This is a genomic window from Serratia sp. AXJ-M (assembly GCF_046531865.1).
GTDB classification, from domain to species: Bacteria; Pseudomonadota; Gammaproteobacteria; order Enterobacterales; family Enterobacteriaceae; genus Serratia; species Serratia liquefaciens.
Genome location: NZ_CP059395.1, coordinates 115343 through 173013 on the forward strand (window position 1 = coordinate 115343; position 57671 = coordinate 173013).

Annotated in this window: 59 protein-coding genes; 55 read left to right on the forward strand and 4 right to left on the reverse strand. The window is 54.1% G+C overall.

What is annotated here, in order from left to right; translation table 11 throughout:
- Positions 1–300 precede the first annotated feature (300 nt).
- From H0S68_RS25175 to H0S68_RS25215, 9 genes are all read left to right on the forward strand, one after another.
- Complete coding sequence (locus H0S68_RS25175; protein ID WP_410529628.1) at positions 301–591, forward strand: ribulokinase; 291 nt, start codon at positions 301–303, stop codon at positions 589–591.
- 87 nt (positions 592–678) lie between these two features.
- Positions 679–2742 carry a ParB/RepB/Spo0J family partition protein gene (locus H0S68_RS25180; protein WP_410529629.1) on the forward strand — a complete coding sequence of 688 codons (2064 nt, stop codon included), beginning with the start codon at positions 679–681 and terminating at the stop codon, positions 2740–2742.
- Positions 2743–2776: 34 nt separating this feature from the next.
- The gene (psiB, locus tag H0S68_RS25185; protein ID WP_410529630.1) at positions 2777–3214 is read left to right on the forward strand and encodes a conjugation system SOS inhibitor PsiB; all 438 of its coding nucleotides are present in this window, start codon (positions 2777–2779) and stop codon (positions 3212–3214) included.
- A complete protein-coding gene (locus H0S68_RS25190; protein WP_410529480.1) occupies positions 3211–3936 on the forward strand; it encodes a plasmid SOS inhibition protein A in 726 nt (241 codons plus the stop codon). Before psiB ends, H0S68_RS25190 begins: the two co-directional genes overlap by 4 nt.
- A gap of 623 nt (positions 3937–4559) precedes the next feature.
- Positions 4560–4961: a dehydrogenase gene (locus H0S68_RS25195; RefSeq protein ID WP_410529481.1), complete on the forward strand. Its 402-nt coding sequence runs from the start codon at positions 4560–4562 to the stop codon at positions 4959–4961.
- Positions 4962–5126: 165 nt separating this feature from the next.
- Positions 5127–5387, forward strand: coding sequence for a hypothetical protein (locus H0S68_RS25200; RefSeq protein WP_165366497.1), 261 nt, complete (start codon positions 5127–5129; stop codon positions 5385–5387).
- A gap of 104 nt (positions 5388–5491) precedes the next feature.
- Positions 5492–6328, forward strand: a complete 837-nt coding sequence (locus tag H0S68_RS25205; protein ID WP_410529638.1) for a DUF4942 domain-containing protein — start codon at positions 5492–5494, stop codon at positions 6326–6328.
- Positions 6329–7181: 853 nt separating this feature from the next.
- Positions 7182–7598 (forward strand): protein TraE, encoded by a 417-nt coding sequence (locus H0S68_RS25210; RefSeq protein WP_410529482.1) that lies wholly within the window; start codon positions 7182–7184, stop codon positions 7596–7598.
- 46 nt (positions 7599–7644) lie between these two features.
- Positions 7645–8208, forward strand: coding sequence for an LPD29 domain-containing protein (locus tag H0S68_RS25215; RefSeq protein WP_410529483.1), 564 nt, complete (start codon positions 7645–7647; stop codon positions 8206–8208).
- A 30-nt stretch (positions 8209–8238) separates the two neighbouring features.
- Here H0S68_RS25215 and H0S68_RS25220 read toward each other — a convergent pair whose 3' ends face one another.
- On the reverse strand, positions 8239–8541 hold the full coding sequence (locus H0S68_RS25220; protein WP_410529484.1) for a hypothetical protein: 303 nt from the start codon (positions 8539–8541) through the stop codon (positions 8239–8241).
- A gap of 243 nt (positions 8542–8784) precedes the next feature.
- Here H0S68_RS25220 and mobA point away from each other — a divergent pair, with 243 nt between their 5' ends.
- The 44 genes from mobA (at position 8785) to H0S68_RS25440 (ending at position 53151) form a co-directional block, all read left to right on the forward strand.
- Positions 8785–9117, forward strand: coding sequence for a plasmid mobilization protein MobA (gene mobA / locus H0S68_RS25225; RefSeq protein WP_261115682.1), 333 nt, complete (start codon positions 8785–8787; stop codon positions 9115–9117).
- A 7-nt stretch (positions 9118–9124) separates the two neighbouring features.
- Positions 9125–11080, forward strand: a complete 1956-nt coding sequence (gene traI, locus H0S68_RS25230; protein ID WP_410529485.1) for a TraI/MobA(P) family conjugative relaxase — start codon at positions 9125–9127, stop codon at positions 11078–11080.
- A 133-nt stretch (positions 11081–11213) separates the two neighbouring features.
- Positions 11214–11489, forward strand: coding sequence for a hypothetical protein (locus tag H0S68_RS25235; RefSeq protein ID WP_161739308.1), 276 nt, complete (start codon positions 11214–11216; stop codon positions 11487–11489).
- A gap of 161 nt (positions 11490–11650) precedes the next feature.
- Entirely contained in the window at positions 11651–11806 is a 156-nt protein-coding gene (locus tag H0S68_RS25240; protein ID WP_242501608.1) for a TraY domain-containing protein, read from the forward strand.
- Between the two features lie 447 nt (positions 11807–12253).
- Entirely contained in the window at positions 12254–12529 is a 276-nt protein-coding gene (locus tag H0S68_RS25245) for a hypothetical protein (protein WP_129942273.1), read from the forward strand.
- A gap of 78 nt (positions 12530–12607) precedes the next feature.
- On the forward strand, positions 12608–13645 hold the full coding sequence (locus H0S68_RS25250; RefSeq protein ID WP_410529486.1) for a toxin co-regulated pilus biosynthesis Q family protein: 1038 nt from the start codon (positions 12608–12610) through the stop codon (positions 13643–13645).
- Between the two features lie 152 nt (positions 13646–13797).
- Positions 13798–14223, forward strand: coding sequence for a type IV pilus biogenesis protein PilM (gene pilM, locus H0S68_RS25255; protein ID WP_410529487.1), 426 nt, complete (start codon positions 13798–13800; stop codon positions 14221–14223).
- Between the two features lie 24 nt (positions 14224–14247).
- Positions 14248–15879, forward strand: coding sequence for a PilN family type IVB pilus formation outer membrane protein (locus H0S68_RS25260; protein ID WP_410529488.1), 1632 nt, complete (start codon positions 14248–14250; stop codon positions 15877–15879).
- Between the two features lie 3 nt (positions 15880–15882).
- The gene (gene pilO2, locus H0S68_RS25265) at positions 15883–17187 is read left to right on the forward strand and encodes a type 4b pilus protein PilO2 (protein WP_410529489.1); all 1305 of its coding nucleotides are present in this window, start codon (positions 15883–15885) and stop codon (positions 17185–17187) included.
- Positions 17174–17758, forward strand: coding sequence for a type IV pilus biogenesis protein PilP (gene pilP / locus H0S68_RS25270; protein WP_410529490.1), 585 nt, complete (start codon positions 17174–17176; stop codon positions 17756–17758). The genes pilO2 and pilP overlap by 14 nt, the downstream gene beginning before the upstream one ends.
- A 5-nt stretch (positions 17759–17763) precedes the next feature.
- Positions 17764–19254, forward strand: coding sequence for a GspE/PulE family protein (locus H0S68_RS25275; protein ID WP_410529491.1), 1491 nt, complete (start codon positions 17764–17766; stop codon positions 19252–19254).
- Positions 19251–20366 (forward strand): type II secretion system F family protein, encoded by a 1116-nt coding sequence (locus H0S68_RS25280; protein ID WP_410529492.1) that lies wholly within the window; start codon positions 19251–19253, stop codon positions 20364–20366. Before H0S68_RS25275 ends, H0S68_RS25280 begins: the two co-directional genes overlap by 4 nt.
- 36 nt (positions 20367–20402) lie before the next feature.
- Entirely contained in the window at positions 20403–20993 is a 591-nt protein-coding gene (locus H0S68_RS25285; protein WP_285097107.1) for a type 4 pilus major pilin, read from the forward strand.
- A 54-nt stretch (positions 20994–21047) separates the two neighbouring features.
- Positions 21048–21533, forward strand: coding sequence for a lytic transglycosylase domain-containing protein (locus H0S68_RS25290; RefSeq protein WP_048795524.1), 486 nt, complete (start codon positions 21048–21050; stop codon positions 21531–21533).
- Positions 21533–22201, forward strand: a complete 669-nt coding sequence (locus tag H0S68_RS25295) for a prepilin peptidase (protein ID WP_410529493.1) — start codon at positions 21533–21535, stop codon at positions 22199–22201. Before H0S68_RS25290 ends, H0S68_RS25295 begins: the two co-directional genes overlap by 1 nt.
- The gene (pilV, locus tag H0S68_RS25300) at positions 22198–23577 is read left to right on the forward strand and encodes a shufflon system plasmid conjugative transfer pilus tip adhesin PilV (RefSeq protein WP_410529494.1); all 1380 of its coding nucleotides are present in this window, start codon (positions 22198–22200) and stop codon (positions 23575–23577) included. Before H0S68_RS25295 ends, pilV begins: the two co-directional genes overlap by 4 nt.
- 63 nt (positions 23578–23640) lie before the next feature.
- The gene (locus H0S68_RS25305; protein ID WP_410529495.1) at positions 23641–24717 is read left to right on the forward strand and encodes an acyltransferase family protein; all 1077 of its coding nucleotides are present in this window, start codon (positions 23641–23643) and stop codon (positions 24715–24717) included.
- Between the two features lie 99 nt (positions 24718–24816).
- On the forward strand, positions 24817–25281 hold the full coding sequence (locus H0S68_RS25310; protein ID WP_410529496.1) for a DotD/TraH family lipoprotein: 465 nt from the start codon (positions 24817–24819) through the stop codon (positions 25279–25281).
- Complete coding sequence (locus H0S68_RS25315; protein ID WP_410529497.1) at positions 25278–26090, forward strand: type IV secretion system DotC family protein; 813 nt, start codon at positions 25278–25280, stop codon at positions 26088–26090. Before H0S68_RS25310 ends, H0S68_RS25315 begins: the two co-directional genes overlap by 4 nt.
- Positions 26083–27258, forward strand: coding sequence for a plasmid transfer ATPase TraJ (gene traJ, locus H0S68_RS25320; protein ID WP_410529498.1), 1176 nt, complete (start codon positions 26083–26085; stop codon positions 27256–27258). The genes H0S68_RS25315 and traJ overlap by 8 nt, the downstream gene beginning before the upstream one ends.
- On the forward strand, positions 27251–27538 hold the full coding sequence (gene icmT / locus H0S68_RS25325) for an IcmT/TraK family protein (RefSeq protein ID WP_048795552.1): 288 nt from the start codon (positions 27251–27253) through the stop codon (positions 27536–27538). Before traJ ends, icmT begins: the two co-directional genes overlap by 8 nt.
- 60 nt (positions 27539–27598) lie before the next feature.
- A complete protein-coding gene (locus tag H0S68_RS25330) occupies positions 27599–30898 on the forward strand; it encodes an LPD7 domain-containing protein (protein ID WP_410529499.1) in 3300 nt (1099 codons plus the stop codon).
- Between the two features lie 24 nt (positions 30899–30922).
- A complete protein-coding gene (locus tag H0S68_RS25335) occupies positions 30923–31276 on the forward strand; it encodes a hypothetical protein (protein WP_021807922.1) in 354 nt (117 codons plus the stop codon).
- 8 nt (positions 31277–31284) lie between these two features.
- Positions 31285–31992: a DotI/IcmL/TraM family protein gene (locus H0S68_RS25340; RefSeq protein WP_193569026.1), complete on the forward strand. Its 708-nt coding sequence runs from the start codon at positions 31285–31287 to the stop codon at positions 31990–31992.
- Positions 31993–32001: 9 nt separating this feature from the next.
- Entirely contained in the window at positions 32002–32991 is a 990-nt protein-coding gene (locus H0S68_RS25345; RefSeq protein WP_241392059.1) for a DotH/IcmK family type IV secretion protein, read from the forward strand.
- Positions 32992–32994: 3 nt separating this feature from the next.
- Complete coding sequence (traO, locus tag H0S68_RS25350; RefSeq protein WP_241392058.1) at positions 32995–34341, forward strand: conjugal transfer protein TraO; 1347 nt, start codon at positions 32995–32997, stop codon at positions 34339–34341.
- Positions 34342–34351: 10 nt separating this feature from the next.
- Positions 34352–34720, forward strand: a complete 369-nt coding sequence (locus H0S68_RS25355) for a hypothetical protein (RefSeq protein WP_241392057.1) — start codon at positions 34352–34354, stop codon at positions 34718–34720.
- Positions 34721–34796: 76 nt separating this feature from the next.
- Complete coding sequence (traP, locus tag H0S68_RS25360; RefSeq protein WP_410529500.1) at positions 34797–35432, forward strand: conjugal transfer protein TraP; 636 nt, start codon at positions 34797–34799, stop codon at positions 35430–35432.
- Between the two features lie 10 nt (positions 35433–35442).
- Positions 35443–35985, forward strand: a complete 543-nt coding sequence (gene traQ / locus H0S68_RS25365; protein WP_161739349.1) for a conjugal transfer protein TraQ — start codon at positions 35443–35445, stop codon at positions 35983–35985.
- Positions 35986–36061: 76 nt separating this feature from the next.
- Complete coding sequence (locus tag H0S68_RS25370) at positions 36062–36448, forward strand: DUF6750 family protein (protein ID WP_129942291.1); 387 nt, start codon at positions 36062–36064, stop codon at positions 36446–36448.
- A 104-nt stretch (positions 36449–36552) separates the two neighbouring features.
- Positions 36553–37167, forward strand: coding sequence for a conjugal transfer protein (locus H0S68_RS25375; RefSeq protein WP_410529501.1), 615 nt, complete (start codon positions 36553–36555; stop codon positions 37165–37167).
- Positions 37142–40201, forward strand: a complete 3060-nt coding sequence (locus H0S68_RS25380) for an ATP-binding protein (protein ID WP_410529502.1) — start codon at positions 37142–37144, stop codon at positions 40199–40201. Before H0S68_RS25375 ends, H0S68_RS25380 begins: the two co-directional genes overlap by 26 nt.
- Positions 40202–40213: 12 nt before the next feature.
- Positions 40214–41422 carry a conjugal transfer protein TraW gene (traW, locus tag H0S68_RS25385; protein WP_241390678.1) on the forward strand — a complete coding sequence of 403 codons (1209 nt, stop codon included), beginning with the start codon at positions 40214–40216 and terminating at the stop codon, positions 41420–41422.
- On the forward strand, positions 41412–41972 hold the full coding sequence (gene traX, locus H0S68_RS25390; protein ID WP_410529503.1) for a conjugal transfer protein TraX: 561 nt from the start codon (positions 41412–41414) through the stop codon (positions 41970–41972). The genes traW and traX overlap by 11 nt, the downstream gene beginning before the upstream one ends.
- Before the next feature lie 93 nt (positions 41973–42065).
- Positions 42066–44210: a DotA/TraY family protein gene (locus tag H0S68_RS25395; RefSeq protein WP_410529504.1), complete on the forward strand. Its 2145-nt coding sequence runs from the start codon at positions 42066–42068 to the stop codon at positions 44208–44210.
- A 63-nt stretch (positions 44211–44273) separates the two neighbouring features.
- Positions 44274–44909 carry a plasmid IncI1-type surface exclusion protein ExcA gene (gene excA / locus H0S68_RS25400; protein WP_410529505.1) on the forward strand — a complete coding sequence of 212 codons (636 nt, stop codon included), beginning with the start codon at positions 44274–44276 and terminating at the stop codon, positions 44907–44909.
- Between the two features lie 217 nt (positions 44910–45126).
- A complete protein-coding gene (locus H0S68_RS25405) occupies positions 45127–46212 on the forward strand; it encodes a conjugal transfer protein (RefSeq protein ID WP_410529506.1) in 1086 nt (361 codons plus the stop codon).
- A gap of 109 nt (positions 46213–46321) precedes the next feature.
- Positions 46322–47368 carry a DsbC family protein gene (locus H0S68_RS25410; RefSeq protein WP_261440447.1) on the forward strand — a complete coding sequence of 349 codons (1047 nt, stop codon included), beginning with the start codon at positions 46322–46324 and terminating at the stop codon, positions 47366–47368.
- On the forward strand, positions 47355–49571 hold the full coding sequence (trbC, locus tag H0S68_RS25415; RefSeq protein ID WP_410529507.1) for an F-type conjugative transfer protein TrbC: 2217 nt from the start codon (positions 47355–47357) through the stop codon (positions 49569–49571). Before H0S68_RS25410 ends, trbC begins: the two co-directional genes overlap by 14 nt.
- Positions 49550–49897: a hypothetical protein gene (locus H0S68_RS25420; RefSeq protein ID WP_004966284.1), complete on the forward strand. Its 348-nt coding sequence runs from the start codon at positions 49550–49552 to the stop codon at positions 49895–49897. The genes trbC and H0S68_RS25420 overlap by 22 nt, the downstream gene beginning before the upstream one ends.
- A complete protein-coding gene (locus tag H0S68_RS25425) occupies positions 49894–50427 on the forward strand; it encodes a phospholipase D family protein (protein ID WP_410529508.1) in 534 nt (177 codons plus the stop codon). Before H0S68_RS25420 ends, H0S68_RS25425 begins: the two co-directional genes overlap by 4 nt.
- Positions 50428–50617: 190 nt before the next feature.
- Positions 50618–50890 (forward strand): replication regulatory protein RepA, encoded by a 273-nt coding sequence (locus tag H0S68_RS25430; RefSeq protein ID WP_179253577.1) that lies wholly within the window; start codon positions 50618–50620, stop codon positions 50888–50890.
- 277 nt (positions 50891–51167) lie between these two features.
- Entirely contained in the window at positions 51168–52052 is an 885-nt protein-coding gene (gene repA, locus H0S68_RS25435) for a plasmid replication initiator RepA (RefSeq protein ID WP_410529509.1), read from the forward strand.
- Positions 52053–52905: 853 nt separating this feature from the next.
- Positions 52906–53151 (forward strand): helix-turn-helix domain-containing protein, encoded by a 246-nt coding sequence (locus H0S68_RS25440; protein ID WP_410529510.1) that lies wholly within the window; start codon positions 52906–52908, stop codon positions 53149–53151.
- Between the two features lie 102 nt (positions 53152–53253).
- On the opposite strand, the gene H0S68_RS25445 is transcribed toward H0S68_RS25440, so the two are convergent.
- From H0S68_RS25445 to H0S68_RS25455, 3 genes are all read right to left on the reverse strand, one after another.
- Positions 53254–53769 carry a transposase gene (locus H0S68_RS25445; RefSeq protein WP_410529511.1) on the reverse strand — a complete coding sequence of 172 codons (516 nt, stop codon included), beginning with the start codon at positions 53767–53769 and terminating at the stop codon, positions 53254–53256.
- 85 nt (positions 53770–53854) lie between these two features.
- Positions 53855–54469, reverse strand: a complete 615-nt coding sequence (locus tag H0S68_RS25450; RefSeq protein ID WP_410529512.1) for a DUF2913 family protein — start codon at positions 54467–54469, stop codon at positions 53855–53857.
- A 329-nt stretch (positions 54470–54798) separates the two neighbouring features.
- Positions 54799–55014: a heat-shock protein gene (locus tag H0S68_RS25455; protein WP_410529513.1), complete on the reverse strand. Its 216-nt coding sequence runs from the start codon at positions 55012–55014 to the stop codon at positions 54799–54801.
- Between the two features lie 233 nt (positions 55015–55247).
- Between H0S68_RS25455 and istA the strand changes: the two genes are divergently transcribed.
- Both istA and istB read left to right on the forward strand, forming a co-directional pair.
- Positions 55248–56792, forward strand: coding sequence for an IS21 family transposase (istA, locus tag H0S68_RS25460; RefSeq protein WP_410529514.1), 1545 nt, complete (start codon positions 55248–55250; stop codon positions 56790–56792).
- Positions 56793–56805: 13 nt separating this feature from the next.
- Entirely contained in the window at positions 56806–57546 is a 741-nt protein-coding gene (gene istB / locus H0S68_RS25465) for an IS21-like element helper ATPase IstB (RefSeq protein ID WP_410529636.1), read from the forward strand.
- Positions 57547–57671 lie beyond the last annotated feature (125 nt).

The following is a 57671-nucleotide window of genomic DNA, read 5'->3' on the forward strand; positions in this document are numbered from 1 at the left end:
CCGCCGCCGCTTCAGAGGCGCCGAACCGTTCGCTGTCGCGCCCGGCCGGCGAATTGCGCCCTGTTCATCCTTTCGGGTTGCTTTAGCCGCAGTCAGTCTTCCCGCCGCAACTGATAACAGCACACCGCCTCGCTTAAACGGCAAGGGGTAAATGAACTCCGCCAAAAACTTTTCCTCCCTCCGGTCAAAAAACTTTTCGTCTCCGCCCCTTGCCGCCGCTCCTCGCCGTGCTGGATCAGTTTTATTGCGACGGCGAATACTCACAGCGGCATCAGATTTCAACCCACGGAGGATTTCAACATGGCTCAACAAAACGTCAACGGCGCGACAACGAAGCCTACAGCAGCATCAGCACAGACCAACTGCGATCTGACCGTACCACAAGTGTATGACCTGTTTTGTTTCGTGAAGGCGGTTTGTGGCTGTTCGACTGGCACCAGTGAGCCTCCGGTTGTTCCGGCAGGGGCGGTGGAGGTTTACGCGGATTTTGGGGATTTCGACACCATTGCGGTCTGGGTCGTCAACGGCTGGCCGGTTGCGGCCAGTGATCAGATGACCCTGACCCACTGGAGCCTGAATTTCAGGCGATAAAAAAGCAGCGTTTCCGCTGCTTTCTCACCGTCAGTCCTGACGCCATCGGGACTGGCACAACAGCAATAACATTGAAGGAGCTATCACATGTCAACTATCGAGTCTAAAGCACCGGCCACGGCCAAAGCAACCCGCACGGCCAAATCCGCGACGAAGAAAAGCGTTGTCGCTGAAAATATCGAAGCGGCACTGGCAAAAGCCGTGCGCAAAACGGCCACGCTCGGCCAGTTGGAACTGGACGGCCTGAACGTGCGCAAGAAAAAAACCTCACAGGCATCGATCGAAGGACTGGCCGCCAGTATCCGCTCCGTCGGGCTATTGCAGAACCTGATCGTCTTCGAGATGGAGAACGGTCAGTTTGGCGTAGCCGCCGGTGAGCGGCGCACGCTGGCGTTGCGGTGGTTGATGGGGCATGAAGACGACGCCGACAAGACCACGCCGGACGGCATCGTCAATGCGGGTTACGCGGTTGATGTACTGATCGTCAGCAAGGAGATGGCGCGCATCATTTCCCTGACGGAAAACAGTCAGCGCGAGCAGATGCACCCGGCTGATCAGGTCTTCGCTTTCCGTGAAATGTCGGCAGAAGGGCGTGCTCCGGCGCAGATTGGCGGCCTGCTGGGCTTCAGCACCAAGCACGTTCAAAAATGCCTGAGGCTGGCGACGATGGCACCGGCACTGCTCGATGCGCTGGCCGAAGACAAAATAACACTCGACCAGCTGCAAGCGCTGTCGGCAACCGAAGATCATCAACGTCAATGTGACGTGTGGGTCAACGCGCACGGCTGGGCGGCCGCGCCGCAGCACCTGCGCGAGGCCGTGCTGAAAGACGAAGTCTCGGCCAAGGATAACAGCCAACTGGCGTTCGTCGGGCGCGAAGCCTACGAGTCGGCTGGCGGCACCTTCAAATTCGATCTGTTTACCGACGAAGGTTTTTTGACCAAACCGGCGTTGCTGGAGCGTCTTACCCGCGAAAAACTGCACGCACTGGCGCAGCAGGTTGCCGGGGACGAGGGCTGGAGCTGGGCGGAAGGTCGCATTTCGGCCATTAAAACGTGGGGCGAAGATGCCGAGCTGTATCGCGAGATGGCTGAACCGGTGCCGGAATTCTCCGACGCCGAGCTGGCCGAGATCACCCGGTTGAAAGCGCGGTTTGCTGCGCTGGAAGCGGCATTCGAAGAAGCGGATGCCGATACCGATACTGACGTGATGATTGCCGAAAGCGACGCTATACAGGCCGATATTGAGCGGATCACCGAGCTGGCGACTATCCGGTCATGGCCGCAGGCGTTGCGCAGTACTGGCGGGGTGATGGTGTCTCTGCGTGGCGGGGACGTGGTTTACCAGCGCGGTATCGTGTTGCGTGCGAGTGAGTCGACAACCGCGCCTGCCGGTGATGACAACGGTGACGGGACAGCGGCCAGCGAGACACCTGCACCGAAAACCAAGGAGAAAGGGCTGTCGGCGGCGTTGATCACCTGTCTGTCGGCAGAGCGCTCGCTGGCGGTGATGGGTGCGCTGGTAGAGAACCCGACCGTCGCGCTGGCACTGCACACCCACACACTGACCGTGAAGGTGTTCGGCTCACGCTACGCCGGTTCGCTGCTCAAAACCGACCTGACGCCCAAACGCGCGGAACTGCTGACCAAAGCTCCGACAGCGGAAGGAAGCCGCGCCGATCGCCAGCTGGGCGAGCTGCATGCGCAGTGGGAGTCCAAATTGCCGCCGGAGTGGAATACCGATTTCACATGGTTGCTGACGTGGGAACAGGCCGACGTCGTGGCGCTGCTGGCGTACTGCGTCGGCCAGTCTCTCGATGCCATCCAGTTGTGGCCTGCGGGGGATGGCAAGGTTGGCGGTGAACTGATGCCACTCGAGCATGCGCTGGATTTCAATCTGCGCGACTGGTGGCAACCGACCAAGGCCAATTACTTTGGGCGTATCAGTAAAGAGCTAATGAGCGATGCGCTGGTTGATGCTGGTAAAGTGGCGCAGGCGGCCTCGGTGCTCAAGATGAAGAAGGGCGACGCCGCGCAGCTGGCCGAGGACGAACTGAGCGCCAGCGGCTGGGTGCCTGATTGCCTGCTGCCCGCTAGCGATGAAGCTGATGCTGCTGACGATATTGCCCATCCTGATAACGTTGCTGCCTGACCGGAGGTGCCGCCCTTTGGGCGGCAATAACATCATGAAAAAATTGAACCTTGAGCAGTTGATGAGCATGAGTCCGCTCGATCTAGAGCAGTACCGCGAGCAGGGTATGGAGTACCGAGTGATGCTCAATTGTGCCGTACTGAGTCAGTTGACGGTGCCGGAAGGTTGGCGGGTCAACGCCGAAGAAGGCTGTGAATTTTGCGGGTGTGTGCCGGTCGTGTGTCGTATAAGCCCGGCAGGCGATGAGGCAACGGCGTTGTATCTGTGCAGCGCGGGAGCCGATGTTCCAGGTTGGTCGATGATACTTCCCTTTCACGATGGTCAGTCTCAGGCGTGGTTGTACCTGGATGATACCTATACACCGGCGATTGTTAATCGCGTACTGACGACTGTTGCCGTGTATTACCGGCAGGGGTTCTGGCGACCGGAGAAACTGGCAGTTGCACTGCGGATGGGAGGACATTGCCTGTGATCCCGAACCATTTGGCTCTGGTGCCATGGCACCCCTACCGACAGGCGGTCTGGTTTGCCATTGCTCAGGTTGAGTCCCGTCGCGAGACGGGCAGACGGCAGGCTGTCTATGCCTATGCCAACGCCTTTTTTCGTCAACTGACCGGACGCTCCACTATTTCAGCCAAGGACATGCGTATGATCGACATTACCTACCGCCCCGGCGATCGCCACCGGACTTCTTGTTTGGAAGACTATGTCGATGCGTTGAATACATTGATCGCCAGCCGGGGCGAGCATAGTTATTCCCCGCTGCCCGGTGATACGCGCGATACGCTGTTCCCCGAGGTCAGTCGCCGCCGTCGGCAGCGTTTTGAGCACAAACTGGCGATGAAACATATCCGGCAACAACGGCAAGAAAAACAGGTGAAGTGGCATAAGCGACGTCGCTATCAGGTCAGACTGGCACAGGCGGAGATTGAGCTGGCGTTTGTGACCCCGGGCGATCACGAGGATTGGTTAAAACGCTGGCAACAGCAGGGGATCGAAGAGTTTGACCTGAGTAACATGGTCTTTGCGTGGACGACGCGTTTCCCCTGTCTGGCCGAGCTGGATCGCTACCATTGGGCTGCGATGCCGTTTTGGGAGGCTCGGTTACAGGTAAGTCGGATCAGCGCCGTGTTGCCAGGTACGGTTCGATCGGATAACCGTGCGCGTATCCCCAATCGCCTGGTGCGCCGATAAAACCGGACGTCAAGCTGCGGTGGCTTCGCCACTGCGGCTATGATGTCGCCATGCCTGCTAACGTTGACCGAATGGTCACATGCATGTCCGTTGTCCATGTCGGCAGGATGTACGCTGGCGGGGTATATTCCTGCCATTTCCCTTCTCATAGAGACTTCCTCGTAAATAAATCAGGAACCTGGCCCCCTCCGGCAACTGGCCGGCGATGCCGTCCAGCCGTCAGCCCGACTGCGCTAACCGGGCAAGCTGCCCGGCAAGCTTCGCCGAACCCCTATGGGTTTCGGGCCTGCCGGCTACGGTCTGAGGGCAAAGGTCACGGGCCCGCTTGCAGCCGGCTACTGCCGGCGCCGCTTATCACTGTTCGTCACCAGGGCGACGATCGCTAAGGACGCCCCGGCTTTCGCCGTGTCGGGTGTGTTCATCCTCTCCGGATATCGGTGGCTATCTCCCGTGCGACCCCTTGCGCGGAGGGCTGCTTGTAGCACCGCCGCCCGCGTGAGCGCAAGGGTGAAATGCACGCCGCCAGCGGCGCCCTTGCGCTCCCCCGTTCGCCGTTGCTCCCTTGCCCTTTGCCGCGAAAGGTCCCGACGAGAGATGAATTAACCACCAGGCAGGAGAGAAGAATGAACACACAGAACGTCAACGTCAAAACCGCCGCTCAGGAGCCCTCGGAAAGATGGGGGAAAACCCCTGTTCTGATGTTTTCGGGGAAATACCCGGATGCCGACAGGGTAATGAGCCGACAACTTGAATTCATGGACGAGCTACACGGTGCTGCAGTTTCTGCCGACGAGCTGGAGCAGGCACTTTATGAAATTTTCAAAACGATGACGGATCGTGTCGCGTTCGACGGAGTGGCGTATTTCAATCCCGACAAGCCAAAAATCGTTTATGAGGTTGCCAAGTATTGGGTTAAGGCTCAGCGCCTTGCCGGTGAATATTTTGGCACCATCGGGAATGCTGCATGGGAACACGCGCGGTATCGCCTCGCTATCACATTGGCAATCGATAACTCGTATGTCTGATCTTAACCGTCTGGGCGGCAATAGCTCGGAGCAATCAAGTAAGGAGGTGTCTACCGGGAAACGCAAACCCGTAAATGAAAAAAGCAGCGTTTCCGCTGCTATCTCGTGCCGGTCTACCCCTAGGAAAGTTAGCCCGGCTCTCAATAATCGATTGGAGTAAAAACTATGACTATTGAAGGTTCAATCATTACATCAACCGCTTTGTATGTAAAGCAGTTGGCGGCAAATAACGAATTGCCGAAAAAGCAAACTCGGATCCTGCGGGACAGCCTCGCGGCCGCTGCGGTTCAGCCTGAACTGCGTGCATTGGGTCGGCATATTGCCAAATGTCAGCGTAAACGTCAGCCGGTACGTATTCCGGCCATGCGTGGCAGCGAGTTGGGGCAGGTATTACGCACGTTGGAACTGAAACGGGCCTACGCCTGATAACACTGACTGCCGTCCCTTCCGGGCGGCAGTTTTCCCGACTCAAACAGGAGACGCACATGACATTTTCAACAGTAGAGCAGTCTAGCAAGTGCCTCGGTGTGATGGCTGATATCACCGTTAACCCTTCCCTGGGGGGCGACCTCATTCCTTCAGTGTCCATTGATCGTATTATCGCGCAGCGCAACAGTGGCATTGCGCAATTTATGGACGGAATGACGCTTATCCATGCCGCAGCTAAACAGCTCTCTGCGGCTGCCAACAAGGATAATCTTTATGGATTCAGCGATGTAGTAAAACTTGCATTGGACTGGCGGGACAAGCCTGAGAAATACGGTGATGCGGTTGCCAAGTTGATTGATCAGAAAGTATGGGATCGGTTGCTGAGTGATACCGGCATGTACACGCTGATGAGCAGCAAACAACGGGATGAATGGGATCGCCAACTGAACAGCAAGGATTGCCCGGAGGTCACGCTTGAGACTGTGCTGGCGACGTTCAAGCAGTTGAATTCAGAGAAGGTAAATACCTTTGAACAAGGTGTTATCGACGTGTTCCGCAGCTTGTCATGGGATTATAAAACCAACAGTCCTTGCCGTCTTGGGAAAAAAATCATTGTGGAGCGCTTTCTCAGCACATGGCGCCACGGTCATTCCAGTTTCACATGGGAAGGGCAGCAACTGCTGGATGATCTGGCACGTCCGTTCTATCTGCTTGATGGGAAAACCGTACCGGACTTCAGAGCGGGAGAGGGTCAAAAGTACGCTGATTTTTTCCGTACTGGCAACAAAATCGGTGAGCTGTGTGATCTTGAATATTTTACCGTCAAGGGTTTTGCCAAAGGGACGGGGCATATCGTGTTTAAGCGTCCCGATCTGGTCAATGAAATCAATGATATCGTGGCGCGTCAGTTCCCCGGCATGTTGCCACCCCGCCTGTAACAGGGTGAGTTAACGCTAGGCAGGCAGGGAAACCCCCTGCCTGGAAAATATGTCCGATCACGGTACTTTGCCCCTGCTGGGGACGTGTATCGACAATGTTGGGAAGGCGCGGGTGAAGCAATCCATTTTTTTTAATGTGGCGGTAATGTGTCATTTTGGCACATTGCTGCAATCATGCATGTGGGTATGCCAACTGCCATAAATCGGCTGGGCAGAAAAGGCTGCTGTGGCTGCGCCACTGCGGATCTCTGCCTTTCTTGTCCGATTCAGCCATATCTTTTCCCCATCAGTTCGATATTGTCGTTTGGTTTCTCCCTTTCTTTGACGCCTCTTTTTCCTTTCGTCAGGCCTTAATAAACCCACAACGGGCTGGCGCTCCCTGCGGTGGCCGGTCGCCAGCGCCCGACCATCACCCCCACTCGACTAGCCAGCCGCACGCGGCAGACAAGTCTCGCCGAACCCTTCGGTTTCGGGCCTGCCGGCTAGGGTCTGAGAGCCAACGTCAACAGCAAGCGCTCGCTGCCGGCAGAAGCCGGCGCCGCTTTCACTGGTGGCGCCATAGGCACCACCGCCAGAGACGTCCCGCCGTTCCGGCGTGCCGGATGTGTTCATTCTCACGTTTGTGTCAGTGACCATCACCCGTGAGTACCGGCGCAGAGGGCTGGGGGTAGCACCGTCGCCCAACACAATACCAGGGTGACGCTACGCCGCCGCCAAAAACTTTTCCTTCCTGTGGGTCAGAAAACTTTTCGTTGTCGCCCTGGTATTGCGCCGTTCGCCGTTGCACCAGTGCCCTTTGCTGCGACGAAACTCACCGAGAGATGGACTAACCACCGACAAGAGGAAAACCAGAATGAACACACAAAACGTCAACACCGCTGCTCAAAAATCTTCCGAAAGATGTGATCTGAATGACTTTGAAACCTGCAGAGTCGGGCGTTTTGTGGTTCGTTTTTATGCACCATCAAGCGATGGCGCTATGCAAGGAAATTGCAGCTACATATGCAACGCCAGTAGCGAATGGGATGCGGCTTTTCAATTTGGACAGCATTGTAAGAATGCGCATTACGACATTTATTCGGTGATAGAAAAAGAACCGGTTCAGGTCGTCGCTTTGAGTTCAACTAACTACCGATTTGTACCACTGAGTTCAAGATGCTGGCGTTGTCTTGATACCGGATTTGTAGTGATCGTGACAGCCGATGGTGCGATTTATGACGAGATCATGCAGCCGTTAAATCCATACGGCACATTGACACCAATCTTCTAAAAATCTGCGGGGCGATGGCCCCGCCACTCATCACGGAGAAAATCATATGCATTCACTTAAAGAGCAAGAAAAAAAAGAGATGAAATCTGCTTTTGATTCTGAAGTAGAAAGGTTAAAAAATTCGCCTGAATTTTCGCATCTTAAAATGATTGAAAAAAACAAAAATTCTACTGTTGCCGAAGTAGTCTCAGCAAACATTCGTTTGCTACTGAAACAGAGTTTTCCCGATGTGAAATTTTCTGTCAAAAAAACCAATTATGATGCGGTTACGATAAAATGGGAAGATGGTCCACAGAATGAAAAAGTTGAAGAGATTACGCGAAAATTTAAGAACGGCTGTTTTAACAGTATGGAAGATATTTATGAGTATAGTGAAAGTCCATTCAATGCTGTTTATGGTGGTGTGCATTACGTTTCAGTAGACCGGCGTTATAGTGATAAACTCATCGAAAAAGCCATCACACAGTGTCGAACAATTTTTTCTGAAGAGGTCCCTGAATGGGTTGACGTAGATGCCTATAAAAGAGGGAAACTGTTTACGATTAGCTCAGGTTTCTTTTTCCACGATAACTTACAGAGTGAAATCCGTTTTGTTCTTAGATCACTTTAAGTATCAATAAGGCGGGTAAACCCGCCATTTTCATACTACTTTCTTAGTCTCTGGCTTTACTGCGGTCTTTGTTCGTTTTTTTGCTGGTGACTTTGATGCACGAATGATGTCAGATATTGACTTTTCACTCACTGCTATACCCACAGTCTGCAATGCGGATTTTATTTCCATTGCAGTATAACCCTTTGACGTAGATAAAGTGATGATGTTTTCTTTCAGTGAATCGAGCAATTCAGTTCTGCTGATTTTGTTCGGTGTCAAATCTGGCAAACACTCAAGTGTTAGCTTTGCTTCTTCAAGCTGTTCCTGGGTATAAAATTTGTTTCCTGCCATTTTGTCCTCGTGATTTTCATCAATGCCAACCAGACACATTAAACCATATCAATCCTGATAGGCCAAGCCTGCCCCCTCACTGACGCCTAATCAGGCGAAAAATAACTCGCATCTCGAAGGATAGACGTAGTAAAATGACGGACAGGAAATGTTTTGTCATTACCGCCTGCACGCAGTCGATAATGCAAAACACCTGGTCAGGGCTACGCCCCGACACCCCAGTTGAGTGTTAGAGGTTGAGTTATGTCGAAAAGCGAGTCGCGTCAGAAAGGGATCATCATCCAAATTCGATGCACCGAGGAAGAGGCGGACGCCATCAAAGGCAAGGCCAAGGCAGCAGGGATTAGTACCTCTGAGCTACTGCGCCGTTCCGCGCTTAACAGGAAGATCATGACCCGTACCGATACACGGTTGATGAACGAACTTCTTCGCCTAGGTGGCTTGCAAAAGCATCTCTACACTCAGATGCAGGAACAAATGACTCAAGAACTGAGTAAGCAGTTTTCGGACGTATTGGTCGAAGTGAAAAAGGCCATCATTGCACTGGATTTGAATCTCGTACCGGCAAACGAATAAGGGCACCATGAACGTTATCATCCCAGAAAAAAGACGAGATGGCGGCACCAGCTTTATGAAGCTGGTCGGCTACCTGAGTCTGCGGGATGAGAAAAAACCTGATGACGTTATCACGCCTGAAAAGATTGAAAAGACTACTTCCCGCGCCAGCCAGGCCATTTTTGATCGCCTGGTTGATTATTTTGAGCGGCGTAATGAGTTCTCACCGATGCAGGTCATCGCTAGCTTTCCTGATGGGCGAGAGCAAGTCATCATCGGTGGCGTTGAGTGCGAAACAAATTGCTTTTCACTGGAGACAGCTGCGGCGGAAATGAGCATGGTTGCTGCTAACAATCGCCACTGCAAAGATCCTGTTTACCATTTCATTTTATCTTGGCAAGAAGATGAAAATCCAAAGCCTGAACACGTATTTGATAGTGCCCGTCATTGCCTGAAAGAGTTGGGCATGGAGCATCACCAATTTGTTACCGGCATCCATCGTGACACAGATAATATTCACTGTCATATTGCAGTTAATCGTGTGAACCCGGAAACGTACCGTGCGGCCAATCTGTGGAATGATGCTGATACGCTGCAACAATGTTGCCGTGTTCTGGAGAAGCGTTTTGGTTTCAAACAAGACAATGGTAGCTGGGTGTGGGGTGATAACAATACGTTGCAGCGCGCCCCGTGGCGTTTCCGGAATGCGCCTCAAGGTGCTGCAAAACGTGAGATATATTCCGGCAAGGAAAGTCTTTATCACTATGCTGTTCGCCAGACGCGTACCCAGATCACTGACGCCATAAAAAACAAGAAAGCTAGTTGGAAATATTTTCACCTCTTGATGCATGCAAACGGATTGGGATTACGTGAACAAAATGGTGGTTTAGTAGTATACGATTTTGCTCGGCCAGACAGTATTGTGGTTAAGGCTTCTGACGTGCATCCAACATTAACAAAATTCAGACTGGAACCTTACATTGGGCCTTACGAACCTGCCCCTTCCTTTGAATCTGATGACCCGGAAGAGGGTGGCTATGCGATATATAACCGCTACCAATCTGAATTCCATGTACGCGATCGTGATGCCAGAAAAGAGCGTCGAGAAGAGCGTGCTGCTGCACGAGATGATCTCAAATTGCGTTACCAACAGTATCGCGGAGAATGGGTCAAGCCAGACTTGAACGTGAAGACGCGTCATCAAGAAATTGCCGCACACTATCAGGCTATGAAAGGTAATGTTCGCGACAGCTATCCCGATCCACTGTTGCGCAAGCTGATGTATCGCGTGGCCGAGTTCGAGCGCATGAAGGCAACGGCTGAGCTGCGGATTCAGATCCGAGAGGAACGTAAGACCCTGTTTGAATCTGGGCAATATCGACCATTATCTTACCGTTCCTGGGTGGAACGCGAAGCCTTAACTGGTGATGTTGCCGCAGTTAGCCAGCTGCGAGGATGGGCTTACCGTGAGAAACGAAAAGCCAGGACTTCTGCCCCTAATAAACATAAAGACAGTGTATTGGTGTTTGGCGCCGCTGACGATTCACCGTTGCTTGAACGGTCTACCCATGCAACCCGCTTACACCGGAACGGTACAGTTGAATATCTGCGTGATGGGGTTGTCGGTGTGGTAGATCGTGGCGACCAGGTTGAGATTAAGCCCGGGTTTGAGGATTACGACGATACGGCGAATTACCACCTGGCTGCAGAGATTGCCGGTGCCAAAAGTGGCGAGCGTGTGGAGGTTGTGGGTGATGACGATTTCGTTGACCGCGTGCTGATCGAAGGATGCCGCCTGAATTACCAGCAGGAAAAAGAGGTGTTCCGGCCAACAGATAATTGGCAGCGTGGTCGCTCTGAGATTCTGGAGCATCGCCATGTTCGGCCAGAGATGGGTTATGACGACCCGGCAGCATCACGGCAAGCTGATGATCGCGAGGATGATGCACCAACAGTGGATTCGTATTGGGGACCACGTCCTTAAACAGAGCTTCAACAGGCAGTAAATGGAAAGTAAAGAGAGATAATTAATGTAAATCATTGCGTTAGGCGCTGATTGCACAGGGTTGAAGGCCTGTACAACCAGCTAACCACAACAACCTGAACAGGAGGCTGCCATGGCTGCCATCGATCCTAGCCAATTTAAGGCATTACACAAGTATTTTCCGGCTTTAACCCTCACTCAATTGGCCACCGCTTACATGTACTCGACAGGAATTCCTGTGGGAACCATCGCACAGCTTCGGGATGTATCGGAGGACACGGTCAAAGACTCACTCAAAGCGGCGTGTAATCGAATGCAGTTAACGTCGATATCCACAATGGGAACAGCGATTCAACTCAAGTTAAATCTTGAGTTATTAATCGCCATTGACTCAATTCAGCTAAACTAAATCCATAAATCATAGTAACAAGTTTATGTCAACCCCCTTTTAAAGGGGGTTTCGCATTTTAGGAGAAAGGATTACTCTCGCCATAATTATTTAGAAGAAGTAGGAAATTATAATAAATGACAGATAAGTCACAGTGGAAATCAGCCCAGACTGTTATTGAAATGACTCCTGATGTTAATCGGCTACTGACTCAGGCCGCAAAGCGGTCTGGTCGCAGCAAGGTTAAAGAGGCATCAATACGGTTGACTGATCATCTAAAAACAGTGACTGATATTGCAGTGCCTGGTCGCCGTTTTCTTTCCGATGAATCCAAGTAGCGTTACATAGAGATCCAACACCAGGGAACTCTATTTTTAGTATGTTTAAGTAATAATAAAAAGACATTGCGTTAATCCGTAGGGCTTTCTTTTACCTGGAATCTAGCGATTTTTGGGTATTAGCCCATGAGTTATTTCCACGAAACTAATAATTCACCCGTTGGGGTGGGGTGCCTGTGGCCTTATTTATACGGGGTGGTGTCCGCTATTTAACAATTTTGGAAAGTCGGACAGCATTCTGTAACTGTTTAGACCCTTATGCAAAAATGCAATGTATCTATAGGTACGATCTGCCTCTAGAGAAGATTAGCACCACCCGCGAGGGACTGGGCGCGAACAGGCAACACTGGCAGAGCAGGGATGCTGACGCAAAAGAGATTTGTGCAAGTCCATTCGAACGAGTGGGCTTGCCCGAACTGTTGTTGATATTCAGATAAGGAGATGTTGATGGCAAAAGGAAAATTAAACGCACCGAAAAAGTATGTATGTAATTTTTCCGAGCTATTGACACTTGTTGAACCTGATATAAGTAAAGTAAATAGAAAGCGTAAGCGAGTTAGGCGCGACAAATTATTTTATTTAGGTGAAACAAAAGTGCAGGTAAAGAAAAAGCACAGACCGTCATCCCCAGGAATAAAAGCCTCCCCCCAAATTTCCCGCTCTAGACCCTGTGAACGCGCAGTCGCGTGTTCAGACATTCTTTGCCGCAAGGCTGCCGAGTGATAGCCCCTTTCATTGTTATTCAGCTTGTCGTCTGACTTTTTCACCTATCTATCCCACTGCGTAATTGAGGTGACTCTATTGAAAATATTCCTCCCCGTTGCCTTGGCGCCGGTGGTGTTAAGTGGGTGTGCTATCAGCACCTCTGCACCGCCGCGCGTTCCGGCACAAGAATTTGTGACGTCGTTGATCCAGGAGCAAGTACCGATTATCCAGAGGGCTCAAGCAGATCTGGCTCAGGCTAGCCGAATTCGTTTGAAACCTGCTCCGGCAGCTCGTGAGTCAGTGCCAGCGACTACTACACCGTCGCATCGCCCGCCAGATACTATTCAGCCCAAGGCATTGGCAGGTCAGCCGGTGCCTACTTTACAGGCCATCCGCTATCTCGGAGAACGCCCGGTCAGTTTGGCGCTTGCAAGAGCGGGGAAAGCTACGACGCTTCGACAAGCAATACGTCAGATTGCTCCTGCTGGATGGCAAGTTTCTTTCTCTCAAGAACTTAAACCTGATGCACGAATATCGCTGCAATGGCGTGGTAACGATCAGTGGCCGTTTGTACTGGATGAAGTGCTGCAGCAGCAAGGCAAGGTGGCATTGATCGATTGGCTGGCACAACGGATTTCCGTCGCGGCAAAATCTGCTGAGTTTGCCCCGGGTGCTGTAACCGTCCAGCCGCCAAACAAAATAGCGGTATCAACATCTACGGCTCCAGCTATGACGGATAAGCAGGGAACTGTGAGTTCTGGCCGTAATCCATTTGGTGGAAAAAAATCGGTACAAGCCCCAGCAACAGCGGTTAAAACCACCGCATCGCTGACGTTACCTAAGACAATTATTAAGCCGAAAGTCTGGCGGATCGAGGCGGGTAGCACGTTGAAAGATACCCTGTTCAGTTGGGCCGCCGCTGAGAAGTGCTCTACTCCAGACGTGGCCAATTGGACTGTCGCCTGGCTGACATCAGCAAATTACCGTATCGATGCACCGCTCCAATTTGAAGGCAGTTTCCGTGATGCGTTGAATAGCCTGTTTACCTTGTACGGTACGGCGAAAGTGCCATTGTATGCCGGCATTCGCCATGCTCAGTGCGTCATTTCTGTTGACGACAAGGAAATCCACTGATGGCCAGTCAGTAGGTTCCATATCCCTCTGTCCAAGAGGTTGCATTCGCAGCCTTAATTTCTGGAGGTACGAATGAGTTATCGCGGCAAAGTGAACATCGGCGTGATAGTCCTGTGCGCTGTGTTCTGGATTCTGATTTGGGGAGTTGTGCGATGATTTACTGGTTGCTCTCGGTCTTTCTGGGGCTTCTGGTATGGGTCAACATATCACCCCATGACCAAACAGGTGCGCAGATGCAGGATAGCACGCTGAGCCAGCGCGCTATTCAAACCGTCCGTTATATCAATGACATCAATGACTGGCGCTATAACAACCCTTCGCAAAAAGACGGCGTGATCCCTGATAGCGCCTTCGGTTGGTCACCCCTACCTGAATTACACAATGTGCTACAGGCTGACCGTGTGTATGTCTACCAGCCGGATCAACCAGGGTTGATGGCCGCGTTGTTGGCACAGAGTCGGCACTCAGCGTTGGTTGGAAAGGTCGCAGGAAGACGTCTGATCGACAGCTTTGGCAATGACATGCAGGTTAATGTACCGGCCAGCATTGCTGACGGCAGCCTGGTGTACCTCAACTAATCTCTCCTCACCGTAAGGTTAAAAATGAAAAAACACCTCCCCTTAACCGGGCTGGCGGCAACATTGTGTTTGCTGCTTTCCGGCTGTGCGCCGCTTGAGCGCATCGACAAGATCGACAACACCGTCTCGCAAGACGAAAAACAGGCAGATAAGCATCTGAATGCCCTTAAAAAGGGTTCTGTGGTACGTGATCTGACCTCTCAATGGATCAACCCTTACCCGTTAAATACCCAGTCAGGCGGCAATAACTTACTGCCACCTTGTGCTGTGGCTATCAATCGGCCTGGGAGTATCACGCTGGCGGAAGTGAGCGCCTTTATCAGTAAACGTTGCCGGTTGCCGGTGGTGGTGACACCCGATGCGCAGGCCATATTGGTGCCGACAGGGGGCAAAACTGAGCAACTCAGTGGCCCCGTTCCTGCGCCAGATCCGAATGGGATGGTGCCTTTGGCTGCGTTGGGTGGTTCACCCGCCCGAGCTGCACCGGCCGTTACCGGTGGTACTTCACTCAGGGGCGTGTTCTGGCAGGGGGAGTTGGGCGGTTTGCTCGACAATGTCACCACTCGCCTGGGATTGTCATGGCGTTATGAGCAAGGCCGGATCGCCATTTTCTATCTCGACACCCGGACGTTCCCGGTCATGTTTATGGACAGTAAGGCGAGCTTTGGCTCAAAAACCGTGAGTGGCACCACCTCATCGATGGGGGCTACGGGCGACAGCAGCGGCGGTGGGCTCAGTGGCGACTCCAATACCTCACAGGCGACTGAGATGGAAATCAAGTCGAGCCTGTACGAGGACGTCACCAATACCATCAAGTCGATGTTGACGCCGGGCACCGGGCGCATGAATTTGTCCGCCGGTGTATTGACGGTTACGGATACACCGCGTGTGCTTGAGCAGATAGGCCGCTATCTGGATGACCGTAATAAAGAGCTTAACCGGCAGGTGGTGCTCAACGTCCAGGTCTACAGCGTTGAGAAACGTACTCAGGATCAGTACGGCATTGACTGGAACGCTGTATTCAACAGTGGCAGCGTCGGGTTGTCTTTGACCAATGCGTTCACCGGGGCTTCGTCCGATGCCCTGAATGGCGGTATTTCCATACTGGATGGTAAAGGGGCAGGCACCAAGGCCTTTATCAAAGCCTTGTCCGAGCAGGCGAACGTCAGCGTGATGACAGAAGCCTCGAGCATGACCACTAACCTGTCAGCGGTACCCATCCAGGTTGCGCTGCAGCAGGATTATGCCTCCAACGTGACCACAGAGAACACGGCTAACGTCGGCTCATCGAGCAGCATCACCAAATCAACCATCACCACCGGATTCAACATGACGGTGCTGCCGTTCCTGATGCCCCAGTCGCCAAAAATGCAGCTGCAGTTTGCAATCAATATGTCGGACGACCCGACCATGCGTACGTTCACCAGTGACAACACCTCGGTCGAACTCATGAAAACGCGACTCAAGACCTTTACCCAGCGCGTCATCATGCAATCCGGCCAGACGTTGGTGCTGAGTGGTTATCAGTCTCTTAATAATACCGCCAACCGCCAGGGTGTCGGCAGTTTCCGCTTCTTCGGACTCGGTGGCGGTGCCAACGGTGAAAACAACAAAACCATGCTGGTCATTCTTATCACTCCGGTCATTTTGGGATAAGCCATGAAACAACAGACTACCTATACGTTGCAGAATGGGAGTGCCTGGCTGGTTGCCGGATTGCACTGGCAGTATCTGCCGCTACGTGGGCGCCGCAGCATGCGCTTACGTGCTAAAGAAGCGCATGCCACACATTGGGCGGCGTTACCTACCGGCGATGGCCAGGCGCAAGGCACTTTGCTTGGCACCGTCAGCCTTACGGACAAAACGCGCCGAAAAGGCGGTCGACATACATTGGCATCAATGGCGTTAGCCGTCCTGCCGGCATTACCAGAGGCCTGTTACGGTGTTTTCCCGTTACCGGATGGCCAATACTGGTTTGTGGCTGTCAGCGACGGCATGTTGTCACCGTTTGGCGATATCGTGGGTGATGACGCGGCCATACGAATAGCCGTGTCCAATTTTCTGCAAATCACCTCTGCGCCGGCGACGGGTTGGACGATATATGCCCCACACGGCTTTTTCCCCGAACAAGGCACCGAAGATAAGGCGCTCTCGACACTGACCGACAACAAGGTCGGTTTGCGACGTGCCCGTCTGAGTAAAACCCATAATCCGCAGATGCTGTGGCTGTGGGGGATTGCGGTGATGGCGTTGGGCGTAGGGTATACCGGCTATTCAACATGGCAGACGCATCAGGAAGAGGCGCGTATTGCTGCTGCTCAGGCGGCGCTGATGGCCAGACAACAACTGGAGCAACAGGCTCCGGCCGACAACCTGAAGCCCTGGGCAACGCAACCGCGATTCCCGCCGATGCTCAGCGCCTGCAGTAGCGTGTGGAAAGACGCGCAGATTTCTATTGCCGGCTGGGTATTCAATACGGCGACGTGTGATGCTCACGGCAAGATCACGCTGCACTACACCTTGCCGAACGGGGGCACTGTGGGGGACTTTGCCTTGCGGTTGCCCGTTCTCTATGGGGCAGATATTCAACCGGTGTTTAATATTCCCGGCAGCGCGGATGACGCATCCTTTGCGTTACCGGTGTCGCTTTCTCCTCCTGAATACCCCGAAACGCTGCTCCCGGGCAGCCAGCAAATCCAGCATCTGACCAGCTATGCCCAGCGTATCAATGCGCGTTTGCGCCTTAGCGAAATGGACGCGAGCACGCAGTTAACGCAGGGCGACGTACAAAGCCTGCCATGGCGCACCTACAGCTTTACGTTCATTACCGACATTCCGCCCGATAGGTTGTTTGCGCCAACGCGCTTCAACAGCAGCGGGATAAGGGCGTCCAGTATCACGACGACGCTCAAGAACAACCGTCTGGAATACACCATTGAGGGACTTCTGTATGCCAACCGTTAAATCCTGGGTAACACCCTGGGCGTTGTGCCTGGTGCTGACCGCACCCGGTGTATTCGCCGCGCCTGTCGCTGACATACCGGCGGCTCCACTTGCAACACCTTCGGCTGAAAAGTCGGTGAAGCCGCCGACGTCAGCCGATATTCCCCTGCCAACCACATTTACCCGCACAGAGGCTGGGCGGGCGTTAAATCTGGGTCAACTGGAAGCCATCCAGGCAGAGACAGTGCTGTATGAGGCCCAGTTGGCCAGGGCCAAGGCGCTGAATGAACTGCAAAAGAACGGGTATGACCGTGCACTGGATCAGCCTTTCAACCCAGCGCCACCTTCTCAGGACAACAAATCCGAGGTCAAGGGCGCGGTGCAAGATGCTGCACCACCGCAGATTGTGGAGATCACCGGCGCGGGTAAAGGATTCACGGCCGTGCTGGCACTCAGCAACGGCAATCAGGTTACGGTGCAGGTGGGGAATCGTATCCCGGGTACGGAGTTCGTTGTTAAACGGATCAACATCAATGAAGTCGTGGTCTCCGGGAAGAACCAAACACTGGTGTCTCTTTCCTTTGCGGGGTAACCCATATGTATGAGAAACGTGGTTCAACCTATATCCATTTAGACCTGGCCAATTCTGACGCCCCGACGCTGTATGTGTCTGACGCGCATAATAACAGTCTGGCCGTCACGTCAGAGATTGCCGGTGCGTATAAGAATTACCCCAGACTGCAGGTTAAGCGGGTTCAGCTCGACAAGCTGAAAGAATTGCAGCAAAGCCAGGTAACCGACAACCCCGAGGCTAACGATTATTCCGCTCAACAGGCGAAAATCATCGGTTTTTTTCGGGAAGCCAAGAAGAAAGGTGCCAGTGATATTCATCTGCTGATCGGGATGAACAATGTGACCGTGGTGCAATTTCGCGTACACGGCGACCTCGAAACAGTGACTCAGCTGGATCGCGCCGAAGGAATGACGCTGGCGTCGACGATTGTGATGTCCATGTGCGATGTGGCCGAGAAGAGTTTTAATCCCAATCGCGCTCAGGATGGGCGGGTGCGCAAAGAGTTCCTGCAGGGCCTTAAGCTTTTCGGCGCACGCTATGCGCACACACCGGCAGAATTTGGGTTGTATGTGGTGATGCGCATTTTGCCTGATGAAGGAAAGGCCCCACCCACGCTGGACGAACTGGGATTTCTACCGGAACAGCAAATGCTCATTCGCCGCATGCTGGCACGCCCTGAGGGCGTCATTATCCTCTCAGGGCCGACTGGCTCAGGGAAAAGTACCTCCCTGCGCACGTTCAGCGAAATGTACCTGTCTTTTACCGGGCATCGAAAACGCCTGATGACGCTGGAAGATCCGCCTGAGGGACTGATTCTGGGGGCGGTACAGACCCCCATCATTGCTGATAAAAACGATCCGGATGCCGTTAGTCGTGCCTGGGTTCGGTCTATTTCTGCTGCGTTGCGCCTAGACCCCGATGCCATGGTCGTCGGCGAAATTCGTGATGCCAACTCGGTTAAATCTGCACTGACGGCGGCCAAGTCAGGTCACTTGGTGGAAACCACGCTGCATGCGAATGACGCTGTCGGCATTCTTGACCGCCTGACAGACACGTTGGGCATCCCTATGGGACAGGTGGCCGATCCCCAAGTCATGATCGGTTTAATCGCTCAACGACTGGTACAGCTGTTGTGTCCGCACTGCAAGAAAAGTTGGAGTGACGTCAGTGACAGTCTGGAAGACGAGAAAAAAGCGTTACTTGAGCGCTTTTGCCGAGTGGAGACGTTGGCCTTTCGCCATCCTGAGGGATGCGAGCACTGTTATAAGGGCGTGACTGGCCGGCGTGTCATTGCGGAAGTTATTCGTCCCGACGCCAAATTCATGGAGCTGTTTCGTCATGATGGCAAGCTGGCCGCGCGCAGTTATTGGGTGAACGTGCTGGGCGGCATTACTCGCGGTCAGCACCTGTTGCGTTATCTCAATGCCGGGCTGGTCGACCCAATCGATGCGGATTACATCAGTCCGCTTGATGAGGACAGTCTGACCTTGCTCCCCCCGGAGCTCACATCATGATTTCCCGCTTGCGCGAACGTCTGACGGCATTGCGGGGCAAGGTGCCGTCATCGGAAAAAATGAATGAGGGGTTAGGCCGCTGGTTGGCGCAAAAGACCTTCTCCACTGCTGACCGCCTGACGCTCTATGAGGACCTGGCTTTTCTGCTCGACAATAACCTTAAAGTAGAAAAAGCCATCAATTCGATGATAGGGAGCTACGGGAACAAACGCCCCCCGGTGGTCTATTGCCTGGAAGATATGCTCAGTGCACTGCGTCAGGGCAGATCAGTCGATCAGGGGTTGGCGCCCTGGATACCCCGACAGGAAGCCGCCATCCTCAGTTCCGGTGTTCAGGACGGTAACCTGGCTGCCGCCTTATATCGGGCTATCACCGTGGTTCAGGGGATGTCAGATATGAAATCAGCGCTGGTTTCCACACTGGCTTACCCGATGCTGCTGATGGCAACCACATTCGCCATGATGAAGATGGTGACTGTCTACTTTCTTCCTCGTCTGGAGTCATTATCTTCCCGAGAAAACTGGACTGGGGGGCTGTGGTGGCTCAGCGCCATCTCAGAGTTCTTTGTCAATCATGCAATTATTCTCAGTGGGCTGGTGATCCTGTTGATTGGGTTCGTTGTCTGGTCGATGCCGAACTTGATTGGAACAATACGACAGCATGTTTTGGACCGTTTATTGCCCTGGAGCGTGTATCGCGATGTGCTTGGCGTGGGCTTCCTGCTGAATTTCAGTGCGTTGATGCGTGCTCAGGTGAAGACGGAAGACGCTATCGAGATGTTGAGTCGCTATGCACCGCCCTGGTTGTATGAACGATTGGCCGCAACCCAGCGTCAGGTTAGGCAAGGTGACCACCTGGGGTTGGCATTACGCAATGCCGGCTACGGATTTCCCTCCCCACGCGCTATCGACAAACTGGTCCTGCTGACTGATGGCGATAACGCTGAAATGATTATTGAAAATTTTGCACGGGCCTGGCTTGTGCAAACCGTAGCCCGGATCAAGCGGACGGCGTCTTTGCTTTCTTACATCGCATTGGGCACCAACGCTGGCTACATGATCCTGATCCTCCTGGCCACACAAAACCTCAACGACCTCGTGGGCACACGCTAAGCCGCCCACTCTCCACAAAACCTAAAGGAAACAGTAATGGAACTGACTCAAACTCCTCACTCGGCTATCAACCGTGGGGTTATCACCCTGCTTGAAGCGGCCATTTATTTTGTTCTCGTCCTCGTTGTATTAGCTATCGCGATTACCCAGGGCGGCGGTTTGTTTAACAAAAATGATGCCAGCACGGAATACAACAATGCCGCAGAGTTGCTGACTAACAGTCGCAGTATGCTGAAAACCTCTGGCATCTATAACTTCGCAGCAGCTGATGCCATGACCGGTGCACTTATCCAGTTTGGTGGTGCGCCGGCCAATATGACGGTTGTCGGGACAAAATCCTCCGGTAGCGCCAAGCTGCAAAACCTGTGGGGTGGGGCTGTCACCGTGCAACCCGTTGCGACGGCCGGCGGTCAGAAGTCCTCCTTCTCACTGACCTACGCGGCGGTTCCACAGGAAGCGTGTATTACTCTGGCGACCAAGCTGAGTGCGGCGCCGAGTGTTGTGACCACCATGGTTAATGGTACGTCAACTAATGGTGCAATCGCGGCGAGCGCCGTTGGCGCACAGTGCACTGCAGATAAAGGCTCCGTTGGTCAAAACACCCTCACGTTCACCAGCAACACCTGATGCCCATCCCGCCGGTAACGTCCTGTTGCCGGCCTCCTTCTGGAGTGCATTCTTATGTTGTTTTCTTTTCAACGTGCCTTGTCCTGCCTGGTGCTGGGCGGGGCGTTATTATTATCGCTGCCGGCACAGGCATTCTGTTTTAACGAGGCGGGCGCCCGCTATAAAGTCGATCCCTTATTACTGCGTTCAATGGCCACCGTTGAAAGCAGTCTTAACCCACGCGCTATCGGCAATAATCGCGATAAAAAAGGGCGGGTCACCAGCCGAGACTTCGGGCTGATGCAGATTAATGACCGACACATTCCCCAGCTGCGTGCGCTGGGCATTATTCAAAGTGAGCAGGACCTGCTGACCAATACCTGTCTCAACGTACAGATAGGGGCCTGGATACTGGCAAAGCATCTCAAGCAATGCGGCGTCAATTGGCAATGCCTCGGCTCCTACAATGCCGGGTTTGCTGACAACAACGGTCCACGGCGCATGATTTATGCGCGGAAAGTGTATGCGATGTACATGAAACTTAAGGGAGGTGCAGCCTGATGACCCTGTATCTCCTGAAGTTTTCGTTACTGATGGCCTTCGCCAGCGCCACGTTGTGCATTGGTGCCCAACCGTTGGTTCATGGGGCGAAAAAATTCTTGCTTAAGCATGATGGCCCGCCACTCACCCGACTGCAGGTCAGGGGCGTCACAATCGTTTTCGCCGGTACCGGTACTGTCCTGATCGCAACGACAGCACTCGCGGGTTTCCCCTGGTTAGGAACGGTCAAAATTCTGGGGCTGTTTGCGTGGGGTATTCCCATGGTACTGCTTGATATGCGCAATTACTGGCTACCGCTGCGGTATACCTCCGGTTTTTGGCTGACTGGTCTGCTGTTTACCTTTCTGCCTGGGAGTACGATCACCCTGCCGGAGGCGCTCACAGGTAGCATCGGCATGTTTATGTTCCTCTATGCATTTCACTACGGCGCCAAACGCCTGCGGGGTGAAGAAGGGTTTGGCCTGGGCGATGTGCATTTAATTGCCGCGCTGTGTGCCTGGTTTCCCTGGCGATTGGCCAGCGTGCTGAGTGGATGTGCCTTCTTGCTGTTTATCGTCGGTGCGTTGCTGACGAAAAAAACGGCTCAACCTTATGCTCCCTGGCTGTTCGCCTTACTGGCGGCCTTGGCCGGAAGCTTTCCTCAATTGACCCTATCAGGTGCTTTATGACTGCTGAAGCTGCCAACCCTCGTATCAACCGGGGGGTATCGTTGATCTCATTGGCCATCGTGCTGGGGATTGTGTTAATTGCTGCCCCTATCGGACTGGAAAGATATTCCAACTATATAGAGGAACAAACCTGGGTCGTGACAGCCACACACCTGAGTACGGTGAGTCAGGGTGCACGCCGATACGTCAAAGATAACTACGATGCGTTGCTGAATCAGGTCAAAGGGGGCGGCAACGTCACGGTAACCGGGCAGACCCTAAGGGATAAAGGGTATTTGCCGGCGGGTTTTTCCCTGACTAACAATAACGCCCAAACCTATATTCTTGCTGTGACACGCAATCCTGCGCAAACCGACAAACTGGTCGCTTTTGTTTTGACCGCTGGCGGTCAGAACATTGCGTTCAAGGGCCAACGCTATATCGCTCAGAACACTTCTGGCCTGGGGGGATATATCGAACCAGTGAATGTGGCCAATGGCGCCGGCGGTGGCTGGCAGGTCAACCTTTCTAGCCTGGGGCTCAGCGGGCAAAGTGGTCACTTGGCAGCCTATCTGACGTCTGATGTATTGGCTGGAGGAGCGGAAGAAAGTGATCGTTTGTATCGTTTTCAGGTTAACGGTCGTCCCGACCTCAACAAGATGCATACTGCGATCGATATGGGGGCTAATGACCTGAATAACGCAAATGTCGTTGATGCAAATACGGGTAACTTCAAGCAAAACGTCAACGGTCAGAATGTCTATGCGACTGCGGATATGTCGGCAAATCGTCTCGCAGCCAACACTTCGGTTTGGTCCGGGGGCTGGATTGGGGCTGTCGGGGATGTGCGTAGTGATACTGGTTGGCTCATCAGTAAACATGGTAAAGGTTGGCTTAATGAAGACCATGGCGGTGGGTTATACATGGATGACAATGACTGGATTAAATCGGTTAACGGCAAGGGGATTTATACCAGCGGGCAGCTTAAAGGTGGAACCGTTCGGGCAGATGGCAGGGCGTCGGTTGGTGAATATCTACAGTTGGATGGTGTAGCGACAGAAGGGCAGGGGTGCTCTCCTAATGGTTTGCAAGGCAGAAACTCAGCAGGGGCAGTGTTATCTTGTGTCAATGCTGTATGGAAAACATCATCAATCACGGAGACCGTAAACGCATTCGGTGATAGTAAATGCGATAATAAGAGTGGTCAATCAATCGCCTATTGCCCCAGCGGCTATAAGCTATTATCCGGTGGATGGGAAATGACCCGTTGGTCTTGGGATCAAGGTAGAAATTCACCAGACACATCGAGTTCTGACCCATATATTAATGCCTGGCGTGTTTCACCTCCCGGTGATGCAGGAGGTTGTATGCGTGCCGTTGCGCTATGCGCAAAATGATAGCTATTGCCTTCCTCCATTTGGTAGTATTCCCACTCTTTGTTGCAGTCATGGTTAATTTGTATGAATAACAACAGGTTGGATAGTGTTCAGGCTCTTCGAGGTCTGGCTGCTCTTTTTGTCATGTTATTTCACTTTAGATGGAATATAAATCTTCCCTATCCTGGCTTAGGAGATGAGTTATTCGGCTGGGGGGCTATTGGTGTTGATGTTTTCTTCATAATAAGTGGGTTTGTTATCACGCTTTCAGCGAAGAAACTAAAACCAGGATTATCGGCGACAGGGGTGTTTTTGAAACACCGCGCGAGGAGAATACTTCCAGCCTACTTTATTATCCTGCTAATTACTTTTCTTTTGTCTGGGGCCATGAGCACGTTCCATTACCCAGAGAAAGTGAGTAATTTTGCAAGCGCACTTACTTTCTCCCCAATTGATGCCAATAATTCTCCCTTCTATGTAGATGATGGTGGTGTCTATGGTATTAGGTGGACATTGAATTACGAAGTTTTTTTCTACTTGGTGATGGCAGTTTGTCTGATATCAAAATACCGATGGCTACTGTTGTTTGGCATGTTTTCGTTAAGCCTTATTGTTTTTCCTATGTTAGCAGGGCAATCACCAACCTTAGGAGTTAGTGGCTATCAATTCAATTCAGCTTACTTGAATTTAATGACCAACCCTATCATATGGCAGTTTTTGGTGGGCGTTGGGTTTGGTCTTATCTATCCCTATACAAAAAAATTAAATAGTCAGTTACGCTTAGTAATATTAGTTATTGCAATAGTTGTTACAGGCTACTTCGTTTTCTTTACACCATCACTGGGTCATGGACTAACGATGTCAGGGTGGTATCTGTCAATTTTGTTTATTGCTGTAGTCTTAAATGATGAGATCATAACGAAATACACGCCGAGATTCTTTATTACTTTGGGGGAGATATCATTCTCTCTCTATCTTATCCACACACTAATGAATGGTGGGATAGGAAATCGGCTTGAAAATATTGGTGTACCTGACGGTTTACCAAGGTTTGTTTTGTCGTGCGTTATCTCCATCGGGTTGGCCTACTTGTCGTATAAATTTATTGAAAGGCCAGTGAGTTTTAGAAAACAAAAGTCAGTAAGGCATGAGTCAATGTAGTTAATAAAAGGGGCGCAATGCCCCTTTGCTTTATTTCTTTTCTAACCCCACTCTAAATTCAAATTAATCTAAATAGTCAGATATACAGGATAAAGAAACATGAAACTTTATTGCATGTTACTCTTTGTGCCTGTGGTGCTTAGTGGATGTCAATTTCCGGCTAAAAGTACCGCAGTCATGCCGCTCAAAAATACAGATACTCAATATAATGCTGAGCAGATTAGTAACGCTCAGAATAATTTGTATTTATCCGGCGCGATAAACCAAATTCGAGCACCTTTATTTACACCCGATATCAGTGCCAATTCTCAGCGCGTAACCCTCAACTGGGATGGCGATGCTGTCGAGCTGCTTTCTCATCTGGCCCGACAACGTGGGTTGACCTTTAACTGGACGGGTGTGCGGCTTCCATTGCCGGTCAATCTGCATGTAAACGGCGTCACCTACCAGAACCTGTTGCGAATGATTGAAGTCCAGACTGCCTGGCGGGCCACACTGCATGAGTTTCCTGGCCAGCTCACACTGGCCTTTTCACAACCAGAAAAACCGAGGGGGCGTAGATGAAAAAATCCATTCTGACGCTGCTTTTCGTCAATGGCGTACTGTGCGGCCAGGCAGCAGCTGCACAATCCCCTTCAGAGTCTGCACCGCCAGATATGGGCAGTTACCTCAGTCCTTCACAGCCATCAACGTCGGATGTGTCGGAAACGCGGCGTCAACTGCTTGAAGAGGCTGGACGCACATTGGGTTTTCGGGGCGGAAAAGCACAGCGAGCCTGGGAGCTACGGCAAACACTTGATGCCGTCGCCAAAAACCTGGATTCCTTATATGACTTTCGTACTTTGATCAGCCGCCAAGGTTGGCTTCCTCCGGTGATCAGTGAGGCTCAGGATGTGGCCCACATCACCCCTAATCAGATAAGAACCGCTACGCATGTGTATGAAATTCTCACCCCGGAGCGTTTTGTCAGCAACCCGCCATCCTGGCGGAGTTGGCTCAACGCAGGCTTATCCACCTCGGCTATCGATGGGCCTGAAGCGGCAGTGATACCGTCCAACGGTGCGCAGAAAACGCTATGGCAGGCTGCTGTTCGAAAGGGGTGGGAAGAAGGGCGAGAGAGTGCTGACCATACGTTGGAAGCCAATTTCAATCGTCTGACCCGTGATTATCGCGGCATGTTGGTTTACTCCCGCTTGTTGCAACAGGGGTATATCACCTCTCCGGTGGTGACCGACCAGCAACAAACCGTCAGTGGCGATCGTAGCAAGCTGACCACGGGGGATAGGGTACGTCGCCTCAAAGAGCACGCTGGATTTGTGCCTGACAAGACGAAATGGAAGCCGGTAATACAAAGAGAGGGCGATCATGACTGAATCTACTGACTTTGTACCCTACCCTTTTGATAACGGGCTGGACGGCAATGCGCTGAAAGCGTTTTTTGTCTGGTGCGCCAAGCAGAATGTTAGTGATATCCATATCCAGGGCGGCAATCACTTGGTCGTCAGCCACCACGGTCGATTGCGACGAGCCAGCACCTTTGTACTGGCTGACGATACCTTGTCCAAACTGATTGACGAGGTCTTTGAGCCGGAGGTCCGGGCAACGGCCGGCGGGGGGCATCCAGTGGACAGGGCGCTGCAGCTGGATGGCGATATGTACCAGCGTTACGGTCTGGATCGTGGCGAACGGTTGCGATTCCGCTGCAATTTCGTACAGGCAACGGCGGGGCGGCTTGATACGACTATTGCACTGACTATGCGAATTATCCCGACCGCAATTCCCGACCTGGATTCGTTGGGTATCGAGGATGATCTACGCAGTGTTGTTCTGCCTCATAAAGGGTTGGCCTTCATTGGCGGCGAAACCGGCTCCGGAAAAAGTACCTTCCTGGCGTCGGTTTATCGGCACTGTATTGATCATGACCCTGACCGCAAAGTGACGACGACCGAAGACCCGATAGAATTTGTTCTGGGTAAGAGCGGAGATATTTTGCCGGCGACCCAATTGCAGATCCGGCGGGATGTGGCCAATTTTGCCGAAGGTATCCGTGCTGACCTGCGTCGAGCACCGTCGGTTATTGGCGTCGGGGAAATGCGTGATCGGGAAACCGTGGAGGCCGGTATACAGGCGGGCCAGCTTGGTCATCTGTGCTTATCGACACTGCACATTCACTCACCGGGTGAGGCCATACCTCGCTGCCTTAACCTGTTCCAGGCGGAGATCCGCGAAGCTATCGCGCACGACATGCTGGGGGTACTGCAGTACATCGTGGTGCAGAAGTTGCTGAGAACAATTGATGGAAAACGGCAGGCTGTGCGTGAATACATTATCTTTGACGATCCCTTACGGGAACGGCTGTCGCAAATGCCTTACATCAAATGGGGCCAGCACATTGACGGCATTATTCGAACTGAGAAACGGCGCATTGCCGATCATGCCTGGCGGCTGTACTTGCAAGGCCGCATCGCTCGCAGCGAGCTGGCCGTCGCCCTGACTAGCCACCAGTTGCGTGAGTTGGAGCGAGGTCATGCCCATGAATGATGAACAAGAACCTTTGCCACCGGGCTATTGGCGCAATGCCTCTCGGCGGCTCAACGTTTACGGTGTTCCGGCCCCCTTGTTTCTGCTGTATTTATTCTGGTTCCGCTTCCCTACCTGGGACACGATTTATGTGATCAGCGGCATCATCATTTTTTTCCGAATTCTGTCGGCCTTTGGTTGGACGTTGACAGTACTGAATGCCCGGCTGGTCTATCTGCTGCGAGGAAAGCGGCTGTCGGGCCGCCCGTGGTGGTATCGCCGCTTTACTGAAGGCGAGTGACGATTATCCGCATAGGCCTTTTAGGATGCCGGGGTATGGATCGGCGTCGAGGAGATCAACATGGGAAAAGTAATTGAGCACTGTCTTTGGCTGGCGGTGCCGCACGAAGAACGAGATAAGGCTCGCAAGGCTGCAGGGCTACTTGATGATGGCCGTTCGGCACTGGCCTGGGATAAAGATGCCGTTCTGTGGTACGCGCGTCCAGGAAGCGATATCGATCGCGTGAAGGCTTGGCTGCCTGATAACACCATCAGCACCGGCGGTGGTGATGCGCAGGCAGAGTTTCATGATGCCCTGACGCAGGCGGGATTAGTCGTGAAAGGCTTGCCGGTGATGGACGGGAAACGGCATCGCGTCGCTACGCTGGAGGATAAGAAGGGGCAAAAAAGTGGCGTTTACCGTGGGTTCCTCGATCGCCGACCCGGCGGCTGGTTTATCAATTACCACCGTGCTGAAACGGAGAAGTCGGTCACTAACTGGAAGGCGAGCGGAACAGAAGTTGACCCCGTTGCCCGGCTGCACATTCGGGCTGCAGCCCGCCAGGCACACGATAATGCTGAACGGGCACGAGAGGCCAATTACCGTCGGCAGACGGCGAAAGCGCAGGCATTATACGACAAACTTCCGGGGGCCGACCCCGCCCATCCCTATCTGGTGCGAAAGGGGATAACCCCGACGCCAGAGCTGCGACAAACTCAAAACGGTGCCCTGGTGGTGCCGTTTTTTAATGCTGAGGGTGAGTTTCGCACCTTGCAGTACATCACGCCTGACGGTGATAAGCGGCTTTATAGCGATGCGCCAAAGCAGGGTAATTTTTTGGTGGTGGGAGGCCCGCTCTTACCTGATGCCCCGGTGATGTATGCCGAAGGGTATGCCACTGCCAGAAGCCTGAATCTTGCCACTGGCCAACCGGTCGTGATGACCATCGATGCCGGCAATATGGCTGCAATAGCAAACGTGTTGCACGCGCGTTATCCCAACACCCCACATATCTTCCTGGCCGATTTGGATCATGCGAAGAAAGTGAACAAGGGATTGCTGATGGCAACCCAGGCAGCGTCCTCAGTGACTTATGGTGCTGCAATTGTGCCTGATTTTACCGACGCTGAAAAAAAACTGGGGCTGACCGATTTCAATGACCTTCACCAGTCGCGTGGGCTTGATGGGTTGCGTTTGCTCGTGACCGCCAACATCGCCCGAACACTGGAGATCATCCGAGAGGAAAGAGACAAAATGAACCTTCCATCCGAGGGCGTATCGCCGCCCATTCCTGACGAACCGCTACCTACTCCGGCCGACACTATGCCGCCAACGCCGGCCGAGAACATCGGGCCTGTTGAACCGGCGGTGGATCATCTTCCCGTTGTTGATGAGACGCCGATTGATATTAATGATTATGCGTCCTGGGCCGCGCAGGCCGATACGTCGGCAGTACCGTTACCTGATATGGGGCCCGAACCTACAGAGAGCCCCGATGTTTCTGAGGTAGTAGCCCGCTCAGACAACGCCCCCATTTCTCTGGCAGGGCGGCTTAATCCTGAAGGGCGCGTACCAGAACCCACCCCGACCGGAGGTGAAGAACCCGTTGTACCGGCGCCCGAGACGACTGAAACGTCCCGGGTGACGGCTGCGGATACGGCAAGTGAACTGGAGGCTGATGTGCCACCTCGCTCAGCCAGTGAGCCAGAGCAAGAAAATGCCATACCGGCGTCACAGTGGGTTCACCGCGCTGAGTCAGAACAGACCGCAGCCTCACCTACCGTTGACGCTATCTGGGTTGGACCGCCACGCCCGAACGGCGAAGCCGCTGATCCTGACGTGGCGTTGATTGACAAGGATGCGTTACTCCAGCGACTGTCATGGGAAAAACAGGGGGACAGCGCGGTTCTCTACAAACTGGATAACGAACCGGCGTTCATCGATCGGGGTTCTCGGTTGGATATGGCGGAAGGGGCCAGCCAAAGCGATGAGAAGGTGCTCGCGGCGTTGTTGACGGCGGCACAGTATTACCGGGGACGTATTGAGTTGACCGGTAGTGAAGCTTTTCAGGAAAAAGCGATTGCCTTGATTGCCCAGCATAAAATCAATGTGGCGATGAAGGTACCCGCTCAACAGGCCATGCTGGAGGATGCGCGGAAGTTATTGGCTACACCAGTATCAGCGCGTGACGCTGTCACTGGTGACATGGTTCCGATGCCAGCTCATTCCCCCACATCGCAACCGGCTGCATCGCCGGTGAATCATCCCGACCCCGAAGCAGCCACACCGGCGGACGCCCTGCGAGAGGTTGCACCAGCCGTTGATCATCGTGTCGCTCCTGCAGAGCGACCGCAAGATAATGCGGCTCAGCCCGACAGCAGTATTTCTCCCGCTATTCACCAAAGTTACAAAGCGGCGGCGGCGGGGGTGACGGGCAAGGTACTCGAATGTGGTAACGCACCTTTCCGTTTTGAACCCGGTCAATCGCAAAGCGCTTTTATTACGCTGCGGACGCGAGAAGGAAAACAAACGTTCTGGGGTAAGGAGCTTTCGGGGTTGCTGCGTGAAACGCGCATTAAGCCTGGCCGCATAGCGACACTGACCTGGCTGGGAAAGGAGGCGGTAACCGTACAGGTTCCGCAAAAGGACGATCAGGGGGTGGTCACCCATTTTGAGTCTAAAACGGCTCATCGCAATCAGTGGTCGTTGACCCCGACTGGGGGCGATACGGTACGCACCGGCACTGATGAAGGCGTGAAGCTGGCGGCATTCGATGCGTCGCGCTTTGCCAAAATCCAATCGGCCATCATTACCCAACTGCACCTTGATATGCCGCCGCCGGCTGCGCCTAAGGAAGGTGTGTACTGGTTGCGTCCTGATGGGCAGGGCAGTCAGACCCCCGGAGATGTGTTATCCGCACCACGGCCGTCCGTGGATAAAGGGGCTGGGGAGCCGGTTGTCAGCAGTTGGTCGAAAGATGGCCATCTTGATTTGTACCTGGTACGCAGTGATGGCCCGTACCTGCAGGGTGTGGTTCGCCACCAGGGGCAGTATCAGCATGTCTTGGTGACGCTGCCTGGCCGGGACGATGCCCCACCGATGGTGTTCAACACGGTCACCCCGGAGGGCGCGAGACCTGTAGGTTGCGGGAATGGGATCAACCGCAGCAGCGGCCAGCCTGTTCCCCGCGAGAATATTGCCTTCAAGCTGGAAGGTGATAGCCAGGTTCGGATTGGCAAACTGGATGCACCCGCCAGCTTACCGCCCGCGCTTCATTCCCGATTGGGATTTGACGAGCGTTGGCGGGATGAGAACACTTCCCCAAAGGCCGCGCCGGCGGCAGCGCCAAAGGCTCAGCCGGGCGACCCTCGCCCGATATAACTCACTGACCGCAAAGGACACTTTATGTTTAAAAAAAGCGTGTGCGCCGCACTGCTTGCGGCGTTGTGCTGTCTGCCGGCTACCAGTTTTGCTTCTACCTGCCGTGCGGGGGCTGCTGCTGAAGCTGGTAGCAAAGCCGGTTATGAACAGGCCCGGCGGGCAGCCGAAGCCTGGGCGTCGCGAGAGCAGAATGCCTCCGACCAGTTGCAGGATTGTTTGTCACGGATACGCACAACCACGATCCAACTGCCCACGTTCCCCAGCCTTGCTGACATTATGAACCAGGTGTCTGAGAAGGTCTGTCAGGCGGCCGTTGACAAGATCAACGACAACATCCCCGGCACCATTGACCCGTGGCAAGAGTTCACGGGGCGTTAAGGAGACCCATGCAAACGCAAGAACAGAACTCTGCCGAGGCGCCATTGGCGCCGAACATGGCGCCCCCTGTGTCAGACGATGAGGCGCGAGCTTATGCACATGCCCTGTCCCTGCAACGCCAGCGTGAGCTGGGGGCGGCTTTTGCCCATCGCTGCCTGACCGTCATGCTGTGGTTATGTGTGGCGATGGTGCTGTCGCTTTCCCTAAACGGATATCTGGGATGGCAGGTTGCACACCCTCCGGTGAAATACTTTGCGACTGAGAACGGGCGGGTGACTCCGGTCAAACCGATGAATATGCCAGCGTTTAGCTCAGAGGATGTTGCGGCATTTGGTGCCGATGCATTGCGTAAAGGCTTTACGCTCGACTTTGTTCACTATCGCTCGCAGATGACCCGGGTGGAGCCACTTTTCTCTGACCAGGGTTTTGAGGGATACAACAAGGCACTGACGTCGTCGAACATTCTTGCTGCAGTTAAAAGTCAGCGGATGAACCTGTCGGTTGATGTGGCGCCTGGCGTCATACGCAGCAAAGGGGTACTTGGCGATCGTTATACCTGGGAGTTCCAGTATCCGGTCACACTCAAGCTTGATGGGCAGCAAACCAGTACGCCAGCTCAGCGGTTTATCTTCACTTTGCGCATTCAGCGCACCGACGTTCAGGAAAAGCCGGCGGGTCTTGAAGTTACCCAAATGATTTCAACAAACGCCAACTGAGGTTCCCCCATGAAAAATACCCTAATGTTCTCCTTGCTGGCGTTGATGACTACGCCGGTCTGGGCAGAGGCGCCTGCCGCCTCCGCGCCAGCGGGTTGGTCACAAAGTCAGACTCCCACGGCTGCGGTGCCTGCTGCACCGGCCGCTCGGCCCGTATCGGAGCCACCATTACCTAATGGTGCCGGATTGTCCGGTAGCGATCCACTTCCTCCTCCCTCACCACTCTATGCGCAGGCCGAGGAGGCCGTATCACCCTTGACCCCTGATGAGATTAGACAGTTGCGTGCGCGTCAGTCCGACGTCACCCGGGCCATGATCTCACCCTCAGTATCGGTGGTGCCTCGCATCAGTGCACTGACCGTCGATTTGTCGCCGGGAGCCAGTTTGCCACTGGTGCGTACGGCGATGAATTACCCCAGTTCACTGACGTTTATCGACAGCACCGGTGCACCCTGGAAATTGGGCGCTGCACCGATCAGCGGTAATCCGGCCTTCCAGCTTTACTGGGTGCCGGACAGTCCGGTGATGGTGGTTTATGCCAAGCAACCTTTTGTTAGCGGCAATATCACCGTTTATCTGAGTGGGTTGTCCGTTCCCATTGTGCTGAATGTCACCAGCGGCGAACCGGATACGTCTGCCAAAACCTGGACGGTAGACAGTCGCCTCGATATGCGCGTTCCCCGGCGTGGGCCAGCGGCCAAAGCGACGGCCATACCTGAAAGTCGCATCGGGCTGCATGACAGTACGCTGCAGTCTTTCCTTGACGGTGTACCGCCTAAAGAGGCTCGGCGGCTCAAAGTTACCGGTGGCGTGCCTGACACCACGGTATGGCAACTGGGGGATGATTTGTACATCCGATCGCGCGCCGATATTCGTGACGAGTTTGAAGCGACGCTTTCCTCTGCAGATGGTACTCACCTGTGGAAGTTGTCGGCGACACCCTATGTGACGTTTTCCGTTATGGGGAAAACCACCGCGCTAAACATTGCTCTGGAGTAAGACATGGCGAGTGAAAATGATGCAGGAAGGGATAAAAAGCTGACATTGACCCTGGTGGCCTCTGCTGTGGTGGCATTGGTAGGCGGGACTTATTTTGTCTGGAGTTGGCTGGCTACGCCGCCACCGGCACCCTCCCAGGTTGATATCAATCGTGTAGGCGCGTCGGTGCACAGCAAGGGGACAGAAACGCCGGCGTACCGGGATTTGCTTCGACAGTATAACCAGGAAGGGGTCACGACCGCACAGCAGCGTAATAGCAGCTTTATTGCTTCTATACCGCTGGAGCAGGAACCTGTGACGCTGCCCTCCCAAGCTACGAATGCGCGAAAGCCATCGACAGAACCGTCAGCCCGACAGGGGCGCAATGATTCGCGCCAGGCCGATACGGACAGGCAGCGGCAGGATGAGCGGCGTCAGAAAGCGTTGGACGCTTTATTGGCGCAGATGGTACCGCGAACGGATACGACATCACCGCCAACCGGTATACAGGTGGCTCAGGCTCTCGGTGGGGGAGACGGTAATACATCGGGGGCGAGCGGGGGAGATGTGTCGGGCTTTAGCCGCTGGAGCGCCAGCCTGCCGGGCAATATGTCGGTGCAGACGGCCTCACTCAGTACCGGAACGGGGGGATCGCCGGTTACGCCTTCCGTGGTCGTGCCACCTTACTGGCGTGGTCCGGGCGTGATCGACATTGGCGTGGACTCAGATAACAGCACCACCCCAGTGTTGGGGCGGTTTGTGTCAGGTCCCTATGCGGGCGCTGTGCTTAAAGCCCCTGCCGGCGCGAAGCTGGCGGGGGATGGGGTGGTGATCCACTTCACCGAAATGTCTTTTGGGGGCGTCAATTATCAGGTCGATGCCTATGCGCTGCAGGATGAGAGCCTGATGCCGAGTGTCGCCACTGAAGTCAATAACCGTTACTTCTCGCGCATTGTATTGCCAGCCTTGCTGAAAGGGATTGGTGGTATCGGTGAGATGTATGCGCAAGCCAATACGCAGGTGGTGACGAACGGCTTCAACGCGGTGACGACGCGACCGGAAACACCGGATGGTAAAGCAGTCGCCGGCGTGATTGCCGGCGGCACGGCCAGTCAGGCTGCGAATGTGCTGAGCAGTGATGCTGCACGCTTACCGTCGAAACAGGTCCTTGTCGAGAAGCAACAGGTGGTGGCGATTCAGTTCATGCGCGGGGTTTACTCGACCGATGTGGCCAACGTGGGGGCAGCGACAGCGCCAATGGTCACATCACCGGTGGTAAAGCCGGTAGACAGAATGCCGCCGACAGAAAACGACTGGCGGGCACAGACGCAGGCACGAATCGAAGCGCAGCGCAGGCTGCAACAGCAATAAGGGCTATTCCATGGCACGACAATTCGAGCAGAACATGACTATAGGGCAGGATGAAAATTTGCAGTGGCGTCAGAAAAGCCAGCAACTGCGGCAGGCACTGAACTGCGCGCTGGCCTGTTTGCACGCCTGTGAGCCTGACGTGATATCCCCCAGGTTGCTTCAGGACTGGGTATCTTCGGATAGGGTATCCGAGTTGTACCTTCTGATGCATACCGATCCACGTTTTGATGAAGGACGGGCAGCGCTGGAGAATTACCTTGGCTGCCTGCCCGGCGTGCACCCTGAACACGCGGCGGCGATGGGTTCATGGCCGGAGGCAGCAGAGCGTGCCCATGATTATCTGGTTCAACTGATTACTCGGGAGAATAGGCATGAGTGAGTTTTCAACTAACCCAACAGTATCCGCCCCGCCTGAAGCTCCGCCAACACCGACTATGCCCGGCAGACCTGGCTTAATGCAACGCAAGTTGCTTTTTGGTCTAACGCTGCCCTGGCTTGCAGGGGCCGTTCTTGCTCTGGGACTGTTTGCGGCTTATCTGTTCGCTCCTTATGTGAATGGTGGTGATGGCGGTTCGGCCGCTACGCAGGATGCCTTCAGTGAGGCTGAGTATGGTCAATCTGCGGCACCGGTGGCGTTGGCCGCTGTCGCCCCGGCAGGGGGAGCGGACGCGGTTCAACTGCAGAATGACGTTGCCACCATGGTTGGCGGTGTTCGTTCTTTTGCGGAGACTAACCGCACGGCGATTTCCCGGTTGGCGGACACGGTCAAAACGCAGAGTACCGCGCTGGCCGCGCTGAAACAGCAATTGACTGACCTGCAGGCACAGAATAACCAGCTGCTCAGCAGGTTGTCTGTTCTTGAGGCAAAGCCTGCAGCTGTGGTGTCGCAGGTTAATGACCGTGCCGCGCCCCGTTCTCGTTCTGCGCTTGCCGGCATGCGACTTGATGCGGTGCAAAACGGCATGGCGTGGGTGTACTGGCAAGGTAAAACCTGGGCTGTCAAAGCGGGCGATCGGCTGGGGCGGGTGACCATCACCGGTATCGATGCTCAGTCTCGTGAAGTCAGCACCAGCGCGGGCGTGCTGAAGTGAGGTAAGGGTTATGCCTAACGGAAGCGATGCTATCCAGCTGTTGGTCAATCTCGCGCATAACGTGCAGGGGGCGTTTACCCGTTTGGGGTTTACGCTGGCCATGTTGTTTGCCGTGGTAGGCGCGGTGACATTTCTGGCACATCACGCCAGTACATCACGTAAATCGCCGGGCCAGTCCGCTGGAGGCGGAAAGGTGATCGCCTGGTTGCTGTTGTGCGGAGGGCTGGCGGGATTGGATCAAATGATCGGTGCCGCAGCCCGGCAAGTGGGTTGGCAAGGCGCGACCTTCGACGCCATCAGCTATGTGGATGTTGGCACCTTTGGTGTGGCGGCCGATGCCGCGAACGCCATGCTGACCCTGATCCGCGTCTTTGGCGTTTATGTTGCGCTGCAGGGGATGTTGACCTGGCGCCGGTCACTTAAAGATGGGCATACGGGGTTGTCGGCCAGTCAGGACGTTTCCACCGGAAGCTTGAAATTCACGCTGGGTATCATGATGGTCTGCAGTCCTTATCTGCTTGATGCCCTGCAAAAATCCCTTGGCATGCTGTAAGCCTGCCGGGTTTCATCCGCGCGTAAGCGCACTCTCACCTTCATTAATAACAATCTTCATTTTCAAGGAGTCAATCATGCCAAACGACATGATGCTGAAACTTTCCGTGCGCGCTTATTTCATTAAAACGTGGTTACGTCAGCGATTTATGGCGTTTTTGTCGGGCGCTATAGCGGTTCTACCGGTCACTGCACTGGCCGATGGTGATATTGCGGACATGGCCGACCGTGCCGCTGAAGGTGCCAAGTCCGGGATTAAGTCTGCACTTGTTATTGCACAGCTTGCCGGAGCCGTATTTGTCATTGGTGGACTGATTGCAGCAAAAAACAAGAAGGACAATCCGCAGATTAAGGTCTCCCATATTATTTCGGCAATTCTGTTTGGCGTCTGCCTCATCGTGGTGCCGGAAATTATCAAACGAGCACAAACACAGGTGGGACTGTCACCGGTCAACGTCGGTTAACGAGATACGCTCCGGATTTCCGGAGCGTTTTTTATGGAGTGAATCTATGGTACAGCGACATATTCTGGGAGATGGCCCGGTCTGCTTTTGGTTGAGAATTCGTCATGACTGAAGCTCAGTTAACGCTAGCGCCACTTTCACTGGATATCAGTGGCGATCCCCAAACACCGGTGCCGCAGCCGATGGACGGTTCACGTTGTCGATGCTGTGGCCTGCATATTAACAAACTGTGGCAGGGGGCCCGCGCAGGATTTGATGAGTCACATGCGGTATGCACCTTATGTTACCTCACCGGGCACCTCGACAGCCCCACCGCAGCCCATGCTCGTCTGGTCTGGCTTCCTGGCGTTTCACTGACGAACGCCCTTCATCTGCAGCGCCAGACTTTGTTGGCGATGATTGCCGGTACCCGAGCACAGCAGCGTGAGGGGAAACGTTTGTGGCGCTGGATGGTACTCCATGCCCGGGAGGTTGAAGAGGCATGGGGAACGGCGCGAGTAGGTGAGTTTGCCGCAGCCATGCTGCGATTGCCCCCCGTCAAGCGGGCCCGCCTGCAACAACGCCTGGTTGGCTGCGTACCTGTATTTCCCCCTGATGTGTTTGATGACCTGTTGCTGTTGTTGCCTGAGGGTAAAACAGTGGCGCAGGCCCTGACGACCTGGTGTTTTCCTACCTACCGCCGGAGTGATTTGTATGCCGAACCCGATCCGCTGGATTGAAGAGATAATTACTGCAACCTCCCGCTTTGCCGTGTCGCGGGATTTACCCGACTACTGTGATCTGCAGACGGTGATCCGCCTGACAGATGACGACCGTATACGCCACCCTGAGCTGGCCGCCCCCTATATCCTGGTGACTGATGACGGTGATTATTGCTCGGCCTTTGCCGTCGCCGGCAGCTTTTGCGATACCGATGAAATGGCCGCTTCTGATGCCCCGTTTTCCTGGGCGGGTCGCATTAAACGTATGACCGAATCTTTGAATGCGGTGTATCGCCGACATGGCCATAAGTTCAGCCTGATTTACGAGGATGATCCTTCACGCGGGGAAGAAGAGGTCAGGCGCCTTATGGCGCCTCAATACCGGTCTATTCGCCGTACCGGCATGGCGTTGAAGGAAATTCTGGATGAACGGGTGGCGAAGATCAGCCCCTGGGTGTCACGAGAACGCTGTTATCTGGTGTGTTATACCGGACGTAAGGCATTGTCCGCCCACGAACTGATGGACGAAAACAAGCGTCTCAAGGCGCTTATCCAGCAAAGCCCCGATGCGCGTTTTGGCCAAAACCCTGTTTTGGCTGAGATGGTGGGACAAAAAATCAGACATGATGCCTTTCTCAGTGGCATAGAGGCGGCATTGAGAGATAACGGCGAAGGCGTGCTGTTGAGTCGTCTTGACGCGCATTCCGTTGGGCATGCATTGCGTGAGCAAGTGGATCGGGCTGGTACCTCAGAGCACTGGCAGCCATTGTTGCCGGATGATCCCATTATGCCCCATGGCGCACGTGCTGGAGATGATCACACGCCATTCCTGGCGCCATGGCTGAACTTCCAGTTGATGAATCAGGATATTCACCCGCAGGGCAATATGTTGCACATTAACGGCGTGTGGCATGGCACCTTGTCAGTTGTCCTTGGGCCACAAACCCCTCAGTCGTTTGCGCATCTTAAAGCGTTGGTGCCGCGTGCGGTGCCCTGGCGGGTACGGATGGATGTGATGCCTGGCGGCATGTCGGCGCTGGGCGTCAAGAAAGGGACACTCGACTTTATGGCGTTTGTGCCGACGTTACGGCCGATTTGGAAATCCATCGCTGCACTGACACAAGTTGAGAAAAATGAACCTGTCTGTGTGATGACGATAACGGCAGCGACCTGGGGGGACAGTCCGCAGGCGGTGACGCGTAATTTGACGCTACTGACGCAGGCTTTCCAGTCATGGGGGGTATGTGAAGTCACACAGACTTTCGGCGATCCGGCTCGGGCCTGGGTTTCCACTTTGGTAGCGGCCAGTAAAGGTAGCGGCCCCAACCCGCTCTACCCACCGTTATCCGAAGCACTGAATCTGGCGCCGTTGACGCGGCCGGCATCTGCCTGGGAAGACGATGGCAACGCCTTGTTCCCCACGCTGGATGGCAAACTCTATCCTGTGGGGCTGGCTACCAGTAAGCAGAACAAGTTGACCAATCTGGTGTCCGGTTCTCCGGGGACGGGTAAGTCAGTCTTACTTAACGCCCTTGGCAACATTCAAATCACCAGCGCTCAGCAAAATCTGCCGTTTTTTGCTGGGGTCGATAAGGGATTTTCAATGCAAGGCCAGATTGCCTTGCTGCGCGATGCTTTGCCGCCGGAACGCAAGGATGAGGTGGTGGGTATTGTTTTGCAGAATAGTACGGCCCATTGCCGCAACCTGTTTGATATCCAGTTGGGGGCGCGTTATCCGATAGAGCCTGAACGCAACTGGATACTCGGCATGTTGACCGCCATGTGTATCGATCCCAGCACCGGCGAACCCCCTAATGCCCGCGATACCCGACAAATCCTCGAGCGTGCCATCAGTAAGGCCTACACCACTAATGCAGAAGTCAGTCCGCAGGCTTATAGCCGCGGTTTACCTGGATTGGAGTGTGTTGATGCGGCATTGGATAAATTGGGGCTGTTTGAACGGTTCGACGCAGACTGGTGGGATAAAGCTCTATGGTACGAAGTGCGTGATCTGCTGTTTGATGGGGGCTATGTGCGAGAGGCCCAATTGGCCCAGTTCCAGGCTGTACCGGAACTGACCGACATGACCGGTATCCTGAATCATGAAGATATTCAGGGTGCCTTCGGTAAAGTGCAGCGAGATGGTAGTCAGGAAAAGTTGCTGGAGTATATGTATCGCTGCATGAAAGACGCGGTGGGTGAATTCAAAATGCTGGCTGGGCGCACGCGGTTTGTCATTAGTCCTCGGACACGCGTGATCGCAATCGACCTCAATAACGTCATGGGGGATGACAGTAAGGCGGGGCATCTCAAAACGGGGATCATGTTCCTGTTTGCTGGCCAGGTGGCCGGCGGTGATTTCGTCCTGCCTCAGTACCGTGATGTGTTGCTTACTGCGGTCGACAAGCGTTATCACGCATTACATATCGAACGGTTGGAACAGCTGGATCAAGAGGTTAAGACCAAGGGGTATGACGAGCTGCATAACGCCAAGAAAGTGCCGTTTATTTTCCCCATGCTGGAAACCCAGGATCGTGAACAACGGAAATTCGGGGTTCGCACCGTATTGTCTTCCCAGTATATGCGTGATTTCCCTGAGGCCATACTTCGCTCGGCTAACTCATTGTTCATGATGGAAGTCGATCCGGATGACGAAGCGCTGTTGGTCGAACGCTTCAAGGTGCCGAAAGTCACCTTGCGTAACTTCCAGCGCTGCGGTACAGGCCCTGCGCCTGATGGGAGTGGCGTGCCGTTCCTGGGCATTTTCCGTATCAAGGGCGGTGGTACGTTGGCCCGGATATTGAAAAACGCGCTGGGGCCTCTTGAACTGTGGGCGCTTAACTCTTCACCGATAGACAGTTCGCTCCGGCAACTGTTGTACGAACAGGTTGGCGGGTCAACGGCGCGCTCCATTCTGGCCGAGGCTTTCCCTCAAGGCACTGCGGAGAAGTTGATCGAACTGCGCCGAAAGCAGGTCGGTGATGTGGATGCCGGCAATGTCACGCGTCAACTTTCCTCTGAGCTTATTGCCAAACGCGGCTATCACCTTTAAGCGAGAAAAATTATGAAATACTCTGCGACAGTGGTCGCGCTGGCGGTCAGTCTGGTACTGACCCAGCCCGCGGCCGCGTATACCGTTTATGTATCCGGCAGTGCGCCGATTGAATTTCAGGTTATGCCGGCAATGGGCACCATCAATGCCACGTTGGCGGAGATCCTCACGACGGAAACCCAGATAGGCACCGCGATCGTGCAGGCCAGCGACAAACAGGTGTCGGCGGTGACGGAGGCAGCCCGCGCACAACGAGAGTCCGATATTTTTGGGCGTCAGACGGAACGTCTGGAGCGTGCCCGCGATAGCTTCACGGTAACGGACAGTATCTGCAGCGAATCGGCGTCCGGCATGGCCACGCAGGTCAGTAAACAGACCCGTTCCAGCGCATCCAGACTGTCTGGCGGCGGGGGCGTCAGCAGCGAAATGGTGCGCAAGAGCGTAGCGTCCCTTCCGGTGGCACCGCGTCAGGGCGGTTATCGCAGTGCGGCTGTGCATGCGGCTTACTGTACAGCAGAAGAAGCGGCAACCTATGGGGGGACAGACCTGTGTCCACAGGTCTCTCCGCTGCCCGGCGGTGATATCGAGCTGCGTTCCCTGATGGATGGCGCTGGCGCCGTTGGTAAGGCACCTGACCTGACCTTCAATCAAGAGCAGGTCGATGCGGCGATGGCCTACATGAAAAACTCGTCCCGCCATGATGCGGGGCGTACGCCGGGGAAAGGCGACATTCAATCGGCCACAGGCCGCGAATATCAGGGATTGCTAACACAATACAAATCAATACAGAGCGCGGCCTCGCAGCCCCAGTTGGACATGATCGCGGCCAGTCAGCCTAATCCTGCGACCCGGGATGCGTTAGGTGAGTCGTTACAGAGTCCATCGGCCAGTCAGTATTTTTCAGCGACGGCGAGCCAGGAAGCGCAGAAATCTGGGGTGATGAGCGAACGGGAATACGAGTCTTTCGAAGTCGGCCGGCGCTATGCCAATACCGCTTATGAAACCGATCTGCAGGCGATGAGTGGCGACAATCTGACGCGCGAGTTGGTCCGAGTCCAGAGCCTGGGTAACTGGTTGCAGTTGGGTATTAAAAACGAGCTGCGCAAGGCAAATGTTATCGCCGGTCAGCAATTGGCCATGGCGGCGAAAGCACAATATGCGCCGCAGCTGCAGCAGCTTTCCAACCAGATGAGTGCAGGAGTAACGGCTAATGCAAACTGAACGTGATGATAAGAAAACCGGAACCTCCTCGTTGCGGCGTGTTGGGAAAGTAGGGCTGTCATTGGTAAACCCATTCTCTGACCTGGGCGTTATTTACCGGGGTAGCATGCGGCCGATACTGAACAACCTGGGGCGGGTACGGGAGGTGGTTCGCGAACGTCGTCAGGTTGACCGTGAAGCTTTGACCTGGGCACAAGCCGTGGCGGCAGCGGGCATTTCGGTTGAGCAGCTTCGCACCAACTATGTACGCATCCGGGCATTTTGGTGGTTCCTCATGCTGGTTTGCGGCGGACTCTCCTTGATTTTGTTACTGATGATCATGGTGAGTTTAGTCTCCCTGCCTGGCTCGGTCCTGTTGCGTGCGACGATTGCGTCATTGATTTTGGCGTTGTTAGGGGCTGCAGGGTTCGTGAAAGCGCTGATCGTGACGTATCGCCTGTGGCAACTCAATACGCAGCGCGTCAGTAAAGTAGAAAAGGGGACGTTCGGTGATTTCCGGTCGGAGAATCGCTGTTGCCGGCAAGTGGTGTCATTAGGCTATTGGCGCTGACAGCCCGACTGCATTTATCCCCCTTTGACGCCTCATTCACTTCCCTGCCTTCTGCCCTGCGATCTGCCGGGGTCATAATATACGGACAACACGATGAAATTTCTCAAAAGGCTGTGGTCAGCAGGCTTGCTGCTGGTCTTTTCCTGGCCGGCGTTCGCCGATGGTGTGAATTATCAGACCATCGCAGACGCTGCGCAGAAAACCAATGACTTATCGCGCCAGGCGCTGGTCATGATCTTTGGGGATGTGGTTCTGCATCCGTTTAACCCTGGGCAACAAACGTTGATTGGCTCGCTATTTGCCATTATTAACGGTGTGCTTTGTGCCATAGCCCTGTTCTGGTTTTTGACCGTGACGATGAAAACCGTCGTGAAGGCTGGACATGAGGGGCGTGTGTTTAATGGTGCTCGCTCGATGCTGTACCCGGTTATGACCTTTGCGGGCTTTATCACGCTGGTGCCTACAGGCTCGGGGTGGTCGATTTCGCAATTGGTGATGTTGTGGGCCGCGTCGGTGATGGGCGTCGGTAGCGCTAACCTGTTGACAGATAAAGCGGCAGATATGATGGCCAGCGGGTATTCGATGGTCACGCAGCCGACTGCGCCGGCGACCCGTTCAGCTGCACGGGCCATTTTTGAAATGAACCTGTGTAAATATGCTATTAACCGAGAGCTGCAGTCACTTTATGCGTCAGGGGAAGCGAATACACCCATGATGAGTACGAAAGGGGGCAACGGGGAATATGAGACCGGTAATGGCAGTGCCATTTGCGGGTCGGCGAAAACACCGAACTCTGCCCGTAGCGGTGTCTGGAACTTGTTATTTGACAGCAAGGTTGATACCGACAATGTCGTGGCGTCACAAAAGCAGGCGCTGGATAGGATGCAGACATCGCTGGATCGGGCGGCAATGGATTTCGTCGATACCTATTTGAGTAAACGTGATCAGGACAGTGGCCGTTTTCAGGATGTGGAAACCGACATTCAGAATGCGGCGGCCGACTATGAAGATACGGTCAACAAAGCGCTGAACCAGATCAACTACAAGGATTCGCTACAGAGCCAACTGGTCAATCAGATCAAGAGTTATGGCTGGGTTTCTCTGGGGGCCTGGTATCACACCTTCGCGACCGCCAACAGTAAAACCAACGATGTGGCCAACGCGACGCCGATCACCAGTGGCATGAGTGGGGTGGGTGAGCACGGTACGGGAGACTTGTATAACCAGGTGTTTACCGCCTATCGCGCACAGGTGCAGAACAGTACCTATACACCCCCCCTGGGAACACAAACGGAGAGTGAGATTAGTGCAGCCGGTGCAGCTCAAGAGCCCAACTCTGTATTTGTTGGCATATTAAAAAGTCCTATACAAAGGCTAACTAACTTTATAGCAACGAGAAATATAGGAGCAAATTCAGATTACACTGAGCAAGTTAACCCACTGATTAAAATGCAAGAAGTAGGCGATTATACGCTGGGTACCACAGAAACGCTGATGGCAGCCTATGCCGGCACCTGGGCGATTGCATCGGCGGCCAGTAACTCACCGGTTGGGTGGGCAAGTAAGATCTTTGCGGTTGATGCCGGCGCGGTGGTGAAGGATGTGATGGGCGCGATGGCGCCAATGTTCTACTTCTTTATGTTTGCACTTTTGGCTATCGGATTCTCACTGGCGGTATTTTTGCCGGCCGTCCCTTTTATTTTCTGGATGACGGGCTTCTTTAACTGGATTGTCAGCGTGCTGATTGGGTGCGCAGCAGGACCAATGTGGTCAGCGACTCATCTGGGGGCAGAAGAAGACAAGGGGAGCCGCAGCGCATATGGGTATATTTTCCTGATTGACATGATGTTGCGGCCTTCGCTGATGGTGTTGGGGTTCTTCTTCGCCTCTGTGGCGGCGATTGCCGGCGGCACGGTACTCAATTTGTTGTTTGCTTCAGCCCTGGCCAACGCTAATGCTGACTCGATTATGGGGTTGGTCAAAATGGTCGGCTGGCTGATGATATATGCACGTATTGCCACCTTTGGCGTGACGCGCTTATTCAGCTTACAGGCCTCACTGCCAGATTATGTGATCTCATTCCTCGGTGGTCGAGAAGGTAATAATGTTATGGGTGGCTTGGTCGATAATATGAAAAATATGTTCGGTGCTGCAGGTACGGGATCGCAGCGAATTCCCGGTATGCGCAATATGCCGAAGCGGTCTGGAAAGGGTAATGAAACTGATGGAATACAGTAGAAATCCCCTGACAAATACACAGTGGTTGGGTATAATGTATTCAATCATAGAGGAGGAAAATTTATGGCTCAGCGACTAAAAACAGGGAAAGAGTTCACTTTTTTCCTTATCAAACTTGCTTATGGGTTAGTTGCTCTCCCGTGTCTGCTCATATTGGGGCTTTTATCTCTGTTTGCCATTAGTGCCCCTGGTAAGGCAGGTAGCGACATATATATTATTGTTGGAACAATCTGGATGGGGGTAATAATCCCCGTTGCTGTATTCTTCTTTCATGTTTTAAAAAAACGCCGTCTTTTGAAAATCATCACTAGCGACATTAAAGATCCCGATTACTTTATGCCAGAACAAGGCTATGAGATGTTCCATGAAGGTGATGGTAAATATCTGGGTATCGATATCAAGCGCGGCACCATCCTTTACGTGCACCGTATCCGAAAAGGTGAAGTGGATGTGATTGGACTGGATATGAACGACTGGACCAATCGGGAAGTAGAAGGAAAGATGTTCCGCCTTTACACCAAGCTCCCTGAGCTGCCCCGCATTGAAATTGCTACGCCGTGGGCCCAGCGCTGGTTTGATACGCTGGGTTCTATGGAGTTCAAGCAATATCAGCCGGCGATGCCGTTCTCTGAGTATGTTGATATTCACCGTGAGCAGTTGGAGCGTGAAAACCATATCGCGATCCCTCGCCTGGCCTGAGTTGTACCTTATCCCCCTCTAGTCACCTCATCGGGTGGCAAACACCCTTAACACCGGCTTTTAGCCGGTGTTCTTTTTTGCGAGTTCCTCTATGTATAACCGCCCATCGCAGAGCGCGTGGGACGGCGATCAAGGGCAAATGTTCCTGGCCTTCTGTGCTGCTGTTCTATTGTGCTGGCTATTTTTTGATTCGTTTGTGTACGGGAGTTGCTGGGTCTTGTACTGGCTCTGGACTGCGGTAGATGTTCCCCGCATCCATAACTGGGCCGGTGGAAAAATTAACCTGCTGGCCGACACGGCCAATCACGCCGACAGCGTTACCTTCGATGAGTGGCTTAATGTGATGAACGCCACTTCAGGTATCTTGCTGTTGTTCTTGGTGCCGATCGTTGTGGCCAGCTTTATCGCGCTGGCGCAGCACCCCGTTCTGGCTTTTCGTAGCAAACGGCCTATCAATGTCCATACGTTGCCGGGCCTGGTCAGTGGCTTTGCCCCTTCCGTGATGCCTGTTCTGGCCATGGCATCCGGGCCGGATGGCCTGATGAATGATCCCGCCCCGGCTAACGTTTGGGCGCTGAAACCCGAAGACTTCACCACGCAACATCAACTCGTTCAACGCAAGACGCTCGATCGGACTGGCGCAGCGAATGTCTTCACTGCGCAGTTGGGAAAAACAATGTGTAATGTGACAAATTGGCACCCTTATGAACGCGCACTGCTGGCAGTGTTTGGTCTGCAGGTATTCCTTAACGATCGGGCGGCGGCTTCACGGTTGCTGGATGACCTGAATCGCTCCTGTGTAGTGAGGCGTTTTTTACGACGCAAGCGGGTTTCACCAGTGCCGTTGTTCCCGTTGGCCAATGCAGCTTTTGAACGCGTTGTTCAGGCGCCAGGGGTCAACGAGTGGTTGGCTGGTCACGGGTATGTGCGCAGTGCGCTGGTTGGGTTGTATGCCCGTGACCTGCGATTGCCCCCGGCGCGTTTTCGTTGGCTCAAGGGTGTTGACCGTACATTGTGGTATGGCCTGCATTCGGCAGATACCGCCAAGGTGTTTGTCGAAGGCGCTGGTATTGCTGCTCAGGCTCGGGCCGAGATGCGCGCCAGCAAGTTGGGATTGCCTCGTCCGGGCATCATGGTGGAGCAAGCTGTTGAAGGGCTGCAGGCCGATCTGGAAAGTCTGGGTCTGGTCTATCCGTATACACCGGTGGTGATTAGTCGTCGCCAGGTGGCAGAACAGTCGGTGATGTCAGCTGTTTATGCCATTACCGACCCGCCGGACAGCGAGGAGGCAACTGCACCCTAGCGTCACTCCTCTTGATTTATCTGATCACACCCACCGAATTTTACCCCATTTGTACGCCAGGCTAATCAGGCTCTGGTGTCGACCCGTATTTGAATTAAAAGGATATACCATGCGTGCAAAATCAAGCTATGCGCCTTTCTCCGTATACATCCGCGATAATCTGTTAGTCGTTCAACGTACTGGGGAGAACGGCGGTGTCCGTACTTTGTGTACTGTCGACCTGCGCCGCCAGCCGACTTTTTTCCTGTCTGACGCCGGGGTGGTGTGCTGCGACAAGTTGGGAAACGTATTTACGGTTGAGTCCAGCGCCAATGGTGGCAACGACCAGCTGCTTGCGGCCTTGTCCGGGGCACAGCTGCAGCAGGCGGAAAAATGGCGCTCCCGATGGGGTACCCGGTTGACGATGGCCGGTGCGTTGCTGTTTGTCGGGGTCATGCTGGGTGTTTACCTGGTGCAGTCCCGGGAGGTTGCACCCTTGGGGCCAGAGGTTAGCCTGGCACCACCGCCTCTGGGTTTTCCTCCGGCGCTTCCTCCGCACGCCACCACGGATGCCGTACGTCCTGAAAACCCTGTACCCGTCCAGCCAGCACGGACGGCCGCGCCAGAAGATGGCTGGGCGCTGCCGACGTCAGTCCGGGCTACCCTGCCGCAGAAGCTGAAAAGTGCTGCCGATCGCCAATTGTTCACCGTGAACTATTCCTCTGGCCATGACCGAACCTTATACGTGTTTGCTGATCCCAACTGCCCGAATTGCCGGCATCTGGAGCCGGCATTAGTGGCTGCAGCCCATTTGGCGAACGTGGTCGTCTTCCCGGTGGCCGTGATTGGGCGCGAGAAATCCATTGCTGCTATCACCCCGGTGTTGTGCTTGCCGCCAGAGCAACGGCCGGCTGCCTGGCAGGCATTATTTACTGTTGGTACGGATGGATTGCAGCTGGGTAAACAACCCCCAGTCGACAAGAAAGCCGACAGCACCTGTGATGTGGCTGAAAAGGCACTGGGCGTCAACGAGGTGGCCTATCAGGCCTATCGCATTCCGGGTACGCCATGGGTGATTGCGGATGATGGTCGCTATGTGCCTCAGGCGGTCCTGAGAGATCCAGCCCAACTGAGTCAGTTCCTGAGCGAGAAGGAGACGCCGGATGCAACCGACTGACTATGGCGTTGAACGCAATCGCGTTAACCGCCGTGTTTATCACTCAGCCCTGGGGGACTGGATGTTATCCCCGGGAGGATTGGCGCTGGGGATGACCGGGGCTGTCATCGCCGGTGTGGTTTGGCCGGTCACATTGTGGTTAACGCTGCCCGTGATGATGTTCTGGGCGCCCGCGATGCTGATGGAACCCTGGCAAATGCCGATGCGTATGCCTACCGATATGGATCGGCTCGACCCTTCTACACAGCGGCAGGTGCCGGGTAAGCTGTTTGGTTTCTTGCCCGTGACGGTCATGCGTATCGCCATGGGCAAGGCGGCTGGCATCCTCTACCTGGGGTATCTGCGTGGGCGTGATGCTGGGCGTGAGCTGTGGCTGTCGATGGATGACATGACGCGGCACATCCTGATGTTTGGCACCACCGGTGCAGGCAAGACGGAAACGCTGCTGGGTTATGTGCTCAACCAACTCGCTCTCGGCAAGGGGCTGATTTATTCCGACGCCAAGGCACAAAACGATGTGGCGCTGGCCATTGCGTCCATGGCGCGGCGCTTTGGTCGTGAAGACGATCTGCGGATGATGAACTTCATCACCGGCGGTCGTTCGCGGGCTCAGGAACTGCTGGAAGATGTCAAAAACCGGCCGCAAACCAATACGGTCAATGCCTTCGGCATCGCTGAAGAAACCTACATCATCAACCTGATGGATTCGATGTTGCCACCGGCCGGCAACGATGGCGGCTGGCAGGAGAAAGCGCGGGCGATGATACAGGCGCTGGTGTTTGCCCTGGTGTACAAATGCCGGCGAGAAGGAACGGTGATGTCGCAGCGCACTATTCAAGCCCATCTCCCCTTGCGCAGTATTGCGCGGCTCTATATCCAGTCAGTGGAAGAGCAGTGGCATGATGAGGCGCGATTACCGCTGGAGAACTATCTTGGCACACTGGCGGGGTTTGACCTGGCCACGGTGGACTCCCCGTCAGAATGGGCGCCGGAGGCGCTTAATCAGCATGGTTACCTCATTCAGCAGTTCACCCGCATGCTGGCGTTGTTCAATGACACTTACGGACATGTGTTTGCCCGCGACGCCGGTGACATCGACCTGAGAGACGTGGTTCACAACGATCGCATCCTCGTCATCCTTATCCCCGCACTGGAAATCTCTTCCACCGAGGCGGCTGCTCTCGGGCGACTGTATGTGTCTCAGCTGGCGATGATCCTGAGCCAGGACCTCGGTGAAAAACTGGAGGGGCGGCCGGAAGACATCATGGTCGTACGCAAGTACAAGGACAGGTTCCCATTTTTGTGGATAGCCGATGAGGTGGGGGCCTGTTACACCGAAAAGTTGGGGGAGCTGGCTACCCAAGTCCGATCGCTGGGGTATTGCCTGCTGCTGGCCGGACAAGAAGCACAGCGGCTTAAATCTGCGGCCGGCGACCGTGTGTGGACGTTGATTGCCAACATGGGCACGCGTATCACCGGCAAAATCATGGACCCGAAAGACACTCTGGAAATTCTGCAGTTGATGGCCGGCACGGAGTATCTGCCGGAAATGAGCCAGATGGTGCGTCAGAACGGTGTCATGGGCTCTCGCTGGGATGAAGACGACAAACTCCAGCTACGCGAGCAAAAGAAGGTCAGCGTGGAAGAAGTGCAGCAGCTGCAGGAGGGTGAGAACATCACCCTGTTCCGGGGAGAAGTTATTCGTGGTGCTTCGCTCTATATCGCTGACGCTGACAAGTTTACGAAAGAGGCTATACAGATTAACCGTTTTATCGAGGTGGCCCCACCATCTCTCAATGCGCTGCTTGCGCAGGCACCGGCAGCCATTCGTCGTAGCTATCCACGGGCTGACCGGATACAGCAGATAGTCCGCCGGCTGGATGCGCCGGACGCACGTTCAGATCTGGAGAACCTGCTGCTGACCGATCCCGCGCTGGCCGCCATTAATGACCTGGAAGACGAGTGGCAGTATATCTGGCGCCGACGTCCGACGGCGGCGGTCAGCACCAGTCTACTATGGGAAACGGCACTGGCGCATCTGCCGGCACGCGGGCGTGGTTACCAGGTGCAGGCGAAAACACCGACCGCACTGGGTGTTGGGCAACCGCGTCTGATGGCCTATCAAATGCAACATATTCCGGTTGAGAAGCCGGCCGACAACACTTCAAAAGAGAAAGCAAAATGGCAACGAAAATCACAGTAAACGGCAAGACAATGGTCGTCGATGGTAATCATATCCGCGTCAGCGGTAACCAGGTGATTGCGGATGGCCAGACGGTGTCGCTGGGTGATGGGAAGGTGGTGGCTGTCGCCATTACGATTGTGGGTGACGTGCAGGTGATTGATTCCGAAGATGCTGATGTGACGGTGCAGGGGAACGTGGGTACCGTGCGCAGCACCAACGGCAACGTCAGAGCCGGTAACGTCACAGGCAACATCGAGACGCGTGCTGGTAACGTAACCTGTGGCCATGTCCAGGGCGACGTCAGTTCAAGGAACGGGAATGTGTTTTACGGGGGCGCAAAATGATGCGGACCTCGCTGAAAGCCTGGTGTCTGGTCGCGACGTTGGCAGTGGCTCCGTGTGCCATGGCGGCGCCCTCGGTGCAGGTGGGGTTCTCACCTGAAGGCAGCGCCCTGCCGCTGGTGCTGAATACGCTCAATGATGCCCGGAACAGTATCCGGCTGATGGGGTATTCGTTCACCTCCCCTGAGGTGGCGAAGGCACTGACGAGCGCCAAGCGCCGGGGCGTCGATGTGAAAGTGGTGCTGGACGCGAAGGGAAACCAGAACAAGGCCAGCCAGGCGGCGATGAATTTACTGGTCAATGCCGGCATTCCGGTTCGTACCGTCGATAACTTTAAGATAATGCACGACAAACTGATCATCACCGACCAGGTGAATGTTGAGACCGGGTCATTCAACTTTAGCCGTGCAGCAGCGCGGTCCAATTCAGAAAATGCGCTGGTGCTGCGTGATATGCCTGGCGTGGCACAAACCTACCTGGCGCACTGGCAATCGCGCTGGGATATCGGAAAGGAGTGGCGTTCGTCGTATTGAAATGTCCTCCCATGCCTTTCTGTAACCCTGTGACGGCTTGATCCTCTGAGCTCAGGTCGTCCGCTATTTCTGCATTTTTATCTGTCATCCCGCGCCAACGGGACTGAAAAATGCTTTTTATGCTGCTAACTTACGGATTCTGTAGTACGCTTTGCCAAACGATCCTTTTCAGATCCTTGGGGAGGCAGAAATGTCACAAGTCGTAAATGCAGTTACTTCCTCAACGAAAACAAAACGCCAGTACAGGAAGGGTGATCCTTTATCGCTGGCGGAAAAAAAACGGTTATCTGTTTCAAGAAAGAAAGAAACTCATAAAGAGCTTAATGTTTTTATCCAAAAAGTACATAAGGAAGACCTTCGCCAACTCTGTGAAGAAGCTGGGGTAACTCAGGCAAAGATGATCGAAATTTGGATAGAACGCGAGATTGCTAGGAAGAGTGTCACATTACATCAAGGTGACTGAGTTACTTTCTTGAATATCCTGAAGATGGATGCTAGATTGCTGATCGATTAAGAATTTTTTGGCTGGCCACGCCGTAAGGTGGTAAGGAATGGGTTCTGAGGTAGTTTGAGCTGAATCCAAGAAAGCAAAAACCCCGATAATCTTCTCATTTCTTGGCGGGAACGAAAGATTAACGGGGCTCACTCAAAACTGTATAGAAGCGTTGCTCTATGCAGGGAGTATAGTTTTATGCCTTTTAAAGGTCAACTCCTCCTGTGCAACTTAAGTGCAGGGAGTGGTGGATAACCGCTCAACTATCCAACAAGCGACATCAGCTCGTTCCCGGGGCTGCTACGTCAGCAATCCTTTTCCCTCCTATCAGCCCCCGAAGGCTGGTGCGAACAAACCTGCCCTTATCCGGGCGTTGGTAACTGCTGCCCGTGAAAATCAGCCTGCCAGACATGAAGCCTGGTACACCACACCACGCGTCCAGCAGAAAAGCGGACTGACGCGGCCGGTCTTTAAACGTATGAATGAACACCGGGCCAGAGCGATCAATGCGCTGATGGTGGCGATGTCCGATCGTCTGAATATTGTGACCGGCAAGGTTGAGGCCAGCGTTGAACAGCTTTCCGACTGGTGTGGGTTGTCGACCGGTAGTGGCGACAAGAAAAGTATCTCACGTGCCAGCCGGGCGATAACCACGCTGGAAGAATTGGGTGCCCTCGCTTGTGAACGTGCCTGGGATGAAGCCAGCCGCTCCCACATTCCCAAAATCATCTGGGTAACCGAGCTGTTCTTTGTCCTGATCGGTTACGAGCTGGGCAAGTATCAGGCGGCGCAGAATCAGCAGTTGGCGTGGATGAATCAAGGGCTGTTCAAGCAGGGCGAAGCCCCGATAACTCTATCAGAGGCCCGCCGGCGTGCCAAGGAGCAGCATATCAAACGGGCCTTTGAACACCGGGCGCGTCACCGTTCCTTCAAACAACAGCGGCGGCAAGCGCAAAAACTGCTGCAGATGGAGCGCCAGCAGGCGCGCACTGAGATCCTTAACGGTCTGATAAAGATGTACAGCAAGGATGAGCTGGAGGCCATGGGCCACCTGGCGCTAAAGCGGCAGGTTGATCAGCGCTATCATGCCCTGCGCAAACTGGCCACGTCAGCCCCACCAGATACACCATAACCCCCTCTCTTTTGCCCGGCTTTCCGCCCTCCCGCCATTGATGCGCTTGATTGCGTAGGCCTCGGCACGCCCACTATTTCTGAATTGACTCTTAGGTGCCATTTTTCTGCGAGCCAGTCCGTCAAACCTACGACAAGTTCAAGGTTCTGGCCGGGCGTTGCGAGTTTTCCACAGATAGATGCAAATACTTTATGAAGACAAATGCCTGCTAAGAATTACATGCAAAGTAACTGTAACTTCATTAAGACCTAAAAAGACCTTACAAGAGCTCTGCTCTGTGGATAATGCCTTCACTTGCAGCGGGTAAACCCGCGCCGTTCAGAAACGGCGCAAGCGCCTTAAAAGTAGCTCCCGCCAACGGCGGGCAAAAATCACGCGACTAACTCATACACCTAAATCCGTTGTCGCTGAGAGAAATGTTGCGGTAAGTGTTGTTAACACGCTCGTAAGCGCCCGTAAACGGGCACCAACGCGGAGATACGCCCCGTCTGCGGCTTACGCCTTGTCGGGACCACTCCGACCGCGTAATTACCCTCCCACATCGCTGTTACTGGGTTGGCTCTCCAGGGCGAGGGATGGGATAGGCAAAACCTATCTGGACTGGGCGGCTACGCCGCGCGAACGGCGACCCTCATCATCAACGTTATCTATAGCCATATTTGTCGCCTTCATGCGCTAACGCGCATTGAACCCAAAACTTACGATTTCATGCCAGTTAGCCAGAACCGCCGAAATTTCCGATGCCTTGCCTGGGGTTCTAAACGGGAACTCGCCAAAATTTTTCCTGGTGTGAAAAACAATATTATAAATGTATAATATGACAAAATGGCATATTATGGCGAATGGGTGAACGATGACGGGATTCGAATTGAAACTTTGGCGGACGGGGCTTGACTGGACGCAGGAGCGAGCGGCGGAGGAGTTTGGTATCTCGATGCGTACCTATATCCGTTATGAGCAGAGTAAGCCGCCTAGGGCGATTGTGTTGGCTATCCAGGCATTGTCCCTGGTGGCCATGCTACCGGACATTGAGACTCTGCCGGTTGAGACTCTACGCCAGCGGATAAGAACACTGGCGGGCGACAGCCTCACAGGCTAAAGAGACAAATGTCGCATTTTGCAGCTTCGCCCCATAGAGCCAAATAAGTTGTCGCCGGAAGTGAAAAATGAAGCGGAATTTTCGGGGGTTCCGGCATAGACGTCATTTTCTATGCATCTGGATTTTTGCCTGTAAATCCATGAGCCGATCGGCAATTCGTGTCAGCCCCGCATGAACGTAGTCACGCTGCATGGGGGTGACGTTCTCATCGGCATTTAGCACTTTCCTGAAGTCTTCTACGCATTCCTGCCATAACCTGAACGACTGGCCCAGCCGGATTATTTGTTCATCAAACACCGACAGGGCATGGCCCTGATAAGCGAGGTATCCCCGTTCCAGGGTTGCGGCCGTGGTGAGTATCTGTTCCATGGTGTGTTTATGGGCTGCAGAAAATTCAGGCATGCCGTCATAAGATCGGGATGACTTCTGGCTCTCCTGCTCGAACGCGGTTTCCATGATGAGGGCGTAACGGTAAAACCCCGGATATTCCTGGGTTAATGCCATCAGTTCTTTATCCGTGGTGCCGGTCCAAATCTGATGCAGTTCAGGGGTATAGCCCATCATGCGGTTGATAACCTGGTGCGGCGCCGTGACGCCTTGCGCGTCCAACTGCTGCATATGCTGATCCATTTTTGCCGCCATTCGGCGAAAATTGGCCATTGTCATCGGTGTTTCCTTTTTACCGGTTTGGCAGGGAGCAATGCTACGCGGGCTCCAGCGCGACCGTATGGTGATCTGGGGTGCTGTCGACGAGCCTCGCGTTCAGGCCATATTCCGTCATGATACGAATAAAGGTGACGGTGTCACCAATAATGCGAAAGGGTACGGGGTGCAGGTGCCGTCCGTCCTGGGTAAAGGCCGCATTCAGCGCCGTTTTTTCGACGTAGAAGCCGTTGTTAAGCGACGGCGTCAGGGTAACTCCGGATTTCCACTCCCGTGCATCCATCACGTAATTGTCCCAACCCTGGTCTTTCAGCGTTTCTGAGGCGTAGGTAAGTCGGAACAGATCGGATTGTGCGGCCAGATTGCCACTGCAGGAGCGCCACAGGTAGTCCAGGTGCTGACGCAGTTTTCCGGCCGGCCCATGCTTACGCCCGCGTTCGAGTAGCCAGCTGATGTCGACGGCGACGCTTTTGGGGAATCGTTTCTGCTTTTGGGCAGTGGCCAGCCAGCGAATAAGAAACAGATTTTCGGCATAGGGCGTGCCGGCGATACCATCCTGACGCGCCAGCCCCAGCGCCGCCAGGGCGCAGAACGCGAGATGGCTGAGCGTTGAAGTGGTGTTTTCTGTGGTAACGGATTCGGTCTTGTCTGACAACGTCTACCCTACTTGTTTTGGTGAATGCTTGATTCAGTGTAACTGGCAAGAAGCAGGGTGACCAGTCGCTCATTTGCCACTGTAATGAATACTTATGTAATACATGAGTATTTCAGTTTATACCTCATATCAAGCAGTATCACGCCATATCAGGTTTATTCGGTTGCAATAACGTATGAGGTCACTATAATATGGTCAAGGATGCAGCAGACTGGTTTATCCAGACATCCCGCTACCAACGCAAGTTGGTCAGGCCAAGTCCGGTAAAGGCGCTTCTGAATACCAGAGTTCTCTCTGGCGAAACCCACCTTAAGGTGGGTTTTGTTATTTCAGGGGTGTGGTAACGGCTTGCCGGCCAAAAGCTTGCTGGCGATAACAAAGAAACCCACCTTCCCTCCCCCTGGCTTGGCATCAACCGCATAGGCGCTGGTCACGTGTATTCGGAGTTTCTTCCGTTCCCGGAACGCCTTGAAGGGGACGTGGTAATAGCAGCGCTCGCCCTCGTCATTCAATGCCTCGATCACCGCATAGCTGCCATAGTGCATATTCTGGCCAACGTGAACCCCCATTCTGGCGGAACGTGAACGCAGTTTCTGGTTTTACGTGAACGCGTATTCCGGCGGAAAATACCTCGATTTTGCACCATGACCAGAATCACTGTTCATTTTGCCAGAATCGGTGTTCACCCGACCGGAATTGCCGTTCACGTCGCCAGAACCATTCTTAACGCATTGATTTTTGATGCTATATCTATCCCTTTCATTCCAGGGGGTGATATATGCCAAACAAGAGAATCGCAATGCGTAAAATCCATGAAATTTTAAGGCTGCGTTTTGAAGTCGGCCTGTCCTTCCGCCAGATAAGCCAGTGCGCTGATGTCAGCACGGGCGCCATCCAGAAAATGCTCAAACGTCTTGAGGCCTCAGGGATCTCCTGGCCACTCCCTGAGGGGATGTCAGAGCCCCGACTTGCCAGTCTGCTATATCCTGAGTCTGACAGCCGTCCTGGCGCGCTGGAGGATCCTGACTGGGCTGAAATCCATATGGAGCTGCGTAAAAAAGGTGTCACTCGCCACCTTCTGTGGGAGGAATACTGCCAGCGGATGCCCGTCCGGGCGTACAGCTACTCGCAGTTCTGCTGCCGCTACCAGGCCTGGTGCCAGTCACAGAAACGCTCCATGCGCCAGCAGCATCTCGCCGGTGAAAAATGCTTTATCGACTACTGTGGACCCACGGTGCCGGTTATCTCACCTGAGACGGGTGAATGCCGGCAGGCGCAGATCTTCGTGGCGGTATTGGGCGCATCAAACTACACCTTCGCGGAGGCTACCTATACGCAAGCGCTACCAGACTGGCTTCTCAGCCACGTCAGGATGCTGGAGTTCTTCGGTGGTGTCCCCGAAATACTGGTTCCGGATAACCTGAAAAGCGGGGTTAGCAAAGCCTGTCGTTACGATCCTGAACTGAATCCCTCCTACCAGCAGTTGGCGGAGCATTATCAGGTTGCGGTGATACCGGCCCGGCCCAGAAAACCCAGAGACAAGCCGAAGGCGGAAGTTGGCGTTCAGATCGTCGAGCGCTGGATCCTGGCCCGGCTACGGCACCAGGTCTTCTTCTCGCTCGCCGAACTGAACCACTGTATCCGTACGCTGGTAACCGAACTCAACGAACGGCCCTTCAAAAAACTACCGGGCAACCGCCGGGAAGCCTTCGAAAGGCTGGACAGCCCCGCGCTCAGACCGTTACCGGTACAGCCGTGGCGCTACAGGCACATCAAAAAAGCGAAAGTGAATATCGATTATCACGTTGAATATGAACAGCATCATTACTCAGTACCCCATCAGCACGTCGGTAAAATGGTGGAGCTTCATGCCTTCGACAACCTGCTTGAAGTCTGGTCTGACGGACAGATGATCGCCAGTCACCCACGTCGCCTTCATCCGGGTAACAGTACCGCTGCAGAGCACATGCCAGAACGCCATCGCCACCATCAGCAATGGACGCCAGAGCGGCTCAAAAGCTGGGCGGCCGGTGTGGGCTCCGACACCCTCGCGTGGGTCAGCGGACGTCTGGCAGAAAAAGCGCATCCTGAACAGGCCTATCGCCTGTGTCTGGGGCTGCTGAGTCTGACGCGCGAGTATCCTTCAGAGCGCGTCAACAACAGCTGCCGGCTGGCTAACGCTGAGGGGCTGACCCGGCTGAAGCAGATAAAGTCGATCCTGAAGAATAACCGCGACCTGGTTCCAGCGGACAAAGATCTGCATCCGTCCCAGGAGCTTCCTCAGGAACATGAAAACATCCGTGGCCCACGCCACTTCCACTGAAACAGGGAACCCGATAATGCCACACACGCTGATGAAACAGCTGACAGAAATGAAACTGACGGGAATGGCGGCGGCGCTGTCCTCACAGATGGAGCAACCCGGCACTTACGAAGAGCTCTCCTTCAGGGAAAGACTGGCGTTGCTGGTCACGCGCGAATCTCTCGAAAGGGATCAACGTAAACAGAAACGTCTGCTACAAAAAGCCCGGCTAAGGCTTGAAGCCTCGGTCCACGACATCGACTACCAGCCAGCGAGAAACCTGGAGCGTTCGCGGATCGCTCAGCTAAGCCAGAACGAATGGGTGGTCAGGGGGCAGAACCTGCTGATAACCGGCCCCTGCGGCTGCGGCAAAACTTATGTGGGCTGTGCTCTGGGCAACAACGCCTGCCAGCAGGGTTACAGCGTGCAGTACTGGCGACTGAGCCGGTTGCTGGTAGAGCTGACGCACAGCCGCGCAGACGGTAGTTACCGGAAGCAGCTGACTCAACTGTCAAAAACGCAACTGCTTATCCTGGATGACTGGGGTCTTGAGCCGCTACTGCCAGCGCAGCGTAACGATCTGCTGGAACTGATGGATGACAGATACGGAAAGAACGCCACGGTGATGATAAGCCAGTTGCCAACGGATGAGTGGTACGGTTGCGTTGGTGATAACACACTGGCAGACGCGATCCTTGATCGTCTGATGCATAACTCCCACCGGCTGGAAATGAAAGGTGAGTCGATGAGAAAACGACTGGCACAGGTTGACTGAAAGTGAACGGTCGGTGTAATAAGAAGAAGTTAGGGCGCGTTAGGAAATAACGCGTTCACGTTCCCCCGGAATAACCGTTCAACTTCGCCAGAATACACACCATAGCCGGCATGGATAATTCGCTG

Bases quoted from the DNA above. Each gene is read 5' to 3' on its own strand.
- H0S68_RS25310 (WP_410529496.1), top strand. From the start codon at position 24,817: ATGAAACTTTATTGCATGTTACTCTTTGTGCCTGTGGTGCTTAGTGGA.
- H0S68_RS25420 (WP_004966284.1), top strand. From the start codon at position 49,550: ATGGCAACGAAAATCACAGTAAACGGCAAGACAATGGTCGTCGATGGT.
- H0S68_RS25215 (WP_410529483.1), top strand. From the start codon at position 7,645: ATGCATTCACTTAAAGAGCAAGAAAAAAAAGAGATGAAATCTGCTTTT.
- H0S68_RS25340 (WP_193569026.1), top strand. From the start codon at position 31,285: ATGCAAACGCAAGAACAGAACTCTGCCGAGGCGCCATTGGCGCCGAAC.
- H0S68_RS25280 (WP_410529492.1), top strand. From the start codon at position 19,251: ATGATTTCCCGCTTGCGCGAACGTCTGACGGCATTGCGGGGCAAGGTG.
- H0S68_RS25200 (WP_165366497.1), top strand. From the start codon at position 5,127: ATGACTATTGAAGGTTCAATCATTACATCAACCGCTTTGTATGTAAAG.
- icmT (WP_048795552.1), top strand. From the start codon at position 27,251: ATGAATGATGAACAAGAACCTTTGCCACCGGGCTATTGGCGCAATGCC.
- H0S68_RS25430 (WP_179253577.1), top strand. From the start codon at position 50,618: ATGTCACAAGTCGTAAATGCAGTTACTTCCTCAACGAAAACAAAACGC.
- traX (WP_410529503.1), top strand. From the start codon at position 41,412: ATGCAAACTGAACGTGATGATAAGAAAACCGGAACCTCCTCGTTGCGG.
- H0S68_RS25275 (WP_410529491.1), top strand. From the start codon at position 17,764: ATGTATGAGAAACGTGGTTCAACCTATATCCATTTAGACCTGGCCAAT.
- H0S68_RS25205 (WP_410529638.1), top strand. From the start codon at position 5,492: ATGGCTGATATCACCGTTAACCCTTCCCTGGGGGGCGACCTCATTCCT.
- psiB (WP_410529630.1), top strand. From the start codon at position 2,777: ATGAAAAAATTGAACCTTGAGCAGTTGATGAGCATGAGTCCGCTCGAT.
- pilP (WP_410529490.1), top strand. From the start codon at position 17,174: ATGCCAACCGTTAAATCCTGGGTAACACCCTGGGCGTTGTGCCTGGTG.
- traW (WP_241390678.1), top strand. From the start codon at position 40,214: ATGAAATACTCTGCGACAGTGGTCGCGCTGGCGGTCAGTCTGGTACTG.
- pilV (WP_410529494.1), top strand. From the start codon at position 22,198: ATGACTGCTGAAGCTGCCAACCCTCGTATCAACCGGGGGGTATCGTTG.
- H0S68_RS25380 (WP_410529502.1), top strand. From the start codon at position 37,142: ATGCCGAACCCGATCCGCTGGATTGAAGAGATAATTACTGCAACCTCC.
- traP (WP_410529500.1), top strand. From the start codon at position 34,797: ATGCAACGCAAGTTGCTTTTTGGTCTAACGCTGCCCTGGCTTGCAGGG.
- pilM (WP_410529487.1), top strand. From the start codon at position 13,798: ATGATTTACTGGTTGCTCTCGGTCTTTCTGGGGCTTCTGGTATGGGTC.
- H0S68_RS25195 (WP_410529481.1), top strand. From the start codon at position 4,560: ATGAACACACAGAACGTCAACGTCAAAACCGCCGCTCAGGAGCCCTCG.
- H0S68_RS25330 (WP_410529499.1), top strand. From the start codon at position 27,599: ATGGGAAAAGTAATTGAGCACTGTCTTTGGCTGGCGGTGCCGCACGAA.
- pilO2 (WP_410529489.1), top strand. From the start codon at position 15,883: ATGAAACAACAGACTACCTATACGTTGCAGAATGGGAGTGCCTGGCTG.
- trbC (WP_410529507.1), top strand. From the start codon at position 47,355: ATGCAACCGACTGACTATGGCGTTGAACGCAATCGCGTTAACCGCCGT.
- H0S68_RS25180 (WP_410529629.1), top strand. From the start codon at position 679: ATGTCAACTATCGAGTCTAAAGCACCGGCCACGGCCAAAGCAACCCGC.
- istA (WP_410529514.1), top strand. From the start codon at position 55,248: ATGCCAAACAAGAGAATCGCAATGCGTAAAATCCATGAAATTTTAAGG.
- H0S68_RS25345 (WP_241392059.1), top strand. From the start codon at position 32,002: ATGAAAAATACCCTAATGTTCTCCTTGCTGGCGTTGATGACTACGCCG.
- H0S68_RS25260 (WP_410529488.1), top strand. From the start codon at position 14,248: ATGAAAAAACACCTCCCCTTAACCGGGCTGGCGGCAACATTGTGTTTG.
- H0S68_RS25315 (WP_410529497.1), top strand. From the start codon at position 25,278: ATGAAAAAATCCATTCTGACGCTGCTTTTCGTCAATGGCGTACTGTGC.
- H0S68_RS25285 (WP_285097107.1), top strand. From the start codon at position 20,403: ATGGAACTGACTCAAACTCCTCACTCGGCTATCAACCGTGGGGTTATC.
- H0S68_RS25220 (WP_410529484.1), bottom strand. From the start codon at position 8,541: ATGGCAGGAAACAAATTTTATACCCAGGAACAGCTTGAAGAAGCAAAG.
- traO (WP_241392058.1), top strand. From the start codon at position 32,995: ATGGCGAGTGAAAATGATGCAGGAAGGGATAAAAAGCTGACATTGACC.
- H0S68_RS25295 (WP_410529493.1), top strand. From the start codon at position 21,533: ATGACCCTGTATCTCCTGAAGTTTTCGTTACTGATGGCCTTCGCCAGC.
- H0S68_RS25395 (WP_410529504.1), top strand. From the start codon at position 42,066: ATGAAATTTCTCAAAAGGCTGTGGTCAGCAGGCTTGCTGCTGGTCTTT.
- H0S68_RS25290 (WP_048795524.1), top strand. From the start codon at position 21,048: ATGTTGTTTTCTTTTCAACGTGCCTTGTCCTGCCTGGTGCTGGGCGGG.
- H0S68_RS25425 (WP_410529508.1), top strand. From the start codon at position 49,894: ATGATGCGGACCTCGCTGAAAGCCTGGTGTCTGGTCGCGACGTTGGCA.
- H0S68_RS25210 (WP_410529482.1), top strand. From the start codon at position 7,182: ATGAACACACAAAACGTCAACACCGCTGCTCAAAAATCTTCCGAAAGA.
- mobA (WP_261115682.1), top strand. From the start codon at position 8,785: ATGTCGAAAAGCGAGTCGCGTCAGAAAGGGATCATCATCCAAATTCGA.
- H0S68_RS25355 (WP_241392057.1), top strand. From the start codon at position 34,352: ATGGCACGACAATTCGAGCAGAACATGACTATAGGGCAGGATGAAAAT.
- H0S68_RS25445 (WP_410529511.1), bottom strand. From the start codon at position 53,769: ATGCAGCAGTTGGACGCGCAAGGCGTCACGGCGCCGCACCAGGTTATC.
- traI (WP_410529485.1), top strand. From the start codon at position 9,125: ATGAACGTTATCATCCCAGAAAAAAGACGAGATGGCGGCACCAGCTTT.
- H0S68_RS25410 (WP_261440447.1), top strand. From the start codon at position 46,322: ATGCGTGCAAAATCAAGCTATGCGCCTTTCTCCGTATACATCCGCGAT.
- H0S68_RS25335 (WP_021807922.1), top strand. From the start codon at position 30,923: ATGTTTAAAAAAAGCGTGTGCGCCGCACTGCTTGCGGCGTTGTGCTGT.
- H0S68_RS25175 (WP_410529628.1), top strand. From the start codon at position 301: ATGGCTCAACAAAACGTCAACGGCGCGACAACGAAGCCTACAGCAGCA.
- H0S68_RS25235 (WP_161739308.1), top strand. From the start codon at position 11,214: ATGGCTGCCATCGATCCTAGCCAATTTAAGGCATTACACAAGTATTTT.
- H0S68_RS25370 (WP_129942291.1), top strand. From the start codon at position 36,062: ATGCCAAACGACATGATGCTGAAACTTTCCGTGCGCGCTTATTTCATT.
- H0S68_RS25455 (WP_410529513.1), bottom strand. From the start codon at position 55,014: ATGCACTATGGCAGCTATGCGGTGATCGAGGCATTGAATGACGAGGGC.
- H0S68_RS25245 (WP_129942273.1), top strand. From the start codon at position 12,254: ATGGCAAAAGGAAAATTAAACGCACCGAAAAAGTATGTATGTAATTTT.
- traQ (WP_161739349.1), top strand. From the start codon at position 35,443: ATGCCTAACGGAAGCGATGCTATCCAGCTGTTGGTCAATCTCGCGCAT.
- excA (WP_410529505.1), top strand. From the start codon at position 44,274: ATGGCTCAGCGACTAAAAACAGGGAAAGAGTTCACTTTTTTCCTTATC.
- H0S68_RS25375 (WP_410529501.1), top strand. From the start codon at position 36,553: ATGACTGAAGCTCAGTTAACGCTAGCGCCACTTTCACTGGATATCAGT.
- H0S68_RS25240 (WP_242501608.1), top strand. From the start codon at position 11,651: ATGACTCCTGATGTTAATCGGCTACTGACTCAGGCCGCAAAGCGGTCT.
- traJ (WP_410529498.1), top strand. From the start codon at position 26,083: ATGACTGAATCTACTGACTTTGTACCCTACCCTTTTGATAACGGGCTG.
- H0S68_RS25305 (WP_410529495.1), top strand. From the start codon at position 23,641: ATGAATAACAACAGGTTGGATAGTGTTCAGGCTCTTCGAGGTCTGGCT.
- H0S68_RS25440 (WP_410529510.1), top strand. From the start codon at position 52,906: ATGACGGGATTCGAATTGAAACTTTGGCGGACGGGGCTTGACTGGACG.